The organism is Streptomyces sp. M-16, from assembly GCF_052114405.1.
Lineage (GTDB): Bacteria > Actinomycetota > Actinomycetes > Streptomycetales > Streptomycetaceae > Streptomyces.
The window spans coordinates 1-57106 of sequence record NZ_JBFRER010000033.1; the positions used below are offsets into that span (position 1 = coordinate 1).

Below are 57106 nucleotides of genomic sequence, written 5' to 3' on the forward strand. Positions count from 1 at the left end.
GCGCGGCGGCGCGCGGCGGTGCCAAGGGCGGCCCCAAGACCTCCAGGACCCCCGGCATCGGCGGGGCCGGCGGCCCGCGCAGCGGCCCCGGCAGCCGCAGCGGCCAGTCCCGTCCCCGTGAGCTGGACGCGCGGATCGAGGAGCGCGTGCGCGACCGGTACGCCGACAAGCCCGTGATCAAGACCCCGAAGACCTTCCCGGGCGCCGAGGAGGAGGGTGAGCGCCTGCAGAAGGTGCTCGCCCGGGCCGGCATGGGTTCGCGCCGCGCGTGCGAGGAGCTCATCGAGCAGGCCCGCGTCGAGGTCAACGGCGAGATCGTGCTGGAGCAGGGCAAGCGCGTCCAGCCGTCGGACGAGATCAAGGTGGACGGCCTGACCGTCGCCACCCAGTCGTACCTGTTCTTCGCGCTGAACAAGCCCGCGGGCGTCGTCTCCACGATGGAGGACCCGGACGGCCGTCAGTGCCTCGGCGACTACGTCACCAACCGCGAGACGCGCCTGTTCCACGTCGGCCGGCTCGACACCGAGACCGAGGGCATCATCCTGCTCACCAACCACGGTGAGCTGGCCCACCGCCTCACGCACCCGAAGTACGGCGTCAAGAAGACCTACGTCGCCGCGATCACCGGCTCGCTGCCGCGCGACATCGGCAAGCGCCTCAAGGACGGCATCGAGCTGGAGGACGGCTACGCCCGCGCCGACCACTTCCGCGTCGTCGACCAGGTCGGCAAGAACTACCTGGTCGAGGTGACCCTCCACGAGGGCCGCAAGCACATCGTCCGCCGCATGCTGGCCGAGGCCGGCTTCCCGGTGGACAAGCTCGTGCGCACCTCGTTCGGCCCGATCGAGCTGGGCGACCAGAAGTCGGGCTGGCTGCGCCGCCTGACCAACACCGAGGTCGGCATGCTGATGCGCGAGGTCGGTCTGTAGGACCCCGCAGTACTCCGGAAGCCCGCGGCGCCCCAAGGCGCCGCGGGCTTCCGTCTTGTCCGGGACCCCCGAACCTGTTTATAGTCAGAGTGACTATTAAAGGAAGTGGGGCAGCAGCCATGGGGTGGAGTACCAGCTGGACCGAGGTGCTCGGCTTCGTCACCGGAGCCGTGTGCGTCGTCCTGGTGGCCCGGCAGCACATCGCCAACTGGCCGGTGGGCATCGCCAACAACGTCTTCTTCATCGTGCTCTTCGTGCAGTCCGGCCTCTACGCCGACGCCGGGCTGCAGATCGTCTTCATCGCCCTCGCCGCGTACGGCTGGTGGTCCTGGACCCACGGGGGTGGACCAGGAACCACCGGAGCCCTGCCGGTGCGCCGCACCACGGCCACCGAATGGGCCTGGCTGCTCGCGGCGGGGGCGGTGGGGGTCGCCGGGCTGACCCTGCTGCTGGGCGGGGTCAGCGACTCCACCGTCCCCTTCTCCGACGCCCTCACCACCGGGCTCTCGCTCATGGCCACCTACGGGCAGTGCCGCAAGCTCCTGGAGTCCTGGTGGCTGTGGATCGCCGCCGACCTCGTCTACATCCCGCTCTACGCCTACAAGGGCCTGTACCTGACCTCGGTCCTGTACGTCGGCTTCCTCGCCCTGTGCGTGGCCGGCCTGGTCGGCTGGCGGCGCACCCTCCCGGCGACCGGCGCCCGTACGGCAGTGGGGGTGACGGCGTGAGCGGCGGCAAGCGCTACCGGCACGGGCTGGTGCTGGGCAAGTTCTACCCGCCGCACGCCGGACACCACCACCTGGTGCGCACCGCCCAGGACCAGTGCGAGCGGCTCACCGTGCTGGTGTGCGCCGCCTCGGTGGAGTCGGTGCCGCTCGCCGACCGGGTGGCCTGGATGCGCGAGGCGCACCCCGGCGCCGAGGTGGTCGGCGCGGTGGACGACGTCCCCGTGGACCTGCACGACCCGGCGGTCTGGGAGGCGCACATGGCGATCTTCCGCAGGGCCGTGGGCCGGCGCGTGGACGCCGTCTTCACCTCCGAGGCCTACGGGACCGAGCTCGCGCGGCGGTTCGGTGCCGAGGAGGTCTGCGTGGACCCGGCGCGCACCCTGTTCCCGGTGTCGGGGACGGCCGTGCGCGCGGACCCGGCCGCCTGCTGGGAGTTCCTGGGGCCGGCCGTACGGGCCGCCCTGACCCGGCGGGTCGTGGTCCTCGGCGCCGAGTCCACCGGGACGACGACCCTCTCCCGGGAACTGGCCGCGCACTACCGGCGGCGCGGCGGGGTGTGGGCGAAGACCGGATGGGTCGCCGAGTACGGGCGCGAGTACAGCGAGGAGAAGCTCGCGGCCGCCCGGGCGGCGGACCCGGCCGCCTCCTGGACGGACGTGGCCTTCACCTCGCAGGAGTTCCCGGTGATCGCCCGCCGCCAGGACGCGGCGGAGGAGGCGGCGGCCCGGCTGGGCTCGCCCGTGCTGTTCTGCGACACCGACTCCTTCGCGACCGGCATCTGGCACGAGCGGTACACGGGCGGCCGCAGCCGGGAGGTCGAGAAGATCGCCGAGCTGACCCGGCGTGACCTGTACCTGCTGACCGACGACGCCGGGGTGCCCTTCGAGGACGACGGGCTGCGCGACGGACCGCAGCTGAGACCGTGGATGACCGGCCGGTTCCGGCGGGAACTCGCGCGCACCGGAAGGCGTTTCCTGGTCGTGAGCGGGGACCGGCGCACCCGGCTGGAGACGGCCGTGGCGGCGGTCGACGCCCTGCTGGAGGAAGGCTGGCAGTTCGCGGCCCCCCTCCCGGAGCGGCGATGAGCGCGGGCGCGGCGGGCCGGGGGAGCGGCGGTGCCGGTGATCCGGGCGCCGCGGGTGCGGGTGCCGGGGGTGCGCACGGCACCGGGGAGCCGGGGCCGGACGGGCCCGCGCCCTACGACCCGTACGCCTTCGAGCCGTTCGCGGTGACCGTCGACCTCGCCGTCCTCACCGTGCGCGGCGGCGTCCTGCACGTCCTGCTGATCCGGCGCGGGCAGGAACCGTACGCGGGCGCCTGGGCCCTGCCCGGCGGCTTCGTCCTGCCGCGCGAGTCCGCCGAGACCGCGGCCCGCCGCGAACTCGCCGAGGAGACGGGCCTGGACCCCTCCCTGGTCGCCTCCCTCCACCTGGAACAGCTGCGCACCTACAGCGAACCCGACCGGGACCCCCGCATGCGGGTCGTTTCGGTGGCCTTCACCGCGCTGGTCCCCGACATGCCCGAACCGGCCGCGGAGGGCGGCGGGGACGCCGACCGGGCGAGCTGGATCCCCGTCGGGGAGGTGACCGAGCCGGCCTTCGACCACGCGCGGATCCTGGCGGACGCGCGGGAGCGGGTGGGCTCCAAGCTGGAGTACACCTGCCTGGCCACCGCCTTCTGCCCGCCCGAGTTCACCCTCGGGGAGCTCCGGGCCGTGTACGAGACCGTCTGGGGCACCGCCCTGGACCGCCCCAACTTCCGCCGCAAGGTCCTCGCCACACCCGGCTTCGTCGAGGCCGTCCCCGGAGCCGCCCGCCTGACCGGCGGCCGCGGCAAACCCGCCGCGCTGTACCGGGCGGGACCGGCGACCGCCCTCCACCCGCCCCTGCTCCGCCCCACGGAAGGCCCTGCCCGATGACCAGCCCGACGCCGTCCCGCCCGATAGCGGGCAAGCGCCCCGCCACCGGCGCCCTGATCGGCCTCGCCCTCGGCGACGCCCTCGGCTTCCCGACCGAGTTCAGCGACGTGCCGTCCATCCTGGCCAAGACCGGGCCGTGGCGGGAGATGGCCCTGCCCCGCCCCGCCATCGTCACCGACGACACCCAGATGACCCTGGCGCTGGCACGGGGCATGCGCACCGCCGCCGAACGCGGCCCGGTCGGTCCGCTGCGGCTCGCCCGGCCGGTCCGCGAGGAGTTCGTCGACTGGTACCACTCCCCGGAGAACAACCGGGCCCCCGGCCGCACCTGCATGGTGGCCTGCGGCCTCCTCGACCACCCGGAGCGGGACTGGCGCGACGCCAGCCAGACCGGCTCCAAGGGCTGTGGCGCGAACATGCGCGTGGTGCCGGTCGGGCTGGTCCCCGGCTGGACGGAGGAGGAACGGGCGGGCGCCGCCCAGCTCCAGTCCGCCCTCACCCACGGCCACCCCACCGCCCTCGCCGCCTCCGACCTGACCGCGCGGGCCGTGTACCTCCTCGCGCAGGGCACCGAGGTGACCGGCCTGGTCGGACGGCTGCGCTCGTACGCCCTGGAGAACCGCACCCGCTACCACGAGCGCTGGCTCGGCGACCTCTGGATGCGCACCGCCTCCGACGCCTCGCCGGAGTCCTTCACGGCCCGCGGCTGGGACGAGTGCCTCGCCGTCCTGGACCGCCTCGCGGCGGCCCTGCGCACCCCCTCCCCGGAAACCGACCCCTGCCTGGCCACCGGCGAGGGCTGGATCGCCGAGGAGGCCCTGGCCACCGCCCTGCACTGCTTCCTCCTCTTCCCCGACGAACCCCTCCTCGCGCTGCGCCGCGCCGCCTGCACGGCGGGCGACTCCGACTCGATCGCCTGCCTGGCCGGCGCCTTCGCGGGCGCCCACCTCGGCGCGGACGTCTGGCCCCGGGACTGGGAGGGCCGCATCGAGTACCGCGCCGAACTCCTGTCCTTCGGCACCCTCTGGGACGCGTGATCCGCGCTCGACGCCCGACGCGTTCGTGGTGGTCCGGTGCCGGGAGCCGCTGGCGGGGTGACCGGGCAGGGGCTAGGCGGCCGAGGCGCGGCGGGTGCGGTGGAGGTAGTCCGTCACGCGGGGGAGGTCCGGTTCCGCGGGGAGCGGGGTCGTGGTGAGGGCGGCGTCGGTCTCCTCCGTGAGGCGGGCCATCCAGGCGTCGACCTCCTCCCAGCTCCGCTCGCCGCGCTTGACCGCGAGGAGGCTCTCGCGGTCCGGGCCCGCCTCGATCGTCAGGCGGCCGGTGCGCAGCAGGTCGCGGCAGGAGGTCAGCAGGCGCAGCAGGTGCATGGCGTGCTTCCAGCGCGGGGCGCCGTGCAGACGGACGTCCGCGAGGAGCTTGCCGTGCTGGGAGGCGGCGTAGCGGCTGAAGCTGGTGTGGGCCCGGCGGGAGAGGAACGCCCCGCGCAGGGAGAGGAGTTCCTCGCCGGCCGGGGTGAGCCGTTCGACCAGGGGGGAGTGCAGGCACTCCAGGATGTTCGGGTTGGCGCGCAGGGCCAGTTCGCAGAAGCGTTCCAGCTCCCAGGAGAACTCCTCCTCCCGGGGCCCCTCCACGTGCGTCGGCGGCTTCTCGAACCGCCAGAACAGCGGGGTGGGGGCGAGGAAGACACCGCGCCGGTCGGTGTCGCTCGCCTCCGTCGCCAGCCCGAAGGCGCGGGAGCCCATCACGCAGGCGTAGATCGTGTGGTCCCGTACCAGGGTGAGGTCGTCCATCCGGGGAGGTTAGGCGCCACGGCCCGCGCTAGGCGAGCGAGATTACGCCGTCGGGCGCCACGGTGATCTTCTTCTCCGGGAGCGGTCGGGTGGCCGGACCCTTGACCGCCGCGCCGTCCGTGGCCTGGAACTCGCTGCCGTGGCAGGGGCAGTGCATCACGCCGTTCTCGGGCTTGTTCACGAGGCAGCCCTGGTGCGTGCACACCGCGGAGAAGCAGCGGAAGGACCCGGCCGTCGGCTGGGTCACCACCAGCTTCTGCTCCTTGAGCACGACGCCACCGCCGACCGGGACCTCCGACGAGGACTTCAGCAGGACCTCGCCCGTGGCGGAGCCGGAGGCCTCGCCGGGGGACTGGGCGGCGTTCGGCGCGCTGCCGGTGTCCTGGGCGGGCTTCTCCGTGCCGCCGCCACCGCCGCAGGCGGCGAGCGTGCCGCCGGCGAGGGCGGCCGCGCCGGCCGCCAGTACCGTGCGGCGGGCGGCGGACGCGGTGTCGCTCATCGGATGGGTGTCGGTCATGGGGACTCCTCGATGGGGGGACGGGCTGGCGAGCAGCATCCTGGTGCGTTCCGGGCTCCGGGAGAAGCCCGCCACACCCTCCGGTTCCGCTTCACCCCGCCGACTGTCACGGGCGAAGGTCCGCGGGGCGGTCCGGGACGCGTACCACCTCCCACACGCGTACCACGGCGTCCCGGTTCAACGGCCCGTACACGTGGGGATAGCGGCCGTCGGAACCGGACTCCCGGCGGACCTCGGCGGTCAGGGCCGCCTCGTCGAGCTCCACGGCGAGCAGGGTGCCGGGCGTGTTCCGGTAGTGGGCCTCCACGATGGCGAGGGCGGTCGGGCGGTCCGCCGAACAGTGCACGAATCCCTCCGCGGCCAGCGAGGGCGGGGCGTAGGGGAGCTCGGGCGCGGCGCTCCAGTCGGCGAGCGGGACGATGTGGAAGATCATGCCGGTGGTTCTACCGCAGGGGGCGCCGAAGGCCGTGCGCCAGGTGGCGACATGCGCTGATACGGGTGACATTGTCCGTGTCTCGAAGCCGGGTGTGACGCCTGCGTGCGGTCCGGTTCCTCTGCGAAAGGCAGGGTGTAGAACCTCCAGCGGGCCCGCCAGGGCCCGGCCGCCGTCCCAGGGGGTGGCCGCCGGGCCCTCGCCGTGCACCGGGTGGCTACCCTGAGTCAGGACCCGCCGTCACGCGATCACCCTGGAGCGCCCCGTGAGAACCGCCGTCGTCATCGGAACCGGACTGATCGGCACCTCCGCGGCGCTCGCCCTGACCGCCCGTGGCATCGCCGTCCACCTGGTCGACCACGACCCGGCGCAGGCCCGTACCGCGGCCGCCCTCGGCGCCGGCAGCGACGACGCCCCCGAGGGGCAGGTCGACCTCGCGATCGTCGCCGTCCCCCCGGCCCACGTCGCCGCGGCCCTGGCCGACGCGATCGGACGCGGGCTCGCCCGTGCCTACGTGGACGTGGCCAGCGTCAAGGGCGGGCCCCGCCGGGAGCTGGCCGCCCTCGGCGCCGACACCTCCGCCTACATCGGCACCCACCCCATGGCAGGCAAGGAACGCTCCGGGCCGCTGGCCGCCACCGCCGACCTCTTCGAGGGGCGCCCCTGGGTGCTCACGCCCACCCGCGACACCGACCACGAGGTGCTGAACCTGGCACTGGAACTGGTCGCGCTGTGCCGGGCCGTCCCCGTCGTGATGGACGCCGACGCGCACGACCGGGCGGTCGCCCTGGTCTCCCACACCCCGCAGCTCGTGTCGAGCATGGTCGCCGCGCGCCTGGAGGAGGCGGACGAGACCGCCGTGCGGCTGTGCGGGCAGGGCATCCGCGACGTGACCCGGATCGCGGCCTCCGACCCCCGCATGTGGGTGGAGATCCTCTCGGCGAACCCGGGCCCGGTGGCCGACGTCCTGGCCGGGATCGCCGCCGACCTGGAGGAGACCGTCGAGGCCCTGCGCGGACTCCAGTCGGCCGACGAGGCCAAGCGCCGGGGCGGGGCCGAGGGCATCGAGGACGTCCTGCGGCGCGGAAACGCCGGCCGGGTCCGGGTCCCCGGCAAGCACGGCGCCGCCCCCACGGCCTACGAGACGGTCGGGGTGTTCATCAGCGACCAGCCCGGCGAGCTGGCACGGATCTTCGCCGACGCGGGCCGGGCCGGGGTCAACATCGAGGACGTGCGGATCGAGCACGCCACGGGCCAGCAGGCCGGTCTGGTGCAGCTCATGGTGGAGCCCCGCGCCGTCGCCGGCCTGACCGCCGAGCTGCGCGAGCGGGGCTGGGCCCTGCGCCAGCAGTAGCCGGACCGCGCCCCCGGCACCCGCCGTCGGTCCCGCCCCCGCACGGGGCGGGGACGCGGCGGAGTCAGGGGGCGCCGGGGGCCGGTAACCTGGGGGAGGGGCGCTCTTGGCGCGCCCGGACACGTACGCGCAACCAGGAAGGTGCCCGCACCGTGGAAACCGCCGCTCAGTCCGCCGTGATCGTCGCCATCGACGGTCCCTCCGGCACGGGCAAGTCCAGCACCTCCAAGGCCGTGGCCGCCAAGCTGGGGCTGCGCTACCTGGACACCGGCGCCCAGTACCGGGCCATCACCTGGTGGATGATCACCAACGGCGTCGACACCGACGACCCGCAGGCCATCGCCGTCGCGGCGGGCAAGCCCGCCCTCGTGTCCGGTACGGATCCGGCCGCCCCCACCATCACCGTCGACGGCCTGGACGCCTCCGGCCCGATCCGCACCCAGGAGGTCACCTCCAAGGTCAGCGCCGTCAGCGCCGTCCCCGAGGTGCGCACCCTGATCACCGAGCTCCAGCGCTCCATCGCCGCCGAGGCGGCCCGGGAGGCCGAGGGCATCGTGGTCGAGGGCCGGGACATCGGCACCACCGTCCTGCCCGACGCCGACCTCAAGATCTTCCTGACGGCCTCCGCCGAGGCCCGCGCGGCCCGCCGCAGCGGCGAGCTGCGCGGCAAGGAGGCCACGGACCTCGCGGCCACCAGGGAAGCCCTGATCAAGCGCGACGCGGCCGACTCCGGCCGCAAGACCTCCCCGCTGGCCAAGGCCGGCGACGCCGTGGAGGTGGACACCACCGAGCTCACCCTCGACCAGGTCATCGAGTGCGTCGTGACCCTGGTCGAGGAGCGGCGGAGCGCGACCGGCGGCACAGAGCGGCGGGCCAGGTGAGCGGTACGCCCTCCCTCAAGGGTGCGGCGGTCGGCAGGCGCATCGGCATCGGGCTCATGTACGGCCTGTGGAAGCCGCGCGTGCTGGGCGCCTGGAAGGTGCCCGCCTCCGGCCCCGTCATCCTGGCCGTGAACCACGCCCACAACATAGACGGCCCCATGGTCATGGGCACCGCGCCCCGGCCCCTGCACTTCCTGATCAAGAAGGAGGCCTACATCGGCCCCCTCGGCCCCTTCCTGGAGGGGATCGGGCAGGTGAAGGTGGACCGGACCGGCACGGACCGCACCGCCATCACCCACGCGCTCGGGGTGCTGGAGCGGGGCGGCGCCCTGGGGATCTTCCCCGAGGGCACCCGCGGCGAGGGCGACTTCGCCTCCCTGCGCGCCGGGCTCGCGTACTTCGCGGTCCGCAGCGGCGCCCCGATCGTGCCCGTCGCGGTCCTCGGCAGCACCGAGGCCCGGGGGCGGCTCGTCAAGGGCCTGCCGCCGCTGAAGAGCCGGGTGGACGTCGTCTTCGGCTCCGCCTTCGACGCCGGGGACGGCACCGGCCGGCGTACGCGCACCGCGCTGGACCAGGCCACCGAACGCATCCAGGGACGGCTTACCGCCCACCTGGCCGACGCCAAGCGCCTCACCGGCCGCTGAGCGAGACTTGACCTAGTAGTGGACCCGCGCTGCGCGGATGCCACCGATCACCACGAACGACGAGGAACGGACTTCATGAACGACCAGCACGACCACGGAGCACTTGGCGACGCCGAGTACGCGGAGTTCATGGAGCTCGCCGCGGAGGAAGGCTTCGACATCGAGGATGTCGAAGGCGCGATCGAGGAGGCCGGACACGGCCCGCTGCCCGTCCTCGCCGTCGTGGGCCGCCCGAACGTGGGCAAGTCGACCCTGGTGAACCGCATCATCGGCCGCCGCGAGGCCGTCGTGGAGGACAAGCCGGGCGTCACCCGCGACCGCGTGACCTACGAGGCCGAGTGGGCCGGGCGCCGCTTCAAGGTCGTCGACACCGGCGGCTGGGAGCAGGACGTCCTCGGTATCGACGCCTCCGTCGCCGCCCAGGCCGAGTACGCCATCGAGGCCGCCGACGCGGTCGTCTTCGTCGTCGACGCCAAGGTCGGCGCCACCGACACCGACGAGGCCGTCGTCAGGCTGCTGCGCCGGGCCGGCAAGCCCGTCGTGCTCTGCGCCAACAAGGTCGACGGCCAGAGCGGCGAGGCCGACGCGGCCTCCCTGTGGTCGCTGGGCCTCGGCCAGCCGCACCCGGTCTCCTCCCTCCACGGCCGCGGTACGGGTGACATGCTCGACGCCGTCCTGGAGGCCCTGCCGGAGGCCCCCGAGCAGACCTTCGGCGGCGCCGCCCTCGGAGGTCCCCGCCGCATCGCCCTGATCGGCCGCCCGAACGTCGGCAAGTCCTCGCTCCTGAACAAGGTCGCCCGCGAGGACCGCGTCGTCGTCAACGAGCTGGCCGGCACCACCCGCGACCCGGTCGACGAGCTGATCGAGCTCGGCGGCGTCACCTGGAAGTTCGTGGACACCGCGGGCATCCGCAAGAAGGTGCACCTGCAGCAGGGCGCCGACTACTACGCCTCCCTGCGCACGGCCGCCGCCGTCGAGAAGGCGGAGGTCGCGGTCATCCTGATCGACACGACCGAGCAGATCAGCGTCCAGGACCAGCGCATCATCACCATGGCCGTCGAGGCGGGCCGCGCGATCGTGATCGCGTACAACAAGTGGGACGAGCTCGACGAGGAGCGCCGCTACTACCTCGAACGCGAGATCGAGACCGAGATGCAGCAGGTCTCCTGGGCGCCCCGGGTCAACGTCTCCGCGCTGACCGGCCGCCACATGGAGAAGCTGGTCCCCGCGATCGAGACCGCCCTCGCGGGCTGGGAGACGCGCGTCCCCACCGGTCGGCTGAACGCCTTCCTCGGCGAGGTCGTCGCGGCGCACCCGCACCCGATCCGCGGCGGAAAGCAGCCCCGCATCCTGTTCGGTACCCAGGCGGGCAGCAAGCCGCCGCGGTTCGTCCTCTTCGCCTCCGGCTTCCTGGAGCACGGCTACCGGCGCTTCATCGAGCGCCGTCTGCGCGAGGAGTTCGGCTTCGAGGGCACCCCGATCCACATCTCGGTGCGGGTGCGCGAGAAGCGCGGCGCTCAGTACAAGAAGAAGAAGTAGCGGGTCGCCGCCGGGGTCAGTAACCCCGGCGCGGAGCGGGCGGCAGGGCCGCCGGGATGTGCTGCATCCCGGTCTGGTGCTGCCGCCCGCCGGCGTATCCGGACCCGGAGGCGGCGGCGTGGGCGTACGAGGGCTGCGGGGCCGGCGCGGGCGGGTACGAGGGCTGCCAGGGCTCGCTGTGCTGCCATGCGGAACCGTTCCAGCCGCTGCCGTACGAGCTGCCGGTGTAGGAACCGCCGTACGGGACCATGGGGTACGAGGAGCCGTACGAGAACGCGGTGAAGCCGAGGTTCTCCTCGCCGCTGCGATCGCCCGGCAGCGCCCTGAAGGCGCGCAGGTACTCCGAGCAGAGCGTGTCGTAGATCGGGGTGTGCGATGCGGCCGGGGGGACGTCCCGGTCCCGTGCGGGGCGCATCGGGGGGACGCTGCTCGGATAGGACGGGGCGCGGGAGGGGTCGTATGAATGCACGTATCAGCCAACGAACCCGGGGCCCTGCGGATGCGGGGTGACGGGACGGAAAACGCAGATCGCCGGGGGTGCGCGGGACGGACCGCGCACCCCCGGCGCATACCGCCCGGCCCCAGCGGGTGGGGCGGGCGGTCGTTCCGGGGTGGGAGGGACGGGGGGGAAAGGGCGGGTCAGGCGCCCGGAGCTCCGGCGAGCGGCATCGCGGCGGCGACCAGCTTGCCGTTGCTCGCGGCCTTGTCCAGGGCGTCGCGGAGCAGGTCCTCGCGGGGCTGCTGGCCGATGGAGCCGACCGGGGCGGCGTAGATGAGCACGCGCTGGGTCTTGTTGACGGCGGCCCGCCAGCCGTCGGTGACGCTCAGGGCCTGGTGCGCCTGCCACCACGCCACCTGCGGGCCGCCCTCGGCGCCGGGCTGGAGCACGGCGTGCAGCTGGCCGCCGGCCAGGAGCACGGACCAGCCCGGGAGTACGGAGGGGACCTCGTTGGTGTCGGTGACGGGGATGAAGCCCTGCTCGATGAGGAGCGGCAGGAAGTCGTCGCCGGGGCCGGTGGTGCCGGGGCGGGCGATCGGCGCGGTCGGCTCGACGACCAGGGCCGGGTGCAGCTCGCCGCGGATCAGGACCAGGCCGCTGGTGATCCCGAGGACGGCCTGGCCGCCGGGGACGGCCTGCTGGGCGTCGGCGCCGGAGCCGGTGGCCTCCGGGGCGGCGGGGCCGTCGCCGGTGATGCTGCGGACGGCGCCCTGGAGCTGCTCCTCGGAGACCGTGACCACCTGGGAGGGGATGCAGCCGGCGTGGGCGAAGGCCAGCACCGCGGTCTCCTCGCCGACGAACAGCACCGTGCTCGTGGGGTCGGTCTCGGGGTCGCCGGGGGTGCGACAGGAGGTGCAGTCGTAACTGCGCGGGGCGTCGTCGCCGGTGAGCAGCCTGTCGGCTTCTTCGTCACCGATCTCGGCACGTACCTCAAGACTGACGTCGAGCATGCGCGGCACGGGGTGGCTCCTCATTCGTGCGGAGGCCGGGGGGTTCCCGGCTCGCCGGGCTCAACGGAGGAGCGGTCGCCGGGGTCACGCCGTTTGAGGGAACGGAATCGAACCGGCCACCCGAAGGAGTGAACCCGGCGCGCGGCACTTCCATTTGGTGGCAACTGTTGCTTGTTTGTGCGCAGTTGATGGCCGTCAGTGGTCGATTCCGGGAGGGGTCGGCGGTCGGCCGTACGGGTGGGGCGCGGGGGAGCGCCGCGTGGCGGGCCGGGCGCGGGGAGGGGGCTGCGTAGCGTGACCGGATGCCCGAACTCCGCCTCCGGCGTGCCGTGTCGGCTGCCGCCGCCGTGGCCGTGCTGGTGCTCGTACCCGTGCCGGCCGGTGCCGTGGGCCCCGCCGGCGCCGGTGGTGCCGTCCGAGCCGGTGCCGCCGTCGTGCCGCCGCCCCCGGCGCCCGGTCCGCCGGGCGTCGCCGCCGGGCACCGGTCGGGGGACTGCGGGCCGGGCGGGCAGTGGCCGTGGGACTGCGTCGCCGACTGCGAGAGCGGCGGGCGGTGGGCGGTGAACACCGGGAACGGCTTCTACGGGGGGCTGCAGTTCTGGCAGCCGACGTGGGAGGAGTACGGGGGCCTCGCCCACGCGGCGCGGGCGGACCTGGCGAGCCGGGACCAGCAGATCCTGGTGGCCGAGGAACTGCTCGCCGCCCAGGGGTGGGGGGCGTGGCCGGTGTGCGCGAAGCGGTACGGGCTGGCGGGGCGGGCGCACGTGGTGCGGGTCGGGGAGACGCTGGACGGGATCGCGCGCAAGAGGCGGGTGCGGGGCGGGTGGCGGGCCCTCTACGAGGCGAACCGCGGGGCGCTCGGGAACCGGCCGGAGCGCCTGGCGGTGGGCCTCTTCCTGACCCTCCCGACGGACCCGCAGCCCCCGACCGGTCCGCAGTCCCCGGCGGTCCCGGCGCCGACCGGTCCGCAGTCCCCGGCGGTCCCGGCGCCGGCCGGTCCGCAGTCCCCGGCGGTGCCGGCGCCGGCCCCGACGGGTCCCGCGGCGGCGCCCCCGCAGGCCGTGGCGCCGGTCCCGGTGCGGCCGGCGCCGGGCCACGGGGTGCCTTCCCGAGGTCCGGCCGCGCCGGGGAGCTGAGGCCGGGCGGGGGTGGTGCGGGGAGCCGCGCCGGGCCTTCCCCCGAGCCGCCCCCCCYGGACCCCGTGGAGCCTCACACCCGGTGGCCGTGCCGGGGGAGACTGCGGGCATGCTCGATACCTCCGCACGGCTGCTGCGCCTGTTGTCCCTGTTGCAGGCGCACCGCGAATGGACCGGCGCCGATCTCGCCGAACGGCTCGGGGTCACGCCGCGCACCGTCCGCCGGGACGTCGACCGGCTGCGGGGGCTCGGCTACCCCGTGAACGCCAGTCCGGGCACCGGCGGCGGGTACCAGCTCGGGGCGGGGGCCGAGCTGCCGCCGCTGCTGCTGGACGACGACGAGGCCGTCGCGGTGGCGGTCGGGCTGCGGACGGCCGCCGGGAACGGCGTCGAGGGGATCGGGGAGGCCTCCGTACGGGCCCTGGCCAAGCTGGAGCAGGTGCTGCCGGCCCGGCTGCGCGGACGGGTGTCGGCGCTGAACGAGTTCACCGTGCCCATGCTGCGCGGGCCCGTGCGGGACACCGTCGACCCGGCGGTGCTGACGGAACTGGCGACGGTGTGCCGGGACTCCGAGCGGCTGCGCTTCGGGTACCGCGACCACGGGGGCAACGTCAGCCGTCGCACCGTGGAGCCCCACCGGCTGGTCTGCAGCGAGCGGCGCTGGTACCTCGTCGCCTGGGACCGCGACCGCGAGGACTGGCGCACCTTCCGCGCGGACCGCATCGAGCCCCGCCCCCCGCACGGCCCGCGCTTCGTCCCGCGTCCGGCACCCGCCGAGGACCTCGCCGCGTACGTCTCGCGGGGCGTGGCGCAGGGCGCCTACGCGGCCCGGGCGGTGGTGCGGCTGCGGATGCCGGCCGAGGAGGCGGCGCGGATCATCGGGCCCTGCGACGGGGCGCTGGAGCCGCTCGACGGGCAGGGCTGCCTGCTGCGCACCGGGGCGGTGAGTCTGGACGTTCTGGTCATTCACCTCATGCTGCTCGGGTGCGAGTTCGAGGTGGTGGAGCCGCCCGAGCTGACCGAACGGATCCGCAGTGCGCGCGACCTTCTCGGCCGTGCTCTGGAGCCCATGGCGGAGTGAGAGCGGAGAGGGGGAACGAGAATGCCCGGAGCGAATTCGACGGTTCTCCGGCGGAAATGCGAACGGGTTCCGGCGCTGCTCCGGACGGGGGATGCGGAGAATGCCGGTCGGGACCCCCGTTGTCGACAACCCGTGACACAAGTGTGACCCGGTACGGAGGAACCTCTGGGCGTCCGGCTGACGCGCCGTGCATATCAACGGCGACGGCGGGCCGGTTCGGTGAACCGGCCCGCCGTCGTGGTGGTGCGGGGTGGGGGTGTGCGTACCGTCCCCGCGGGAGTGCGGGTCAGCCGGCCGGGCGGGCCGAGGCCCCCCGGGCGGCGGCCCGTTCCGTGTGCGCCGGGCGGCGGCTGCCGACCGGGGTGACCGGGGTCCGCTCGGAGCGGATGACGTGCTGGCGGGCGACCGGGTGGCCGCCGGGGCGCAGCGCCGGGGAGTGCCCGGCCGCCGCGCCGCCCGGCACGGGGGCCGGAGCGGCCGACTCCTCGTCGGAGCGCTTCGGCTGCCATTTGCCGCCCGCGGAAAGCAGCGGGGTGAGCGCGGCGGCGACCGGCTCGGAGAGCCTGCCCTCCTCCAGGCGGCGGCGCCACAGCTCGCGCAGCTCGAAGACGTAGGCCTCGGTGCGGGCGATGAGCGGCTCGAACCAGGGCAGCGCCAGCATGATCAGCAGACCCGCGAGCCAGCCCAGCAGGACGTCGCTCACCCAGTGGGTGCCGAGGTAGACGGTCGTGGCCCCGACGCTCAGCGAGACGACGGCGGAGAACAGGGACAGCACCCGCCGGGTGACGGTGGTGGAGGCCAGATAGGCCAGGATCCCCCAGGTCACGACGGCGTTGGCGGTGTGGCCGGAAGGAAATATATCGCCGCCCGCGAAGAGCTCGGCGGAGCCGATCTGGGTGGCGTAGTGCGGACCGAGCCGGCCGAGGCCGAGCTTCACGGAGCCGACGGTGATGTTGAGCAGCAGCAGCGCGACGCCGAGGGTGATCAGCGGGCGGAGGGTGTGCTGGCGCCAGGAGCGCCACCCGAGCCAGGCCGCGACCATGACGGCGGTGGGTCCGCGCTGGCCGAGTACGACGAGGTAGTCGAGGAAGGCGTGCAGCTGCGGCCACTGCTCGTAGGGCCGGAAGAACATGATCTGCCAGTCCAGCCGGACGAGCCAGGACGTCGTCAGCACGGCCACGACGATCGCGAGGTAGCACGCGAGCAGGGCGGCGAGGAGCACGACGCGGTGCCGGCTCATCCGCGGTGTTTGCAGATGAGCCGGTCGCTCTGGTTCCCGGTCCAGCCGGGCGAACACCGGCTCCAGACGGGTCAGCATTTGGTCGGTACGCACTCAATCGACGTTACCGCGCGACGACGGGCGGCCCGGTCGAATCGCGGGCTTTGTGATGACCATGTGATGTGGAGTGCGTCTCACGCAGAACTTAATTGCCGCTATTTCGGCGTTTGTTGGAACTCCGCCGATTCAACTCCGGGACTGCTGCCCCGGTAATTATCCGCATACGTGTCTCGGATTTATTGCCCTCGTTCAATTCCTTTACGCAATCATGGATTGGAATGATCCATTCCGTGATCACGGAGGCCCCGAACCGTTCAGCCAGAACGCCCCGTACACCGCCGACGCCAGGGCCGCCGTCCCCAGCACCGCCACCGCCCGGCCGGTCCGCCACCGGGCCAGGGCCACCGCCACGGGCAGCAGCAACGGGAACGCGGGCAGCAGCAGCCGCGGCTTGGACCCGAAGTACCCGGAGGCGCACAGGGCGAGGGCCACCACGACCCCGGCGTACACGAGCAGCGCGGCGGGCTGCCGCTGCCGCACGCACAGCCGGTACAGCCACAGCACCAGCAGCACCCCGGCGATCAGGCCGAGCCCGGCCGCGAAGGCGGAGGACGCCAGACGTGCCCCGACGAAGCAGGCGAAGGCCCAGCCCCCGTCGAAGCCGTTGCCCCAGCCGGCCTGTACGTCCAGGTACCCCAGCAGGCCGCCGCCGGTCCGCCGACCCACCCACCCTACGTACGCGGCCGCGCCCAGCGGAGCCAGCAGCACCCCGGCCGCCGTCCGCCACGAACCCTCCCCGCGCCGCCACGCCAGGGCCGCGGCCACCCACACCGCCGCGACCACGGCCGCGCCGACCGGCCGGGTCAGCCCCGCGCCGGCCGCGAGCAGGCCCGCCGTGATCCAGCGCCCGCGCAGGACCGCGTACAGGGCCCAGGCCGCCAGGGCGGTGAACAGCGACTCGCTGTACGCCATGGACTGCACGATCCCGACCGGCAACGCCGCCCACAGCGCCGCCGCCAGCACCCCGGCACGGCGCCCGTACAGCAGGTCCGCGACGGCGAAGATCCCCCACGCGGCGGCGAGCCCCGCCACCGCCGAGACCACCAGGCCCGCGGAGCCGTACGAGAGCCCGGTGGGCGCCGCCAGCAGCCGCTCCAGCCACGGCAGCAACGGGAAGAAGGCCAGGCTGGAATGGACGGCCCCGTTCGGCAGGACCACCTCGTACCCGTACCCGCCGCCGGCGACCCGGGCGTACCAGAGCGAGTCCCAGCGGGCCGACAACAGCGTGTGCGGGCTGCTGCCCGCCACCGCGCCCCACACGCCGAGGACGCCCAGACCGAGCATGCGGACCGCCGCGAAGGCGGCGAGCGCGGGCGCGGCCCGGCGGGGTCCGGGTTCCTTCACGGGCACCTCGTGGGTGGGGTCGGTTCTCACGCAGACGAGTATCGACGCCCCGGCCGCGGGCCCCGGACGAGAACCACGGGCCGTGGCCGGGCGTGTACGGGGGAGTGAGGACACACCGGGGCGAGTGGCGCACACCACACCGGGGCCGCCGCCGCGATGAGAGCTTGACCACGTGTCGGACACGCGAACTCGCGTACGCTGACCCTTCACTCGCGAGTCGATGCCGGACCCCGTTGGACGCCGCCCAGCGCACCACCCGCGGCGCCACAACGACGCTGGTCCGCCGAGTGCGAGGGATCACCTGGGAGGTACACGCATGTCGGGGACGCACACGACCGGCGACGGGAACCCTTCCCTCCGGCAGCGCGTCAGCGCCGCCTCCGGCGGCGCCAACCGCTGGGCCGTCCTGGCCGTCCTGTGCGTCAGCCTCGTGCTCGTCGCGCTCGACGCGACGATCCTGCACGTGGCCGTCCCCTCCGTCACCGAGGACCTGCGCCCCGGCGCCGTGGAACTCCTGTGGATCGTCGACGCCTACCCGCTGGTCTGCGCCTCGCTGCTGATCCTCTTCGGCACCCTCGGCGACCGGGTCGGCCGCCGCCGGATCCTGCTCCTCGGCTACGGCCTCTTCGGATGCGCGTCCGCCATCGCCGCCCTCGCCGACAACGCCCAGGTCCTGATCGCCGCGCGCGCCCTGCTCGGCATCGGCGGGGCGATGATCATGCCCGCCACCCTGTCGATCCTGCGCCAGGTCTTCCCCGACCGGCGCGAACGGGCGCTGGCCATCGGCATCTGGACCGCCGTCGCCGCGATCGGCGCGGCCAGCGGCCCCGTCCTCGGCGGCTTCCTCGTCCAGCACTACTGGTGGGGTTCCGTCTTCCTCATCAACATCCCGCTGATGGCCCTGATCCTGCCGCTCGGCCATTGGCTGCTGCCCGAATCCCGGGGCGCTGCGGACGGACCCTGGGACGTGCTGGGCGCGCTCATGGCCGCGGGCGGGGTCCTCGGCGTGGTCCTCGGGGTCAAGCGGCTCGGCGCCGAACGGCACCTCCTGGACCCCGAGGCGCTGGTGCCCCTGGCGCTCGGCGCGGCCCTGCTGATCCTCTTCGTACGCCGCCAGAGCCGCCACGAGCACCCGCTGATCGACATGCGGATGTTCTCCCGCGCCGCGTTCTCCACCTCCGTCGGCTGCATCGTGCTCGCCATGCTGGCGCTGGTCGGCCTGGAACTGATCGCCGTCCAGTACCTCCAGCTCGTGCTGCGCCTGAGCCCGCTGGAGACCGGCCTGCGGCTGCTGCCGCTCACCTTCGCCGCCATGGCCGCCGGCGCCACCGGTTCGTACACCCTCCAGCGGGTCGGCCCGCGCAGGATGGTCTCGCTCGGCTTCGTCCTGACCGCCGCCGCCGTACTGCTGCTGACGCTGATGGGCCAGCAGGACCGGCCCGTGCTGCTCACCATCGGGTTCGTCCTGCTCGGCTTCGGCCTGCAGACGACCCTGTTCGCGGCCTACGAGTCCATGCTCAGCGAGGCCCCCGCGGACACCGCCGGCGGCGCGGCCTCCATAGGCGAGACCTCCTACCAGCTCGGCGCGGGCATGGGCATCGCCCTGCTCGGCAGCGTGATGAACGCCGCCTACGCGCCCGGCCTGACCGGCCTCCCCGGCGTCCCGGCCGATGCGGCGCGCGACGCCGCGCACTCGCTCGGCGAGGCCTACCAGGTCGCCGCCCACCTCGGTGGCCCGGCGGGGGACTCCCTGCACGCCGCCGCCCGGCACGCCTTCGTGCACGGGCTGCACGTCACGCTCGTGGTCAGCGCGGGCCTGCTGCTCGCGGGGGCCGTGATGGCGCTGAAACTGCCCCGGACCATGGACGGCGCCGAGCCGGTCGAGTGCGGCGAGCCGGCCGCCGACGCCCCGCCCGCGGGTGCCGTACGCCTTCCCGCGCAGGCCGACGGCGCCGCGCGGATCCCCGCGCCGGGCGGGCCGGAACACGACACGGCCGTCGGCGGGCGGCCCGGCCGCACGGCCTGATCCCGCGCCCGCCCGGCCCGGTCGCGGCACGGCGGAAATCCGGGGGTGGACCAGGGGCGGGACCGACGACAAACTTGCACCGCTAGGTTTCGCCCCACGTGCCTGCCGGGAGGCCCCTCTTGTCCGCGTCGAAGACCCCCTTCGTCCCCACCGACCCGCTCGGGCTGGACGAGCTGCTCAGCCCCGAGGACCTCGCCGTCCGCGACACGGTCCGCACCTGGGCCGCCGACCGGGTCCTGCCGCACATCGCCCAGTGGTACGAGGACGGGGAGCTCCCCGGCATCCGCGAGCTGGCGCGCGAACTCGGCTCCATCGGCGCGCTCGGCATGTCCCTGACCGGCTACGGCTGTGCGGGCGCGAGCGCCGTCCAGTACGGACTGGCCTGCCTGGAGCTGGAGGCCGCCGACTCGGGGATCCGCTCGCTGGTCTCCGTACAGGGCTCGCTGGCCATGTACGCGATCTGGAAGTACGGCTCCGAGGAGCAGAAGGAGCGCTGGCTGCCGGGCATGGCGGCCGGCGAGCTGATCGGCTGCTTCGGCCTGACCGAGCCGGACGTGGGCTCCGATCCGGCCGCGATGCGCACGTACGCGAAGCGCGACGGCGGCGACTGGGTGCTCAACGGGCGCAAGATGTGGATCACCAACGGCTCGGTGGCCGCCGTCGCGGTGGTCTGGGCGCAGACGGACGAGGGCATCCGCGGCTTCGCCGTCCCCACCGACGCGGCGGGCTTCTCGGCGCCGGAGATCAAGCACAAGTGGTCGCTGCGCGCCTCGGTGACGAGCGAGCTGGTCATGGACGACGTGCGGCTGCCGGCGGAGGCGGTGCTGCCGGGAGTCACCGGGCTCAAGGGACCGCTGGGCTGCCTCAGCCACGCGCGCTACGGAATCGTCTGGGGCTCCATGGGCGCGGCGCGCTCCGCCTTCGAGACGGCGCTCGACTACGCGAGGACGCGGGAGCAGTTCGGCAAGCCGATCGGCGGCTTCCAGCTCACCCAGGCCAAACTCGCCGACATGGCGCTCGAACTCCACAAGGGCATCCTGCTCGCCCACCACCTGGGCCGGCGGATGGACGCGGGCACCCTGCGGCCGGAGCAGATCAGTTTCGGCAAGCTCAACAACGTCCGCGAGGCCATCGACATCTGCCGTACCGCGCGGACGATCCTCGGGGCCAACGGGATCTCCCTGGAGTACCCCGTCATGCGACACGCCACCAACCTCGAATCGGTCCTCACCTACGAGGGCACCGTCGAGATGCACCAGCTCGTCCTGGGCAAGGCGCTCACCGGGCTCGACGCCTTCCGGTGAGGGGCCCCCAGCCGGCGCCGGGAGGAGCCCCCGGGCTCAGCTCTGGTTGAAGAAGTCGCGGGTCCGCCCGCCCGCCTCACCGCTGACGATCTGGGTGTCGGCCGGGGTCAGGAGGAAGACCCTGGTCGCCACCCGCTCGATCGAGCCGCGCAGGCCGAAGGTCAGGCCGGCCGCGAAGTCGACCACGCGCTTGGCGTCGCCCGGGTCCATCGAGGAGAGGTTCACGATCACCGGGACGCCCTCGCGGAACAGCTCGCCGATGCCGCGCGCGTCACGGAAGCCGTCGGGGGTGACGGTCGCGATCCGCCGGCCCTGCTCGACCGCGGAGTCCGAGGCCACCTTCACGCGCGGGTCGGTGACCCACTGGTCGCCGGGTCCCGCAACGGAACCCTGCTGGCGCTCCACCGCCTCCGCGTAGTCGTCGTCGTAGTACCGCTCGTCGTCGCTGTCCTCCACGAGACCCAACCAGGCACTCGCCTTGCGTACCGAACCCATGGACGCCTCCTTTCACCGTGGCCAGCCTGTCTTCTTCTCCGCTGCCCCTATGGTCGTCCATGATGCTGACAACGCGCCAAGTGGATAGCCGCCGCGCAGGGGTTTCGTGACGCGACTGGTGCAGAACATCCGTTGCACGGTCAAGGTTTCCGGTGGCTACCACTGCTGACTGAGTGAAAATACGACCACTGCCGCCGACCGGGTGAGCCACTGGGACGGACGAGTGAACGACCGGGCTCGATACGATGCCCCCGAAACACGCGTATGACACACGGGGGAACCGAATTTGTTCGGCATTGTCAGACCTTGCGCACACCGGCTCGGTGAGCGGTTCAAAACGGAGTGGATGGCTCATCTGTGCGGTCTCTGCCTGGCACTTCGCGGTGACCACGGGCAGTTCGCCAGGATCGTCACCAACTACGACGGCCTGCTGGTCTCCGTTCTGACGGAGGCTCAGTCCGGACCGCTGCCCGGCGCCCGGCGCACCGCCGGCCCCTGCCCGCTGCGCGGCATGCGCACCGCCCCGGTGGCCAACGGCGAGGGCGCGCGGCTGGCCGCCGCCGTTTCGCTGGTGCTGGCCTCCGCGAAGGTGCGGGACCACGTGGCCGACCGGGACGGGCTGTTGGCGCGGGCGCCGATAGCCGCCGCGGCGCGCACGGTGGCCCGCGGCTGGGACCGGGCCGGCGCCCGCACCGGGGCCTCGCTCGGCTTCGACACGGCCGTGCTCGTCGACGCCGTGGACCGGCAGGGCGRCATCGAGACCCTGGCGGGCCCCGGCACCTCCGTCCTCGTGGTCACCGAGCCCACGGAGACCGCCACCGCCGCCGCCTTCTTCCATACCGCGGTCCTCGCGGGGCGGCCAGGCAACGCCGCGCCCCTGGCCGAGGCGGGCCGGTACTTCGGCCGGCTCGCGCACCTGCTGGACGCCGTCGAGGACCAGAGCGCCGACGCCGCCTCCGGCGCCTGGAACCCGCTCACCGCCACCGGAACCACCCTCGCCGAGGCCCGCCGGCTGTGCGACGACGCGCTGCACGGGATACGGCTGGCGCTGCGCGAGGCGGAGTTCGCCGACGCGGGACTGGCCCACCGGCTGCTGGTGCACGAGCTGCGCACCTCGGTGGACCGCGCCTTCGGCACCGCCGGCTGCGGCCACACCGCCGTGAACGCCGCCGGACAGGGCTACGGCGCGCCGCCGCAGGGCTACGGCGGCCCGGACGCGGGCCACGCGCACGGAGCCCCGTACGGCCACGCCGGTGGCAACCCGTACGGGAACGGGAACCCCTACGCCCCCCACGCCCCCGGCGGGCCGGGGATGCCGCCCCCGATGGGCCCGGGCGGCCCCGGCGGTGGCGGCGGCTTCGGCGGGCTGCCCCCGCAGAAGCCGCGCCGCGGGCTGCTGGCCGGGTGCGCGGTGGCCGTGGGGCTGTTCTGCACCTGCCAGCTGTGCTGCACCGACTACGAGGGCCCGTGGTCCCGGAAGAAGCGGGACGCCTGGTGTGACGACTGCGATTGCTGCGACTGCGGCGACTGCTGTGACGGGTGCGATTGCTGCGACTGCGGATGTGACTGCGGCTGCTGAGCCCTGAGAGGGCGTCAGATTCCACAGGTCCGGACGGGGTACCCCGGGGTTCCCGTCCGGAACTGTGTGGAAGGGTTCAGCGGCATGAGTGACGAACGGGATTCCACAGCCTGGCGGGAGTGGCACGAGCATCGCGAGGCCACCGTCTCCGCCCCCTACGGACCTCTCGCGCTGACCGGTACCCACTGGCTCGCGGACTACCCGGAAGGTCGAATTCCGGCCGTTCCGGGGCGGTGGCGCGCCACCGGGTCCGGGGTCGCGCTGAGTGCCGCCCCCGAGGACGGCCTCGAACTCGACGGCCGCCCCTTCGCCGGGGAGGCCGCCCTCGACGCCGACGAGGAGCCGCCCGCGGCCTCCCGTACCGCCTCCGGACGGCGGCGGCTCGTGGTCATCCGGCGCGAGGGCGAGTGGGCGGTCCGCGTCTTCGACCCCGACTCCCCGGCCCCCGCCGCGTTCCGGGGCGTCGAGGCCACCCCGTACGACCCCTCGTACGTACTGCCGGGCCGCTTCCGCCCGTACGGTGAGCAGCGCACCGTCCTGGTGGAGAACGCCGACGGGCGGGCCCGCGGGCTCGGCCTCGGCGGCGAACTGTCCTTCTCCCGGGCCGGGGAGGAGCACACCCTCCAGGTGGCCGTGGACGCGGACGACGGCAGCCTCTGGGCCGTCTTCGCCGACGCCACGGCGGGCCGTTCGAGCTACCGCTTCCGCTTCCTGCGGCCGGGGAGCCCGGCCGCGGACGGGAGCATCGCGGTGGACTTCAACCGGGCGCTGCTCCCGCCCTGTGCCTTCGCCGACCACTTCGTCTGCCCCTTCCCGCCCCCCGGGAACACGCTGCCCTTCGAGGTCGCCGCGGGGGAGCGGAGGCTGAAAGGCGCCCTTGCCGCCGGTGGCTGACGACAGGACACTCCCGTCAGCGTCATCCGGCGGACTTGTCAGGGGCACGGCGAAAGTGTGCGGGGTCACCCGTACCTCCGCCCCCTCCCCACCGCCGCTCACGGGCTCCGGCGCCCCCCACCTCTGCCGGGCCCCCGACCCCCTTCCGGGAGGACGTGAAGTGAGGAACAAGAAGATGAGCCGCATCCGCCTGCTCGCCGTCGCCGCCGGTCTGGCCGCCGTCGCCGGACTCGCCACGCCCGCCGTCGCCGGCGCGCACCCCGCCGACGAGGGCTTCAGCGCCGCCCGCCTCGACGCCGTAGGGGCCTCGGTCCTGCGCGCCGACGTCGCGGGCACCGCCTGGCACACCGACCCCGCCACCGGAACCCTCGTGGTCACCGCCGATTCCACGGTCACCGAAGCCGCGCTGGCCAGAATCCGCCACGAGGCCGGCCCCGACGCCGGGGCCCTGCGCATCGAACGCACCCCCGGCAAGCTGCGCAAGCTGATCTCCGGCGGCGACGCCATCTACGCGACGAGCTGGCGCTGTTCGCTCGGCTTCAACGTGCGCAGCGGCAGCGACTACTACGTCCTCACCGCCGGACACTGCACCGACGGCGCGGGCACCTGGTGGACCAGTTCCTCCCACACCACCACCATCGGATCCACCGTCGGCTCCAGCTTCCCCACCAATGACTACGGCCTCATCAAGTACGCCAGCAACTCCCCGGTCCCGCCCGGCACCGTAGGCAGCCAGGACATCACCAGCGCCGTCGACGCCACCAACGGCATGTCCGTCACCCGCCGCGGCTCCACCACCGGCGTCCACGGCGGCACCGTGACCGGCCTCAACGCCACCGTCAACTACGGCGGCGGCGACATCGTCTACGGAATGATCAAGACCAACGTGTGTGCCGAACCCGGCGACAGCGGCGGCCCGCTCTACTCCGGCAGCCGGGCGGTCGGCCTCACCTCCGGCGGCAGCGGCAACTGCTCCTCGGGCGGAACCACCTTCTTCCAGCCCGTCGTCGAAGCGCTGAACGCCTACGGCGTCAGCGTCTACTGACCCGCGGGATCCCCCCCCGGTCCACGCGGTCCGGCCGGCCCACGCACCCCGGTCGGCCCCCTGGACGTCCTCCCGCCTTCTGGGAGGATGTCCAGGGCATCCGGTCCACGGGGAGGCAGGTCTCCGCATGCAGGTTCCCTCATGAAGCGCATCGGCGTGACCGGACACCGGTCCATCCCCGACGAGCTGCTGGGCCACGTCCGCGAGGCCCTGCGCACCGTGCTCGGCGGCCACCAGGGCCCGCTGGAGGCCCTCTCCAGCCTCGCCGACGGCGCCGACCAGCTCTTCGCCGACATCGCCCTCGAATGCGGAGCCGAACTCACCGTCGTGATCCCCAGCGGGGACTACGAGGACACCTTCGAGGACCCGGACGCCCTCGCCGGCTACCGCAGGCTCAAGCACCGCGCCACCCAGGAGGTCCGCATGGCCTTCGCCCGCTCCACCGACGAGGCCTACTACGCGGCGGGCACCTACATCGCCGACGCCTGCGACCGGCTCGTCGCCGTCTGGGACGGCCTTCCCGCACGCGGGCACGGCGGCACCGCCGAGATCGTCTCCTACGCCCRGACCCTCGGAAAACCCGTCACCGTCATCTGGCGCGCGGGCGTGACCCGGGACTGAGCCACGCCCCGCCCGCCCCTCAACTGCTGTGCCGGGCCAGCCAGTCCGTGTGCTGCGGAGAGACGTACCGCTCCGTCTCGTACACCGACGACGGCCACTGCGACTCCGTGATCGTCGTCTGCATCACGACCATCATCGCCGCCAGGTCCTGCTCGATCAGCGTGTGCGCCTCGATCAGCGGATGGTGGCGCCGCACCTCGTTCCAGGCGATCGCCGCCGCCGCGGCCGCGCTCAACAGCCCCGCCGGCACCGGACCCGAGYCCGGACCGAACGCCCCGACCAGCGCGCACAGCAGGGCCAGACAGGTCAGCAGCACGATCGTCCACGACCACAGCGCCGTCGCCCGCCGCGACCCCTCCGTCTTGCGCCGGTACCAGTTGCGCTGCTCGATCAGCCGGTCCCGCACGTACGTCTCCCGGCGCACCGCGTACTCCAGCCCGCGCAGCCGGTTCATCGCCCCGGTGACCTCCCCGCCCTCCGGCACCAGGCCCGCCGTCCGCKGATCCTCCCAGCCCATCTTGCGGAGCTCGTCCAGCCCCTTCTCCAGCCGCGCCCGGTACACCCCCTCCGCCCCGGCCACCTCGCTGCCGAAGGGCGCCCCGTGCACGGCGTAGCGCCACGCCAGGGACTTGATGAACTCCGCCGCGCTGCGGTTGAGCTGCCACTGGGGACGGGCCCGCCGCCGGGTCGCCCGTACGCCCACGGCCAGCACCCCCGCGTACGCCAGCGCGCTGAGCGCCCCGAACACGTGCAGCGAGCCCACGGCGGGCCCGGACGGCAGGGCGGCGGCCCCGGCGGCCGCGACCAGCAGCAGCAGTTGCGCGCGGGTCGCCTGGGTGGACTCCCGCTGCCGGGAGACCGCCGCCTGATCGGTGTGGTGGAAGAGGGCCGGCAGGTCCTCGTTGCGAAAGGTCATGCTGTCGGTCACAGCGCCCCCCTGATGTCGGGTGGCGGGCGGCCGGCACCCCGCGTCCGCGGGGCCCCCGCCGCCCTCCGTCGGATCACACCGCGAGCGGCTCCAGGTCCCGGTGGACCCGCCGCTCGTCCCGGGCGTACCGGGTCAGACCGTGGTCCTCCCCGAGGAGGCGCGTCAGCTCCGCCACCGCCTCCGCCCGCACCCGGGCCGCCTCCTCCTTGCGGCCCATCATGTCCAGGCTGACCGCCATGTTCGACGCGCTCGCCAGGGTCTCCGGGTGGTGTGCCCCCAGGGCCTCGCGCAGCCGCATCACCGCGATCCGCTCCAGCTCCAGCGCACCCTCCGGATCACCCAGGTCGGCGCGCGCGTTCGCCAGGTTCAGGTGCGCGAACACCGTGTGCGGGTGGTTGTCGCCCAGCACCTCGCGCATGTTGCGGATCGTCTGGCGCAGCATCGGCTCCGTCCTCTCCGCCGCACCCGTGCCCCAGTGGAAGACCGCCAGGTTGTTCAGCGCCGCCAGGGTGTACGGGTGCTTCTCGCCCGGCACCTTCATGTACTCGTCCACCACCTCCTGCGCCAGGTCCCGCGCCGCGCCCGGGTCGCCCGTCGCGAACAGGTCCGAAGCCAGGTTCAGCTCACAGGCCAGCAGGTCCGGATTGACCGAGGTGTACTTGGCCCGGTACCGGTTGCGCGTGGCCGTCGTCAGCCGCAGCGCGTCCTCCAGCTCGCCCGCCCGCCGCAGCGACACCGCCAGGTTCTTCGCCGCCGACAGCGTGCCGGGGAACGCCCGCCCCAGCGTCCGCTTGTAGATGTCGTACGTCCGGCTCAGCAGCTGCACCGAATCGTCGTAGCGGCCCACCTCGCGCAGGTCCCGGGCCAGGTTCTGCGCCGAGGACAGGGTGTACGGGTGGTCCGGCCCCAGCACCTCGGTGCGCCGGTCGAAGACCTCCTGGTCGATCTCCCTGGCCCGCGCGTACTGCCCCACCATCCGCAGGTTCAGCGCCAGGTTGTTCGCGGCGGCCAGGGTGCGCGGGTGCGCCTCGTGGAAGATCTGCCCGAAGCCCTCGTGCGCCGCCGTCGCCAGCTCCATCGCCTCCCCGTACCGGCCCAGCGCGCCCAGGTCCATCGCCAGGCCGCTCGTGGTCATGTACGTGTGCGGGTGCGAGGGACCCAGCGCGGTGCGCTGCCGCTCCAGCGTGACCTCGTCCAGCTCCTTCGCCTCCACGAACCGGCCCTGCGACCGCAGGATGTTGGAGAGGTGGAAACGCAGGTACAGGTACTGGAGGTCGTCGCTGCCGAGCATCTCCCGCCACGACTCGCGCAGTTCCTCGCCCAGCGCGTACGCGGCCTTGAAGTCACCGCGCTTCCACAGGTAGCGCACCCGGTCGATCAGCAGCCGCCGGGTCTCCGGCTCCTTGCAGAACCGCGCCTCGGACGGGCTCAGGTGCGGCCAGATCGTGTTGAACCGCGGCCAGGTCGCCGGGTTGTCTATCGGCTCGTCGTCATCGGGCCGCGCACCCGCCAGGATCCGGTGCACCGCGTGCCGGGCCTCGCGCTGCTCCTCCTCCGACAGCTGCGCCCGGATCACCGCCTGCACCAGGCGGTGCACCTGGATGCTGTTGCTGACCTGGTCGACCTTGGCCATCGCGAACCGGCCGATCTCCCGGATCACCCGGCCCAGCACCAGCTTCTCCTGGAGCGAGGAGTCGTACGGCTTGAGCGCGTCGATCATCTCCTTGCTGTACAGGAGGTTCGCCGAGATCGGCTCCGGCGCGAAGAAGGCGCACAGCTGGAGCAGCCGCACGGCGGCGGGGGAGCGGGACTGCAGCCGCTCGATCGACACGTTCCAGGTGGCCGCCACCGGCTCCGGGTACCCGGGCGGCTGGTTCAGGCCCAGCACCCGCGCGGCCTGCTGGGCCAGCTGCTCCAGGTACTCGGACACCGGCGTCGCCGTCTCCGCGATCCACGCGCCCGCCTGCTCGACGGCCAGGGGCAGGTCGCCCACCGCGACGGCCACCTGCTCGGCGTCGTCCTTGGTCAGCCCCGGTGCCCGGCGCTGGAGGTGCTCGATGGACTCCTCGCGCAGGAACACGTCCACCGGCAGCGCGTCCCCGTACTGCGACCAGGACTGGTTGCGCGAGGTGACCAGCACGTGCCCGGGGCCGCCCGGCGGGAAGAACCGCTTGAGCGTCTCGGGATCGTCGGCGTTGTCGAAGACCAGCAGCCACCGCGAGGACGGCACCCCGCGCCGCAGCAGGTCGATCGCCTCCTGGGAGGCGGCCGACATGTCCTCGCCGGTCTGCGCGCCCAGGCGTACGGCCAGCTCCGCGAGGGCCGCCACCACGTCGTCGGTCTGCTCGGAGGAGATCCACCAGACCAGGTCGTAGTCGGCCATGAACCGGTGCACGTACTCCAGCGCCACCTGCGTCTTGCCGACGCCGCCGAGCCCGTACAGGGTCTGCGGCTGCGGAAGCACCACGGCCATGCCGCCGCCGAGCTGGTCGCGCATCCGCTCCAGGACGATGCTGCGCCCGGTGAAGCCGGGGTTGCGGGGCGGCGCGTTCCAGATCTTCGGGACCGTTCCCGGGAAGCGGGGTCCGGGCTGGGAGGCGCTCGCGACGCTGTCCGGCAGCGCCATGGGGCGTTCCACGGCCCGCAGCAGGGCGGTGGTCGCGTGCACCTCGTCGAGGCGGAAGAGGTCCACCGGATTGCGGTCGATGTAGGGCGTGGCCAGGCGTACGTCGCCCACCCGCAGCGGCACCAGCTGGCGGCGGCCCCCGGTCGGGTCCTCGGCGGCGGCCCGGTCCCACACGTCCACGGCCCGCGCCGACTTCAGGTAGGCGCTGGAGAGCAGCACCACGGTCCGGGCCGCGGTGTCGACGCTGATGCCCCCGCCCAGGGTGTCGCCGGCCGCACCCGCGGCGGCCGTGTCGGGCACCCGCTCGGCGGAGACGTCCCGGGGGACGACCCGGAAGCCGGCCCGGGTCAGGACCGACTCGATCCAGTCGGCCCACATCCGGTTCTCGGCGACGTAGGAGAGGAACAGGTCGGCGGGCAGTGCCGGGCGGCGGCGGGTGAAGGCGTCCCGGATCCGCAGCCGGACCTCCTCGCCGATGGCCGGCATGGAGGTGACCTCGCCCCCGGTGACCACCGTGGTGAGCCGTTCGAAGGCGGAGAGCAGGGAGTTGGTCAGCCCGGCCTCGTCGCCGAAGGTGGCCAGGGTCTCCTCGTAGGCGTAGTAGGGTCGGTAGGGGATCTCCACCGCGCCCCAGTAGGAGGTGAGTTCGTCCCCGACCAGGCCGTTCGGGAAGCGGTCGAACTTGATCCGGGCCAGGGCGCGGCCCGCGTCGGCCTTCTCCTTCTCGCCCTCGTCGATCCGCATCGGGACCGGGTAGATCTTGATGCCGCGGTCGTTGAACCGCTCGTCGATCTGCCGGGCGACGGAGGCGGCGCCGTCGATGGACTGGTCGGAGAGGGTGAAGCAGTCGACCAGGACGTCGGGCAGGTGGACGGTGCAGATGTCGGCGATGTCGGACAGCCCCGTGCGGCTGTCGATCAGGACGTAGTCGTAGTTCTTCTTCATGTCGGCCCGCAGCGCGTCGAAGAAGAGGCCGCCGCCGAGCCGGTCGTAGAAGTTGTCCCAGTCGAAGGTGGACACGGTCGCCGAGTACTCACGGTTCTGCCGGCCCGCCGAGACGAAGTCCAGGGTGCCGCCGTCGGGGAACTCCCAGCCCAGGTTCTCGGGGGTGAGGGAGACGGCGTGCGGCTGGATCCGGGCGTAGTCCTTGTGCCAGTCGTCGGCGCGCTGCACGGGGCTGGTGGCCGCCCAGGCGTACTCGCTGATCAGGTCGATGACCCCGGTGGTGGCCCCGAGCGTGGAGGGGTCGAGGAAGGGGTGGAAGAAGCGGTGCAGGCCCGGGGCCTCCAGGTCCCAGTCCACGGCGAGGACCCGCTTGCCGTTGGCGGCGAGGATCCACGCGGTGTTGGCCAGAGCCATCGTGCGGCCGGTTCCGCCCTTGTAGGAATAGAAGGTGACGATGCGTCCGTCTCGGCTGTCACGACTGGCTGTCATCCGCGTCCCCCCGGTCGGTGTCGGTGCTGTCGTTGTCTGCGTCGGGCCCGTCCGCCCCGTCCGCCCCGTCCGCTCCGTCGGGCCCGCGTTGCGCGGTGGGCGGGAAGGGCGCCGGAGGCGGTACGGGCGGTCCGCCCATGCCCATCGGCCCCAGCAGGCGCGGGCGTTCGGTGTGGGTGTTCCCGGCCGGCAGGTACACCTGGGCATGTCTGAGGAACTGCTGGGCGGCGGCCTCGACCACCTGCGGCAGGATCTGCCCGAGGGTCTCCATGTTGGCCACACCGTTCGCGGCGGCGCGGCAGGCGGCCCGGCCCTGGCCCATCTTGACGGGCAGGGTCTCCTCCAGCCGCCGTGCCAGCTCGGTCTCCTTCACGCGGCTCTGGTGGTCGTACCGGTTCCACGGCACGACCACGTTGATCCACGGGCGGTGCTCCTGGTCGAAGGCGGCGAGCCGCTGGCGCCGGTGTTCGTCCTCCACCGCCCAGCGGTCGACGATCAGGATCTCCGGCCGGGTGGGCGGCTGCTTGCTGTCGAAGTGTCCGGCCTCGTCGTCGAAGGAGGACATCGTGGTCTGGTAGTTGAGGTTCTTGACGAGGTCCTCGGCCACGTACGCGATCGGCATCCGGGCCACCGGGTGGTACGGGTTCCACTCCAGGGCGCTCTCCCCGTAGTACTCGGGGCTGCGCCCCGCCGGCAGGTCGTGCCGGGAGGCGGCGGCGACGGTCACGTGCAGGGTGCGGGCGGGGCCGCCGCCCGGGCCGGCGGCGTGCCGCCCCCCGGCGGGGCCGAAGGCGCTGGGCACCAGCCGGTAGTCGAGCGGGCGGACGGGGTCGAGGCGGACGGTCTCGGCGACCCGCACGATCCGCCGGGCCAGCTCGTAGACGGCCTGCTCGTACTGCTCGGCGTACCCGCGGAGTTTGATCAGCCCGTACAGCCCGTCGGTGACGTAGCGTTCGCCGAAGGTGTTGTGGTTGAACTGCAACCGCTCGGCCGGGCCCGGGAGTTGTGAGGGGGGCACGGGAACCCACAGGGCGGGGACGATGGCCTCGGCCCGCTGGTTGCTCAGCGCGCCGTGCTGGATGGCGCGCTGCGCGAAGGCGAACCACTCCTTCCCGCACATCTCACTGGCGAAGTACCGCGGCGAGAACAGGGGAACGAAGACCCGGCAGGTGGCGAGTGCCGCCCCGAGCCGCTCCGACCAGCCCTCGCCGCTGCGTATCTCCCGGTCCATGAAGCCGGCCTCGGATCCCGCGGGCAGATCGGTCAGCGCCATGATGTGGTTGCAGAGGTCACGGAACAGGCGCTCCACCCACATGTCGGGATCGGGTCCTCCCGGCCCGAACCTCGGTGTATGCGCATAACTGAGAAAAAAGTACGGCTGCACTGATGCGGGCACACGACCCCCGTCCCGAAGATGCGAGCGAAGAAACATCATTCCGGAGCTGCTTCGCCACATCCCCTCATCGTTCAGTCAATCAGCGTCTGTTTTCGGTCATCCAGTCCAGGGCGTGATCGACGGCGTCCGGAATCGAGAAGAGCGCGGCGGGTGCCCCTCCCACCCGGCCGCGGCGCACTCGGGAATCGGGGAACGCCCCGCCGATCTCCGCGAAATCGCCGTCGTCCAGCCTGACGTCCTCGTACGAGGTCCACGCCCCCTCTTGTCCTCCCCCGCGCGGACCCCCCGGCAGGTTCACCTTCACCACACAGTCGTACATGCGCAAGGGGGGCTTCGGAATTCGATACTCCGCGAGATGGAAAGCGGTACAGGCGGAAAATCCCACATTGATCATGAGTACCTGTCCTCCCTCCCAGCACAGCTTTCCCAGGGGGGAGTCCTCACCCAGATGGCTTTCCAGCCGGTGTTCCGCACAGAGCCGGTGCGCGTCGGCCCCGAGCGCCGCGAAGGAGGTCTGCGGATGGGCGCTGCGGGCGGCCCCCGGGGTGGTGCGGACCGTCTCGGCCAGGACGCCCACGCCCTCGCTGGGCGTGCGCTCCGGATCGAAGGCGGGCATGCGGGAGCGGAACTCCTTCACCTCCCGTTCGCCCAGGCCCGCGATCCGGGCCAGGTGGGAGGTGGAGGTGAGGGAGTTCGAGGAGGTGAAGGCGGGGACCACCAGGGTGCCGCCGGGGCCGAGCACCCCCCGCAGGGCGTCGCGCAGGGCCTCGGCGCGCAGACCGGTCCCGCGCAGGGCGGCGTGCACCAGCAGCCGCTGACGGGGGCGCACCCCGAGGAGGCGGAGCTGCACGGCCAGCGCGAGGGCCCCGACGGGCGGGGCCGCCGGTAACGACCGCTCGGGCGGGGGCGGTCCGGGTGGTCCGGGCCGGCCGGGCGGTCCGTCGGTCCGGGCGGGCCGTCCGTCGGCCGGTCCGTCGGCCGGTCCGGGCGGTCCGTCGGTGCGGGCGGGCCCGGGGCCGGGGGCCGTCACGCGTCCGCCGCCTTCAGCTCCCAGCGCAGCTCCTCCACGAGCCGCTTGCCGGTCACCGTCAGCTCGGCCGCCCCCGACAGCCGGTCGAGGGCGCGGTGGATGCGGTCCGCCCCGTCGGGCTCGTGCGTGGTGGTGGCCCGCCGGTACGCCTCCACCGCGACCCGCTCGTGCACGTCGGCCAGCAGCCGCGACACGGGGACCGGGCGGGTACGCCACGGCGACGGGTGCTGCCAGGCCCCGTCCAGCGCGTACAGGTCGGCCACCTCCGTCAGCGCCCGCAGCCGGGCCCGTCGCCGCCCGGTCAGCAGGGCCATCGCGGTCTCCCGTACCCCGGCGCCGTACGGCACCCCGAGCGCGCCCGGCCCGTGCCGCCCGGCCTCGCCCCAGCCGCCGGCCCGCGGGCCGCCCGCCAGCGGGGTCAGGGTGCTCAGCCCCACGGCCGCCGCACGGGCGAACACGGGGACGGTGCGGTGCAGCAGAGCCCAGGCCGCGTCGAGCCGGCAGCCCCACTCCCGCGCCTCGCCGGCGCCGAGCCGCAGCCGGGGCGGGCGGGCGAAGCAGTTGCGGTACGGGTCCAGGTCCTCCAGGGCCACCGGGTCCGCCCCGGGCCCCGGCGACCAGGTCCGTACGGGCAGCCAGCGCGCGTCCCCCGCGTCCGGGCCGAAGCGGTGCTCGGTGCGCCCGTCCCGTACGGCGTACCCCTCGCCGGTGTGGTGCAGCGAGGCCCGCCCGTCCGTGCCGGGCTCCCCGAGCCGCAGCAGGCCCAGCGTCGGCAGGTACACCTCGCCGTCCCGGTAGGCCACCTCCGCCGGCAGCTCCAGCCCGCCCCGCAGCACCGCCGCGGCGCCCAGCGCGGCCAGCCGGCGGGCCGCGCCGGGCCCGTCCGCCCGCCCCTCCCGGAGGGCCTCCAGGGCCTCCAGCACCCAGGTCCGGGTGAACGGGTGGTTGAGTACGGCGTCCAGCGCGTCCGCGCCCGCCCGCCCGGCCGCCTCCACCGCGCCCAGCAGCTCCCAGGCCCGCGCCCGGTCGGGGTCCGGCGCGAGGTCGGCGTGCAGCCGGGCCAGCAGGACCCGGGTCAGCTCCTCCTGCGACCGGGCGAGCGCGTCCGCGTCGGCCAGCTCCGGGGCCGTCTCCCGGGCGGCGGTGCGGCCCTCCACGCCGTCCACCAGCTCGCGCAGGTCGGAGCAGTACACGGAGGGGTTGTCGAAGCCGCCCGGCTCCGCGTAGCGGTGGGTGTAGAGCCCGCCGCCGCACGAACGTACGACGGGGCAGCGCCGGCACGTACCGCTGACGCCCGCCAGGCCCAGTTGCCGGGCCCGTACCCCGGGATGGGCCGCGACCAGGTCGAAGGGGTGGTCGAAGACGTTGAAGCCGGTGGCGGCGGCCCCCTCGAAGGCGGTCTTGAGGGAGTCGACCTGCTCCAGGGTCCCGTCGGTCTCGACGACCACGAGGTCGGTCGGGGCCAGTCCCAGGGACTCCGTCAGGCTGGGACCGCCGCGCAGGGTGGACAGCAGGGACTCGAAGAGCCGTACGGGCACCGGCCGGTCCAGCCGGTCCCAGCGGTCGAAGACCCGCAGCAGCCAGCGCGCGTACGCATCGGGCGCGCCGTCGGGCCGGACCGGCGGGGTCTGCCAGGTGGCGTGCGGGAGCAGGAAGTCGATCCGGGGCGGCTCCAGTTCGAGCAGGGCGTCCAGGACGGTGCCGGGTTCGTTGGCCACGTCCACCGTGCACAGGAGGCCCTGGTAGAGGTGGCGGTAGGGCGCGGAGCGGAGCAGGTCGACCGCGGCCAGCACCAGGGGGTGGCTCGTACGGCCGTCCGCGAAGCGGCGGTGGCGGTCGTTGGCCGCGCGGTCCCCGTCGAGGGAGATGCCCACCCGGACGCCGTACTCGGCGAAGAGGTCCAGGTACCGGGGGCTCAGCTGGAGGCCGTTGGTGTGGATCCGCAGATCGAGGGCGGCCGTACCGGCGAGCGCGCGGGTGAACTCCTCGCACACGAGCCGTAGTCGGCCGGGACCCGCCAACAGGGGTTCCCCTCCGTGGAGGATCACCGTGACGGAGGGGAGTTCATGGTCACGGGCATGTTCGGCGAGCCGCGACGCGGTCTGGGAAACGACCCCGGGGGAGATCACTTTCGGCCGGGCTCGCCAGCTCTGATCTGCGTGTTCGTAGACATAGCAATGATCACAAGCAAGATCGCATCTGCTGTGAACCTTCAGGACGATCTCGCGGAATGCGATCAGGCCGGTCATTCCACCAGTCTAGAGCGCGTACTTCTCCGTCAGAGCGCAGAGTTGAAGATCGGTGTCTGAACGTGACGGCCGGATTCCGACGGAAGGACCCGGCCGACCGCCGCGGCGGCGGAAGCGCTGCGCGTGTCGATCCGCGTGAGCGGGACCCGGCGGTCCTTGTCCGTGCTGGTCGGGGGGGTTGCGGAAGTGTTCACGACACCGTCCTCGGGGAGGCCATCTGAAATGGGGGGAAATGACATCAGTGCGTCACTGCTGTCAAGCGTGGACTTTACTCGCCCACACCCCATTGGCAACCGAGACATGACGCCTGGTCAAGCGTTCTATAGAAAGCGTGGCGCAATTCTCAAGAGGGCGCATTCGGCCGTTCGCCGGAATGCAAGATCCAATTTCCGGGTGGGGGCGGCCGGGGGCCGCCGGGGGTGCCCGGGTCCGCGTCATCGCAGGTCGGTAGGTTGGGCGGATGCCCACACCCCCCGTGATCCTGCTGCTGTCCGGAAGCCTGCGCGCCGGGTCCTCCAACGACCGTGTGCTGCGCACCGCCCGCGAGGTGGCCGCGCTGGCCCCGCAGCCGATGGAGGCGGTCCTCTACGAAGGCCTCGGCGGGCTCCCGCACTTCAACCCCGACGACGACCACGACCCACTGCCCGCCCCGGTGGCCGCACTGCGCGCCGCGATCGCCGGGGCGGCGGCGCTGCTGATCTGCGCCCCGGAGTACGCGGGCACCCTGCCCGGCTCCTTCAAGAACCTGCTGGACTGGACGGTCGGCGGCACCGAGATCTGCGACAAGCCCGTCGCCTGGGTGAACGCGGCCTCCCCCGGCCGCGGCGAGGGGGCGGCGGCCACCCTCCGGACGGTGCTCGGCTACACCGGCGCCGCCGTCGTGGAAGAGGCCTGTGTCCGCGTCCCCGTCGGCGGCGGGGAGCCCGCCGCCGACGGCCTCCTGACGGACCCGGCCGCCCGGGAACGCCTCGGCGGGGTCATCGCCCTGCTGGCCGCGGCCGCACGGGAAGCGGGCGACGCCTGAGGGCGGTCCGGAGGCGGCGCCGTGCCCGCCGTCCTCGGCGCCCCCGCCGCGCCCGGACGGGGCCCGGCTAGGCCGCCGCACCGGCGCCCGTCCCCGTACCCGTACCGGCGCCCGTAGCCGCACTCGTACCGGAGCCCGTACCCGTACCGGCGGCCGGGCCGGACGGGCCCGGGCCGGACGGGCCCGCTTCGGACGGCGGCCCGGGCCGGTCGGCGGCCGGGTCGGACCGGTCCCGCCTGACCTCCCGCAGGTACGCCAGCGCCTGCCGGCGGGACACCTCGCCCAGGAGCCGGTGTTCGTGGAGCCCCCTGCGGGCCTCGTTGCGGGCGTTGACGAGGGCCTCGGCCCGCAGGACCAGCAGGCCCGCGAACGCCGTCGTCGCGGCCGCCCACCAGGGGGCCCCGTCCAGTGCCACCGGGCCGGCCGCCAACAGGCCGCCGAGGGGGGCGAGAAGGCGTGTGACGGTCATGTGCGTGCTCCTCGAACGAGTGGACGGCGGATGGTGGCGGGGCACGCGCCGGGGTCCGGCGGATCCGTCAAGGAATCCTCCGGACCTGACGGTTGGCCGTACAAGCGACGCTCCGATGGCCAATATGAGTGCTCCGGGGCGGACTTGGCGCCCCGGAACAGGCCGCGGAGGCCCTGGCCGACGCGTCCCACCGACCACCGTTCTATGCCCGCTGCACCCCCGCTGACCAGGGGCGTCAGGCATCTGTGAACGAGTGAACGCCAATGAACGGCTCGTGAACGAGGAGAGCTGATGGCAGCATCTGCCGGCTTTCGGCCACGGGGGCCCCAGCGCCCCGATCCGGCGGCGGCCCCACCGGAGATACGGCCCTGGGTGACGCTCATGCGCCGGGTCCACGACGAGCTCTACGAAGGGCTCGACCCGGCCGAACGCCCCACCGTCACCGCACTGGCCGAAGCCGCCCACTGCAGCCGGTCCTACGTCTCGGAGTCCTTCTCGGGCAAGAGGCCCCCCTCGCTGTCCCTGTTCCTGTCCATGGTGACGGCGCTGAGCGGGGACCCCGCCGAGTGGGAGCCGCGGTGGCACCGGGCCGTCGCCGAGCGGGAGTCGGCCGTGGAGGCGGGCGCCGGGCCGGCCGTCGAGGAGGGCGAGCCCCTTCCGCCGCTGCCCGGGGTCGAGGACGCCGACGCGGACGGGACCCCTCAGCCCGCCGCGGACGCCCCGCCGTCCGCTCCCGGTCCCGCCCCGGACGTCCGCCGCTACCCCGTCCGCAGGCTGCTGCGGAACGCCGTCGCGTGGGTGGTCATGGCGTTCACCTGGCCGGCGCGGACCCGCCGGGACAGGCAGGCGGGACGCCTGCGCCGCAAGCTGGTCAAGCAGGTCAGGAACAGGACGGCCGACGAACTCGCGCGGGCCGAGGCCCACCACTACCTCCAGCCGCGGTTCGCGGTCCTGACCACGCGCCGGGAGGAGTACGCCGGGCGCGGCCGCCGGGACAGGAGGGCCCGCAGGAGCGAACCCGTACCGGTGCCGACCCACGTGACGAGCGTCCGCGCGCTCTACGAGGAAACCGACGACCTGGTCGTGCTGGGCAAGCCGGGCATGGGCAAGACCACCCAACTCGCCCGGCTCGCACACCGCCTGGCCGTCGAGGAGCTGGACGGCGGCGCGGACGCAGAGCCCCGGCGGGTCCCGGTCTACCTGCGCCTGGACACCTACCGGGGCGAACCTCTGGAGGAGTGGCTGGCCGAGGCGATCGTCCGTCAGTACAGCGACGTCTCCCGCCTGCTGGTGCGCACCTGGCTGAGCGAGCACCGGCTGCTCCCGGTGCTGGACGGCCTGGACGAGGTGCCGGAGGGGGACCGGTCCAAGTGCGTCGCGGAACTGCGGCGCCTGCGCCGCGCCTGCCCGGGGATGGCCGTCGGCTGCCGGACGGACGAGGCCGACCTGCGCCGTCTCGCCTTCGCCCTCCGTTCCCGGCAGTACGTCGAGATCCAGCCCCCGGGCCGGCGGGACGTCCAGGACTTCCTCGCCGCCGACCGGGAGGCCCTAGCGGACGTGCACGCCGCGCTGGAGGAGGACGCGGACCTCTGGCCGCTGCTCCAGTCGCCGATGATGCTCGGCTTCATCCGCGTCACGTACCGCAACAGGCCCGCGACCGACCTGCGCAGGCCCGGCAGCCTCGCCGAACGGCGCGGCCGGATCTTCGACGCCTACGTGGGGGAGTGCCTGCGGCGCGAGCGCCCGCGGCCGGACGGGGCCCCCGAGCGGACCCTGACCTGGCTGACCTGGCTGGCCCGGACCCTGACCGCGCGCGGTGAGCACGTGCTCTACCTGGACCGCCTCGACCTCGGCTGGCTGTCGCGCACGGAGCAGATGCTCCCGCGGATCGTCCCGAACCTGGCCATGTCGGTCTGCGCGCTCGGGCTGCCCGTCCTGTGGGTGGCGGCGGCGGTGCGCGCCGGGGTGGTGCACACCAGTGTCTCCGGCGCGGCCGCCCTCGCCGCCGCCATGGCGGTCACCTGCGCCGTGACGGCGTACAAGTCGGAGAAGCGGGCGGTGGAGATCGGCGACGACGGCGGCGAGGACGGCGGCGGCCGGCGGCGCGGGGCCCTCGTGGGTCCCGTCGCGGCCACCGGGCCGCTGATGGTCCTCATGGTGTACGGGCTGGTCTACGTGGCGCACGTCGACCTGTTGGCACCGGGAGCCGTGGTGGTGGCCCTCGCCTACATGTGGGTCGCCGCCACCCAGATGGAGGCCTCCTTCACCGATGTCTTCGATCCGGTGGAGCAGATGCGGTGGACCTGGCGGCGAAGCGAGCGGATGATCTATTCGAAGGCCAAGTTCCACATCGTGCGCGGCGCGTTGTCCCTGTTCATGTGGCTCGCCATCGAGTTCCTCCTCGGCTACGTCGTCCACCTGCTCTGCCCGGAGCCCTCGTGGGTCGGGCCGGCCGCGGCCGCGCTGCTGGGCCTGGTCTACATCGTCGGCAACCAGTTCGAGCCCTCGCTCCAGGACCGCCGCCCGCGCCCCAACGAGGGGGTGCGCCGCACGGTGCGCTTCTCCCTGGTCCACGGGTTCGCCGGGCTGGTCGTGGGGGCACTCGGCCTGATCGTGCTGATCGGCCTGGCGGTGCCCGGCCACGACCTGCGGCGGGCCGGCTTCGTGGCCGCCCTGCTGGGCCTCCTGTTCGCCGTGGTGCGGGGCTTCCGGTTCGGGGGCCTGGCGGTCCTGCGGCACTGGACGATCCGGGCGATCCTGGCGTACCGGGGGCACACCCCCTACCGGTACCGGCGGTTCCTGCACACCGCGGAGGAGCGGGTGCTGCTCTTCCGTACGGACAGCGGGTTCTTCTTCCCGCACCGCCTGCTCCAACTCCACCTGGACACGCAGGTGGAGAGGCTGCTGCCCCGCGTCACGCCCGGCCCGGCGGTGCCCGCCGCACGCGGCCGGACGTGACGGGGGTCCGGCCGGACCCCGCCGGACCGGCCGGTCGCCGCTAGGCCGGCCGGCGCGGCTCGCGCCACATGCCCCACAGCACGGGGCCGCCGCCCGGCAGCGGCACCTCCGCGCGCACCCGGAAGCCGAAGTGCTCGTAGAGGGGGAGGTTGGACGGCTTGGAGGACTCCAGGTAGGCGGGCAGCCCCGCCGCGTCGGCCTTGGCCAGCCCCGAGCGCAGCAGGGCCGCGCCGTGGCCCTGCCCCTGGGCGGCCGGGTCGGCGCCGATGAGCGCGAGGTACCAGTGCGGTTCCCGCGGGGTGTGCGCGGAGGCCGCTGCGACGGCCTCCCCGAACAGGCCGGCCCGGTCGCCGAGGATGTTCCGCAGCTCCTCGATGGTCCCGGCGTCGGGAACGGCCTTGTCCCCCGCCTCCGGGGCCACCCAGAAGGAGGCGGCCGACCCGGTGCGCTCGCACACCCCGTGGTGGACGTACTGCCGGGTGAAGAGCGTGGTGAAGTAGCGGCCCAGTGACTCCTCGCGGGAGGCGTCGTCGGGGAAGAACCAGCGCATCATCGGGTCGTCGTCGAAGGCGCGGGTCAGGATGCGGCTGACGAGGGGGGCGTCTTCGATCGCGGCCGTTTCGGGCGTGTTCGTTATCGACATACGGGTCATTCTGCACCCCGATGATCTTGAACCCCGGGCCGGGGTCCCCCCTCCGCGCACCGGGCCGGGGACCGGGGGCCGCCGGGGTGACGCCTGAGCGACGCCTAGGCGGGCTGCTCCTCACCCAGGGCCGGGGCCGGGAGTTCGCGCAGCAGCCAGTTGAGGACGTCGGGGAGGGCGCGCAGGGCCGCGAAGTGGGCGGCGTCCGGGTCGATGGTGGTGGTGGAGCCGGGGATGCGGCGGCCCAGCCAGCGGGAGTGGCCGACCGGGGAGAACACGTCCAGCTCCCCGTGCCAGATCAGGACGGGCGAGCGGATGTCGGCGGGGTCGAAGCCCCAGGGGCGGCTGAAGGCCAGGATGTCGTCGATCCAGCCCCAGGCCGAGGTGCGGACCCCCTCGCGGTAGTTGCGCAGCAGCATCGACCGCAGGCCCGAATCGGAGACGATCATGCGGTCGTTGAGGGTCAGTTCCCGGCGCAGCTCCTCCAGGAGCCGTCCCGGGTCGCGGCGGATCCCGGCGGCGCGGGGGATCAGCCGGGCGGCGAGCTCCTCGGGGTCGTCGGTGGYGGTGGTGTACTCCCGTACGTTCGAGGCGGCCATCCCGGCGAACCAGTCCAGGTCCTCGGCGTCCCGGGGGGCGAGGGGGACCAGGGCGGCGGTCCGGGTCACCCGGTCGGGCAGCAGGGCGGCGCAGGCCAGGGCGCCGGGGCCGCCGCCGGACCGGCCGGCCACGGCGAAGGTGTCCAGGCCGAAGGAGTCGGCGACGGCGGCCACGTCGTGGGCCACGTCGGCGACGGTGCGGCCGGGGTGGCGGTCGGAGGCTCCGTAGCCGGGCCGGTCGTAGGCGATGAGCTGCATCCGCCGCTGGTAGAGCACCATGCCACGGGGCGCCGGGCCCAGGCGGCTGCCCGGCATGCCGTGGAGCAGGAGGACGGGCTTGCCGTCCGGATCGCCCCAGCGTTCGGCCACCAGAGTGCGTCCGTCCGCGGTGCGCACTTCTTTGCGCACGCGTTCCCTCCCCCACGTTCGACGCGAGCAGTCAGGGTGATTGTGCTCTTCGGTCGGGGAATGCGGTAGGCCGCATCCCCGGGAAATTCTCGTGAAAGATTTCGCGAGCGCGCGAAGGTCTTTGGTCCCCTGGCATATGCGCAGGTCAACCCGGAGATCCGGAAGGATGCGAACGGCGCTGAACGAAACGTCGCCCTGTCGTTGGAGGGCTTTTTCGGTGCGGTTGGTTCCGGTTTTGGGTGTCGAATTGACGCATCGGGAAAACAGTTCGAAATCGCGGAGCTGCCGGCGAAGCCGGACGCGCGGGGCCTCCGGTGCTTCGTCCACGCCACCGGCGACGGGGGCATCCGCACCGTCCTGGACGCCGTCGCGCACGCCCGCAGGAGTCCGTCCGGGGCCCGCGGTCAGGGCCCCCGGCCGCCGGGCAGGGGCACCGCCGGCCGGGGGGTGTTCACCGTCCGGGTCCGGATCCGCCGGAGAAGCGGGGGACGGACGGGTCGGTGTCGGGCAGGCCGCTGCCCACGGCCGCCCCCGGTCTGCCCCGGCGCGTGACCGCGCAGGCCAGGGTGATCGCGGCGCCGGCCACGGCCCAGGCGGCCAGTACGAGCATCGGCCCGCGGGCGCCGTTGCCGTGGAAGTAGGTGAGGGAGCGGGCGGCGTACGTGCCGGCGCCCGGCGGCAGGGCCGGGCCGATCGCGCTCCAGAACGGCGGCAGCAGCGGGTACGGGTAGGCGCCCCCGGCGCTCGGGTTGCCGAGCACCACGACCAGCAGGATGGCCAGGCCGATGCCGACCACGCCCGCCAGCCCCTGGAAGGCCAGGGTGATCGCGCCGACCGCGAAGACCACCAGGGTGCCCAGGCCCCACAGGCCCATGAGCGAGCCGGGCAGCGCGTCCAGCACCGGGCCGGCGATGACCGCGCCGAGCAGCCCCGCGACGAGGGAGTACAGGAGGAGCGCGCCGAGCCGGATGACGGCGCGGTGGATGTTGGCGGGACGGGCCCCGGCGCTGATCGCGAGGATCGCCGCGCACAGGTAGCCGCCCACGCACCAGCCGATGACCAGGTAGAAGGAACTGAGCCCGCGGGCGTCGCCCCGGTAGGCGGGGGCCACGTCGACGACCCGGACGCTGCGCCCCTGGGCCTTCTCGACCGCGCCGACCACCTGTTCCAGGGCCTGGGAGAGCGAGGCCCCGGCGCCGCTCGCGATGACCAGCCGGTCGGTGGTGCCGGCCGGGTCGATGACCAGCGCGCCGTCGACCTCCCGGTTCTCGACCTGGGTGACGGCGGCGACCTCGTTCTCGACCGCGCGGGGGTCGAGGGGTGTGCCGGGGAGGGCGGCGAGCCGCTGCGCCGACTGCTGGGCGACCCGTTCGACGGGGGCGGCCACCGCGATCGGGATCTCGTGGGGCTCGGGGTGGTGGAAGGCCCCGATGTACGAGGTGATGAAGGCCAGCTGGAGGGCCAGTACGCCCAGGACCAGCAGGGCGGCCCGGACGGTCACGGCGTCCTTGACCTCGGCGAGGAAGCCGCCGGGCGGCTCGGCGGCGGGACTCTCGGTGGGCTGGGTCATGTCCCTCACGCTCGACGCGGCGGGGGCCGGGCGCAGCAGGGGAGGACCGAATGGATGATCGAACACCTGTTTCGCACGGGTATTCGAATTGCTCTATGGTGGAACCGGGGGAGGTGTTGATTCGAGCGAAGCAGGAGGCCGCGGGTGCCTGGTTTTACGCATCTGCACACCGTTTCGGGGTTCTCCACGCGGTACGGGGCTTCGCACCCGGAGCGGCTGGCGGAGCGCGCCGTCGAGCGGGGCATGGACGCCCTCGCCCTGACCGACCGCGACACCCTCGCGGGCGCGGTGCGGTTCGCGAAGGCGGCCGCGAAGGCCGGGATCCGGCCCCTGTTCGGGGTGGACCTGGCCGTGTCCCCCGCGGGCCGGCCCGCCGGGTCCCGGGCCGGGGCTTCCGCGAGCGGGGCCGGTGAGGCCTCGTACCGCAGGCGGGTCCCGGTCAAGGGCGGGGCCTTCGTCGACGAGTCCGCCCCGCGAGCGCTCTTCCTGGCCCGCGATGGCGCCGCCGGATGGGCGCAGCTGTGCCGGATGGTCACCGCCGCCCATGCCGCGGCCGGGCGGGGGGAGGCCGCGGAGTCCGCCGGGGCGGGCTTCGCACCGGGCGGTGCCGGGCGGCAGCCGGTGGTGCCCCGGGAGGCACTGTCCGGCGACGGGGTGTTCGTGCTGCTCGGGCCCGGTTCCGAGGTGGGCCGGGCGCTCGCCGCCGGGCGCCCCGACCGGGCGGCCCGGCTGCTCACGCCCTGGCGAGAGGTCTACGGGGACGCCCTGCGCCTGGAGGCCGTCCACCACGGCCGCACCGGTACCGGCCCCGGCTCGCTGCGGCTGGCCGCCCGTACCGTCGGCTTCGCCGCCGAGCAGGGCGTCCCGGCCGTGCTCACCAACGCCGTCCGCTACGCCGACCCGGGCCAGGGCCCCGTCGCCGACGTCCTCGACGCCGCCCGCCGCCTGGTCCCCGTCGACCCCCGGGGCCCCCTCGACGGCGGCGAACGCTGGCTCAAGGACCCCGGCCGCATGGCCGAGGCCGCCGACCGGATCGCCGAGGCCGCCGGCCTGCGCCCCGCCGACGCCCGCCGCCTGCTCGCGCGGACCCGGGAGACCGCCGAGGCCTGCTCCGTCGACCCCGAGGACGACCTCGGCATCGGCTCCGTGCACTTCCCCGAGGCCCGCCTCGTCGGCGCCGCCCGCCGTACCGCCCAGCGGGTGCTCACCTCCCGGGCGTCGGCGGGCCTGGTGCTGCGCGGGTACGCCGACGACCCCGCGTACTGGGAGCGGATGCACGAGGAACTCGACGTCATCGCCCACCACGGCTACGCCTCGTACTTCCTGACGGTCGCCCAGGTCGTCGACGACGTACGGGAGATGGGCATCCGGGTGGCCGCCCGGGGCTCCGGCGCCGGCTCCCTCGTCAACCACCTCCTCGGCATCGCGCACGCCGACCCCGTCGCGCACGGACTGCTGATGGAGCGCTTCCTGTCCAAGCGCCGCCGCGTCCTGCCCGACATCGACATCGACGTGGAGTCCGCCCGCCGGCTGGAGGTGTACCGCCGGATCATCGCCCGCTTCGGCGCCGAGCGCGTCGCCACCGTCGCCATGCCCGAGACCTACCGGGTCCGCCACGCCGTCCGCGACGTCGGCGCCGCCCTGTCCATGGACCCGGCCGCCGTCGACCGCCTCGCCAAGGCCTTCCCGCACATCCGCGCCCGCGACGCCCGGGCCGCCCTGGAGGAGCTGCCCGAACTGCGCGAGGTACGGGACGGGGCGAGCGGCGGGCCGTACGAGCGGCTGTGGGACCTCGTCGAGGCCCTGGACGCGCTGCCGCGCGGCACCGCCATGCACCCGTGCGGGGTCCTGCTCTCCGACGCCACCCTGCTCGCCCGCACCCCGGTGGTCCCCACCAGCGGCGAGGGCTTCCCCATGTCCCAGTTCGACAAGGAGGACGTGGAGGACCTCGGACTGCTCAAACTCGACGTCCTGGGCGTCCGGATGCAGTCCGCGATGGCCCACGCCGTCGCGGAGCTGCGGCGGGCCACGGGACGGGAACTCGACCTGGACGACCCGGCGCAGGTGCCGCCCGGGGACGGGCCGACGTACGAACTGATCCGCTCCGCCGAGACGCTGGGCTGCTTCCAGATCGAGTCCCCGGGCCAGCGCGACCTGGTGGGCCGGCTCCAGCCGACGGCCTTCCACGACCTGGTCGTCGACATCTCCCTCTTCCGTCCGGGCCCGGTGGCCGCCGACATGGTGCGCCCCTTCATCGAGGCCCGGCACGGGCGGGCCCCGGTCCGCTTCCCGCACCCCGACCTCGCCGACGCGCTGCGCGAGACCTACGGGGTCGTCGTCTTCCACGAGCAGATCATCGAGATCGTGCACGTCATGACCGGCTGCGGGCGGGACGAGGCCGACCGGGTCCGGCGCGGGCTCTCCGACCCGGACTCCCAGGGCCGGATCAAGGCCTGGTTCGCGGCGACCGCGGCCGCGCGGGGCTACGCGGCGGAGGTGATCGCCCGGACCTGGGAGATCGTCGAGGCCTTCGGCAGCTACGGCTTCTGCAAGGCGCACGCCGTGGCCTTCGCCGTGCCGACCTACCAGTCGGCCTGGCTCAAGGCCCACCACCCGGCGGCCTTCTACGCCGGACTCCTCACCCACGACCCCGGGATGTACCCCAAGCGGCTGCTGCTGGCCGACGCGCGGCGCCGGGGCGTACCGGTGCTGCCGCTGGACGTGAACCGCTCGGCGACCACCCACCACATCGAACTGGTGTCCGATGACCCGGAGCGGTGGGGCCTGCGGCTCGCCCTCTCCGACGTCCACGGCATCAGCGAGGCCGAAGCCCTGCGCATCGAAGCCGGCCGGCCCTACGCCTCGCTGCGCGACTTCTGGGACCGGGCACACCCCGGCCGCCCCGTCGCCGAACGCCTCGCCCAGGTCGGCGCGTTGGACGCCTTCGGCGCCAACCGCCGCGACCTGCTGCTGCACCTGGCGGAACTCCACGGCGCCCAGCGCGCCGCCGGCGCCCGGGGCTCCACCCAACTGCCGCTGGGCGGAGGCCGCTCCACCGCCCCCGTCGGACTGCCCGACCTCACCGAAGCCGAACGGCTCAGCGCCGAACTCGGCGTCCTCGGCATGGACGCCTCCCGCCACCTCATGGGGGACCACCACGCCTTCCTCGCCGAACTGGGCGTCGTCCCGGCCCGCCGCCTGCGGGACACCGCGCACGGCCGGACCGTCCTGGTCGCCGGCGCCAAGGCCGCCACCCAGACCCCGCCGATCCGCTCCGGGAAACGGGTCGTCTTCACCACCCTCGACGACGGCACCGGYCTCGTCGACCTCGCCTTCTTCGACGACAGCCAGGAAGCCTGCGCCCACACCGTCTTCCACTCCTTCCTGCTCCTGGTCCGGGGCGTCGTGCAGCGGCGCGGACCGCAGAGCCTGAGCGTCGTCGGAGCGGCCGCCTGGGACCTCGCCGAACTGGCGGAACTGCGCGCCCGCGAAGGCCTCGAAGCCGTCACGGCCCGCCTGGCGGCCCCCCTGCCCACGGCGGCGACGACCGCCGACAACGGCCGCCGCATCCACCTCCCGACCGGCTACGAGATGAACCCGTGGGCCGACCTCCAGCCGCCCGGGGACCGCGCCGCCACCGGCCGCAAGCTGTGGCACTCCAGCCCCGGGAGCGCGGGATGAACCGCCCCCGCTCCGGAGCGGGGGTCCTGCACGTGCGCTGCGCCCCCACCCTGACCCCCGAGGGCTACCGCGAGGTCCTCGACCTGCTGCGCGAGTTCTCCCCGGTCGTCCAGGCCCTGCCGCCCCGGGCGGCCCTCGTCCAGGTGCGGGGCGCCCAGCGGTACTTCGGCGCCGACCCCGCCCGCATCGCCGAGGTCGTCCGGCTGCGCGCGGTGGCCCGGCTCGGCACGGACGTCCGGATCGGCGTCGCGGGCACCTGGGCCGTGGCGGCCATGGCCTCCGCGCGGATCCCGGGACCCGGCGGCACCCTGACCGTCCCCGACGACCCGGCGGCGGTGGCCGGCTTCCTCGCCCCGCTCCCCGTGGACGCGCTGTACGGGCTCGGCTCCCGCCAGGCCGAAGCCCTGCGCGGCTACGGGCTGCACACCGTCGGGGCGCTCACCAGGGTCGCGCCCGGAGTCCTCGAACGGATCCTCGGCAAACGGTCCGGACGGCTCGTCGCCGACCGCGCCCGCGGCATCGACCCGCGCCCGGTCACCCCGCGCGACCTGCCCCCCTCGGCCGCCGTCCGCACCGGCTTCACCCGGCAGGAACTGGACGGCCCGCACGCCCGCGCCGCCCTCCTCGCCCTCGTCGTACGGCTCGGCGCCGCCCTGCGCGGACGCCGCCAGGCAGCCCGCTCCCTGTCCCTGACCCTCCAGTTCGCGGGCGGCACCCGCTGGGAGAAGTCCCGGCGGCTGCCCGAACCCTCCGCCCACGACGAGGACCTGCGCACCCTCGCGTACCGGCTGATGGACGCGGCCGGTCTGCAACGGGCCCGGCTCACCGGCATGGTGCTCCGCGCCGAGGACCTCACCGCAGCCGCGGGCACCGCCCGCCAGCTCTCCCTGGACCCCGCCCGCGAATCCCGCCTCACGGCCGAAGCCGCCATCGACCGCGCCAACGCCCGCTTCGGCCCGGGGACGGTCCGACCCGCCGCGACCTTCTTTTCGGGGGCGGCTTCGCCTCCGGGGCGCTGAAGCCGTGCTCCCAGGGGCCACGTGCTCAGAACGCTCGTTCCTCACGTTCCTCCGCGCGTGGCCCCTGGGAGCACGGCGCGCCCCTCCGGCTCAGCCGCCCCGTGCGGGCTGCGGGATCGGGGGTCAGTCGTCCAGGTCGGGGAGGAGGCGGTGGGTCGTCTCCGTGCGCAGCGGGGTGGTCTGGGCCTGGATCAGGTGGAACTGGGCCTCGCGGGAGAGCCGTCCCGCGGTGTGCCCGAACTGGACCGCCCGGCCGCCGGCCACGGCCACGCACGCCGCGGCCGCCCGTACGGCCAGGTCCAGGGAGGCGGCCCGCAGGGCGAGCCGGCCGGCGGTCCCTTCCCCCGGCGCGAGCCCGTCCCGCAGGGCGTAGGCCTCCGCGCGCAGCCGGGCCGTCCTCCGCGCGAGCCGCAGGCCGAGTTCCTCGAACGGGGGAGACCCGAGCAGGAAGTCGGCGGTCGCGCGAAGCTGGCCGAAGACGGCCGGCTGGGCGTCGGCGTTCTCCAGGTCGTAGGCCCGGATCCAGTCGGCCCGCGGCATCCGCCCCACCACCCGCGCGTCGGGCACGCGCACCCCGCGCAGCTCGACCGAGGCCGTGTGCGTACCGCCCATCGCCCACAGCGGGGCCGCCCCGCCTACGGCGGTCAGCCCCTCGCGCGGGTCGGCGCAGTCCACCAGCGCGAACAGCACCTCGTCGGACGGGGTGAGCGCGCCCACGTAGACCAGGTCGGCCAGGCCCCAGCCCGTCATCCACGGCACCCGCCCCCCGAGCCGCCATCCGCCCGGCACCCGCTCCGCCGTGACCGGAGGGCGCGGATGGCGCAGGAAGGCGTAGCCGGCCGTGGCCCGCCGCTCGCCGCTCAGCAGCGCGGGCAGCCACCGCGCGCGCACGGCGTCCCCGTCCGGGCCGTCCGCCACCAGCAGCGCCCTCACCGCCGGCACGTGCTGCGTCCACACGAACCACGTCGACGGATCGACGGCCGCCAGCACCTCGTGGACCTCCCGGACCACCTGACGGGCCGTGAGCCCGCCCGCCGGGTCCGGTTCGTATCCGAGCAGCCCGTACGCACCGCACGCGGCGAGCGCGTCCAGGTGCGTGCGCGGCACCCCTGCCCCGGCGGTGTCCTCCGCCCGCGGCCGCAGGACCCGTACGGCGGTCTCCGTGACGGCCGCGACCAGCGGATCGGCCGCCAGCGCCGCCGGGGCGGCCAGGGCAGTACCCGCGCCGGGAGCGCTCTGCATGGCCGCGATCACCTCAAGTCCGGTTCCGGAGGCGCCCATTGTTCCGGAGCGGCGCCGGAGACGGACTCGACACGCCAATTTTTACCGACGCGTAACTTCCCTGTCTTGCTACTCGCCCGTAATTTAGCTGGCAGCAGCCCCCTTGTGATCCGGATCACGGGATGAACCCCCACGCATTCCCCTTGACCCGCAAGGAGATCACCCCATGCTGCCCTGGAGACGCCTGCTCCGCCCGCTAGCCGTCCTCACCCTCGCCGCCGCGGCCCTCGTCGCCCCCAGCGGCGCCGCCCAGGCCGCGTCCGGACCCAGCAGCGGCTGGAACGACTGGTCCTGCAAACCCTCCGCCGCGCACCCGCGTCCCGTCGTCCTCGTCCACGGCACCTTCGGGAACTCCGTGGACAACTGGCTCGGCTTCGCGCCGTACCTGGTCCACCGCGGGTACTGCGTCTACTCCCTCGACTACGGACAGCTCCCCGGCGTGCCCCTCTTCAACGGGCTCGGCCCCATCGACAAGTCCGCCGCCCAGCTCGACACCTTCGTCGACCGGGTGCTGTCCTCCACCGGCGCACCCAAGGCCGACCTCGTGGGCCACTCCCAGGGCGGCATGATGCCCCGTTACTACCTGAAGTTCCTGGGCGGCGGCGCCAAGGTCAACGCGCTCGTCGGGCTGGCCCCCGACAACCACGGCACCACCCTGTCCGGACTCACCAAGCTCCTCCCGTACTTCCCCGGCGCCGAGGACCTGATCAGCACCGCCACCCCCGGGCTGGCCGACCAGATCGCCGGGTCCGCCTTCCAGAACAACCTGAACGCCGGCGGCGACACCGTCCCCGGCGTGAAGTACACGGTGATCTCCACCCGCTACGACGAGGTGGTCACCCCCTACCGGACCCAGTTCCTCGACGGGCCGAACGTACGCAACGTCCTGCTCCAGGACCTGTGCCCGCTGGACATCTCCGAGCACGTGACCATCGGCCTCACGGACCGCATCGCCTGGCACGAGGCGGTCAACGCCCTCGACCCCGCACACGCCGAACGGACCACCTGCGCGTCGGTCTTCGACTGACGCACAGGCGGTCCGGGCCGCCCGTCAGCGGCCGTGACGGCCCGCCGCCGACCGGCGGCGGGCCACCGCGAACATCACGGCCGCACCGACGGCCAGGGCGCCGGCCCCGGCGATCGCGATCGCCGGGGTGGCGCCGCTGCCGCCCGTCTCCGCGAGGTCGCCCCCCTTGGCGCCCGCCGGGGACGGCGAGGAGAACGGAACGGAGACCGGCGCGGCGCCCGCCGCGCCGTTCGTCTTCGGGTCGTTGTCACCGTGGCCGTTGTGCTCCACGGAGGACTTGCCCGCGCCGTCGGAGATCTGCCGGTCCGTCGGAGCCTTGGCCGGCGGCACGTCCGCGTCGGTCACGGCCGCGGCGGGCGTCGAGGAGGGCTTGGTACCGGCTTCGGCGGAGGGCCGGGTGCCCGGCGCGCCGCCCGGGGTGGTCCCCGTACCGCCGCCCGCCGTACCGCCGCCCGTACCGCCGCCGGCTCCGTTGTCCTTGCCGAAGACCACGTCCGAGCAGGTGTAGAAGGCCTCGGGGCTGTCCGAGCGCTGCCAGATGCTGTAGATCAGGTGACGGCCCGTCTTCTTCGGGACCGTCCCGCTGAAGACGTAGTCGCCGTTCTGCATGCCCGGGTCCGTGGCCTTCGCGAACGGGGCGGGCTCCAGGTCGGACCACTTCAGCGGCTTCGTCGGGTCGTATCCGTCCTTCGTCACGTACAGCTCGAAGGAGCCCTTGTGCGGGGCGGTGCCCTTGTAGCGGAAGGTGTGCGCCCCGGCCGTCATCGGGCTGGCGGGCCAGTCCGCGCGGGGCAGGTCCAGCCCCTTGTACTTGGCGTTGCCCGCGGAGCACAGCTGCCCGTCGGGGATCAGCTTCTTGCTCTGGCCGGCCGCGTTGGCGATGTTCACCGCGTTCCAGTCGTAGAACGCCTGCGTCCCGCTCGCCGCCACGGCGGCCTTGCACGCCGCCGACTTGGGAGACTCGGGCCCCTCCGCGTAGCAGGCCGCCACCCGGCTCACCGGGTCCGTCATCGAACCGTGGGCGGCGGCGGGCCCGGCGGCGTACGCGGCCACCGCGAGCGGGGCGAGACCGGCGGCGGCGATACGGAGGGCGGTACGGCGGCGGGACGCGGGCATGGGTGGATCTCCTTAGGGCACAAGGCAGGGGCGCGCCAGCGGAACCGGGCGGCGCGGCGCCGTCCCGAACCGGGCTCCCGCCGCCACCGACCCTCCCTGGCCCCGCCAAGCTAGCCCGCGCGAACCGCCGCCGGCCCCGGATCCGGGCCCCCGCGGTGATCCTTAGGGCCCGCTTAAGGAAGGCCTAAGCGGGCCCACAGAAAGGGGCCCCGGATCCCCCCGCCCCGCGGCGCCGTCAGACGAGCAGGGCGGGCAGCCCCGGGGCCGAGCGGGCCTGGTCGTCGAGGGAGTCGAGGGCGCGGACGGCCTGCGCCGCGGCCTCCGGATCGCTCACGGCGAGGCCGCTCGCCGCGAACTCGTCTTCGTCCAGCCGCAGGACGGACCCGCCGTCCGCCGACACCCACAGGTCCAGGTCCAGGTCGTCGACGACGATCTCGCCCTCGCGGACCACCGCCGGGCGGGTCACGTCGCAGTACCAGCCCTTGAGGACGCCCGCACCGCTCCACACCTCCTTGACCGCGTACCAGCGCGTCCGCCAGAAGTGCTCCACGAACACGTCGCCCGGCTCGAAGCGCACGAAGCCGAAGTCCTTCACCCCGTCCGCCGCCCAGGGGGCGCGCACGGAGATCCGGTCGCCGTCGTCGGACACCTGCGCCGCCGGATAGCTGATCTTGGTGCGGCCGGCCTTGGTGAGGGTGACGGTCCATCGCGTGGTCATCGTGTCGCTCCCAGCTTCCTCGTGTAGCGCGTCTCGGTCGCGCAGATCTCGTACCCGAACCACTCGTTGATCGCGAGCATCGGCCCGTTGCCGGCGTCGTTGCCGGTGAACGCCTCCGTGTACCCGGCCGCGCGGGCCCGGTGGAGGGAGTCCGCCTTGGCGAGCTTGGCCAGCCCGCGGCCCCGGTGGGCGCGCAACGTGCCGGTCATCGCCGAGGAGTAGCGGCCGGCGCCGTCGGTCCGGGCGGCCGAGAAGGCGGCCACCCGGCCGTCGACGAGGGCGACCGTGGTCAGCCCGTGGTCGAGGGTCGGGTCGTTCCAGACCCCGGCCAGCCACTCGTCGTAGTCGCTCAGCTCCACCGGTACGTCGCCCGGCTCGTCGGCGGTCACCTCGGCGTCGGCCTCGAACAGCGGGCGCGGATCGGCGGCGAAGGCCGAGCCGGGGCGCAGTTCCACCCCGGCGGGGAGGACCGCGGGCAGCGGCGGCAGGGCGCCGGCCGCCAGGTCCAGGCGCAGGAAGTGCGCGGAGCGGCCGGGACGGTAGCCGTGCCGCTCGGCGAAGGCCCGGTGCGCCGGCTCGTCCAGCACCCAGCTGTACGAGGCCTGCGCGCCCACGGCCGCGAGGTGCTCCTCGGCGGCGCGCACCAGCGCGGTCCCGGCGCCCAGACCCCGGTGCGCGGGGTCGACGAAGGCGTTGACGAACGACTGGCCGGGCTCGGGGCTGTCGTACGCGAGCCCGACCTGGGCGGTGCCGATGGCGAGGCCGTCGGGGGTCTCGGCGAGGAGCAGCCGGCAGCGCTTCGCGGCGGGCGCGCCGGCCAGCTCGTGGGTCACGCCGGCGGCGGTGGTCACCATGAACGGGAGGGCGGCGCGGCGGACGCGTACGACGGCCTCCGCGTCCGCGGGGTCGGCGGGGCGCAGATCGCGGATCACAACGGTCATGCGGCCGACGGTACGGGCGCGGCCGCGGCCCGCGCCTGCGAATTATCCGGCGGATGGGGGAGAATCGGCCGCGTGACCTCGACCAACCTCAAGATCAGGATCGACGGCTCGGCCGGCGCGGCCGCCCCGTACGAACAGCTGCGCGCGCAGATCGCCGACCGGGCCCGGTCGGGGAGGCTCCCGGCGGGGTACAAGCTGCCGACGGTGCGCGGCCTGGCGGAGGAACTGGGGCTGGCTGCCAACACGGTGGCCAAGGCGTACCGGGCGCTGGAGGCCGACGGGGTGATCGAGACGCGGGGCCGCAACGGGACGTTCGTCGCCGCCGCCGAGGGTTCCTCCCGGGAGGCGGCCGCGGCCGCGCAGGCGTACGCGGAGCGGGCGCACCGCCTCGGCCTGACGGAGGCGGAAGCCGCCGAAGCGGCCACCTCCGCCCTCCGCGCCCGCTACGCGGCCCCCTAGCCACCCGCCGACTCGTCCTGCCGCCACAGGAGTTCGCCGCCCAACCCGCCGCCCGCCCCGGCCGCCGCCGACTCATGGCGGCGCCCGCGGAGTCCGCCGCCCCCGCGCCGGGCCCGCCCGGACGGGACGCCCGGTGCCCCCGCGTCACCCCGCCTGACCGGCGCCGCCCCAGCTGCCGATCCGACCCGGTGCCCGGGGGCGTGGCCTGGTCCGGCTCGACGGGTGGAGGCCCGACTGTCGGCATCCCCCCGACCGTTCGTCGATTCGATTCGATTCGGTGTCCGGGGCGCGGCCCGGCCCGACCTGCGTCGCCCGGCCGCCAGCGGCGGCCGGGCGGTCGCTGGTTCGGCCCGGTGCCCGGAGGCCGTGTGCCGTCCGGGGGCCGGTTCGCCTGGTGGGGCGCCGGGCGTCCGTTGATTCGGCCCGGTTCGACCGGTGGCGCCCCGGTCGGTCGCTGGTTCGGCCCGGTGCCCGGTTCGTCGGGTGGAGCCCCGATCGTCGGCAGCGCCTCTGCCGTCCGTCGATTCGGCCCGGCGCGGCGCGGTCCGGGGGCAGCCCGGCCGTCGGTGGCCGTCGGTGGGCGGCGTKCGGGGGCGTGCCCCCGAGCAGCCCCCCGTGACCGCCGGAGGCTAGAGGTACAGGCCCGCCTCCGGCGTTTGCGGCTGCGCCGGTACCACCGCCGCCGGTCCCGTGCCGCGGCGCAGGGCGAAGAGTTCGGCCAGGGTCGCGCCCTCGCGGGAGACGCCCTCCTCCGTGCCGAGCCAGTCCGCCGCCTCCCCCCGCGTCAGCCGCCCGACCTCGATGCGGGCCAGGCAGCGCCCCGGGCGGACGACCGCGGGATGGAGCCGCTCCAGGTCCTCGTTGGTGGTGACACCGACCAGCACGTTGCGGCCCTGCCCGAGCAGACCGTCGGTCAGGTTCAGCAGCCGCGACAGGGCCTGGCCCGCCGTGTGCCGGGCCTCCCCGCGGATCAGCTCGTCGCAGTCCTCCAGCAGCAGCAGCCGCCACCGCCCCTTGGCGGAGCCCTCGTCCTCGCCGATCGCGATGTCCATCAGGTAGCCCACGTCGTTGAACAGCCGTTCCGGGTCCAGGACGCAGTCCACCTGGCACCAGTCCCGCCACGACCGGGCCAGCGTCCGCAGCGCCGAGGTCTTCCCGGTGCCCGGCGGTCCGTGCAGGAGCAGCAGCCGGCCCGCGATGTCGTCCGGGGTGATCTTCATCAGCCGGTCCATCGCCGTCGCCACCGGGGCGGTGTAGTTGGGCCGGACCTCGTCCCAGGTGCCCGCGGAGATCTGCCGGGTCGTGCGGTACGGGCCGCGGCGCGGGGAGACGTACCAGAACCCCATCGTGACGTTGTCGGGCTGCGGTTCGGGCTCGTCCTGCGCCCCCTCGGTGGCCTGGCCGAGGACCCCGGCGGCGAGTTCGTCGCTGACCGCGGTCACCGTCACGTCGGCGCCCCTGCTCCAGCGGGAGACGAGCACGGTCCACCCCTCGCCCTCGGCGAGCGTGGCGCTGCGGTCGGTGTCGCGCGCCGACCGGAGCACGGTGGCCCGCGGCGGCAGCAGCGTCGCCTCCGGCTTCACCCGGTCGATCGTCACGCTCTGCGCGTACGGCTGCTCCCCGGAGGCGAACCGGCCGAGGAACAGGGCGTCGACGACATCCGACGGTGAGTCACTGTCGTCCACGTTCAGGCGAATCGGCAGCGCGTCCTGCGGGTCTGCTGGCATGGCGCCCATGATCCGGCACGATGTGCCCGCACGCACCCGTGTTTCGCCGGATCGGGTGGCCGGGTTCCCTCTTCAAACGCAACGCGCGTGAAGATTCCGGCGCCAAGCCGCCCCGAAACATTCTTGGCATGGACACTTCCACAAGGTCGTGGCTGCTTGTACCACGGACTCAGGAGTAACCCCCCACAAGGAGCCATCCCCATGAGCATCAGACTGTCGCGCCTCGCCGCCCTCGCGTCCTCCCTGCTCCTCGCCGCCGGCGCCACCCTGCTCGGAACCGGCCAGGCGGCCGCCGCCCAGGCCGATTTCGGCTACGTGGCCCTCGGCGACTCGTACTCCTCCGGCGTCGGCGCCGGCAACTACGACGGCGCCAGTGGCAACTGCAAGCGCACCAGCCGCGCCTACCCGGCCCTGTGGGCCGCCGCCCACTCCCCCCAGACCTTCTCCTTCGTCGCCTGTTCGGGCGCCCGGACGGACGACGTCCTCTCCGGGCAGCTCGCTCCGCTCAACTCCGGCACGGACCTGGTCAGCATCACCATCGGCGGCAACGACGCAGGATTCTCCGACGTCATGACGACCTGTGTGCTCCAGTCCGAATCCACCTGCGTCAGCCGCGTCAACGAGGCCAAGGCGTACGTGGACTCCACCCTCCCGGGCCGGCTCGACCAGGTCTACGACGCCATCCACGGCCGGGCCCCGGGCGCCAGGGTGGTCGTCCTCGGCTACCCCCGCTTCTACCAGCTGAACGGGAACTGCGTCGCCGGCCTCACCGAAGGCGAACGCACCGCCATCAACGGCGCGTCCGACTACCTCAACGCCGCCATCGCCAAGCGCGCCGCCGACCACGGCTTCGCCTTCGCCTCCGTCGCCGGATCCTTCACGGGCCACGAGATCTGCTCCGGCGACGCATGGCTGCACAGCGTCAACTGGCTCAACATCGGAGAGTCCTACCACCCCACCGCCGCCGGACAGTCCGGCGGCTACCTGCCCGTCTTCACCGGCAAGGCCTGACCGGCGGGGCACGACCCGTACGCCGTCTCCGCTACCCCGGACCGGCCTGCCCGCTCGGACTCGGCGTCGGCGTCGGGGTCGGCTCCGGCGGGGGCGTGCCGCCCGGCGTTGCGGAGGCGGCGGGGGAGGAGGCCCCGCCCGTCGGGGTCTCCTTCGCGCACGTCACGGAGAACTCCAGCCACGGCGAGGCCGTCAGAGCGGGCTGCCGCACCTCCAGCCGGACCGCGTCGGCGAGGGTGGCACCCGCCCGGTGCCCGGACTCGGTGTGGTTCAACTGGCGGGTCCGGGGCCCGTCCGCCTCGTACACGATGCTCTGCCAGTCCGACGCGGGAGCCGATGCCCCGCGCGTGATCCAGCGGTACTCCACCACGGCGGGGGTGCGCGCCACCTCCAGCGTCCCGGTGAAGGCGGGCGCGAGCGTCTCGGGCGGCGGGCAGCTCCCGTCGTAGGCGGGGCGCACGGTGTGGACGTAGAGCGTGACGCTCTGCGGGGGCGCGGTGCCCGCCGACGCCGAGGAGGAGGCCGAGGCCGACGCCGAAGCCGAGCCGGAGGCGGTCGCCGGAGCGGACCCGGAGGCCGCCGCGGAGCCCGGGGGCCCGGCCCCGCCGGCCCCGTCCGTCCCGGAGTCCGTGTCCCGCAGCAGGAGCCACACCAACAAAACCAGCACCAGCAGCAGCACCGCTATCCCGAAGGTCAGCACCACCCCGGCCCGCCCCTGCGGGGGAGGCGGAGGTGACAACGGCGCGGGGGCGGGCATCGGTCCCACCGCCGGTGTCTCCCCGTACGGGCCCCTCCCCGCGTGCGCGCCGCTCCCCCCGTACGCGCCGCCCGCCTCGTGCGCGACGGCCGTCGGGGCGTCCGGCCCCGGCACCGGCCCGCCGGAGGCCCGGACGGTCCCGCCCGCGCCGATGATCCGCAGCATCCGGGCGGCCTCCGCGGCGGCGAGCCGCTCCCGCGGATCCTTGCGCAGCAGCCCCTCCAGTACGGGCTCCAGCGGCCCGGCCCGGCGCGGCGGCGGAAGTTCCCGGTCCACCACGGCGTGGAGCGTCGACAGCGGGGTGTCCCGGCGGAACGGCGAGACGCCCTCCACGGCGGCGTACAGCATCACCCCGAGCGACCACAGGTCCGACTCCGGACCCGGCTCCCGGCCCAAAGCCCGCTCCGGAGCCAGGAATTCGGGGGAGCCGACCACCTCGCCGGTCATCGTGATCGCGGAGGACCCCTCCAGGCTCGCGATCCCGAAGTCGCTCAGCACCACCCGACCGTCGTTGGCGATCAGTACGTTGGCCGGCTTCACGTCCCGGTGCAGTACGCCCGCCTCGTGCGCGGAGCGCAGCGCGGCCAGTACCTGCTCGCCGAGGTGGGCCGCCCGCTGCGGGGTCAGCGGGCCCTCGCCCTCCAGCACCTCCGCCAGCGTGAGCCCGCGCACCAGCTCCATCACGATCCAGGGCCGGCCGTCCTCGCTCGCCACGTCGTAGACGGTGACGACCCCGCGGTGCGAGATGCGGGCCGCCGCCCACGCCTCCCGCTCCAGGCGCCGGTACATGCGCGCCACCTCGGCGGCGTCCAGCCCGGCCGGGGCCCGTACCTCCTTGACGGCGACCTCGCGGCCCAGCACCTCGTCCCGGGCCCGCCAGACGATGCCCATGCCGCCGCGGCCCAGGGGGCCGATCAGCCGGTAGCGTCCGGCGACGACACGCGCGGCGTCCCCGCCTTCGTTCCCACTCACGCGAACCCCCAAGCGTC

Annotated in this window: 48 protein-coding genes; 24 read left to right on the forward strand and 24 right to left on the reverse strand. The window is 74.1% G+C overall.

Going from position 1 to position 57106, the window contains the following annotated elements; all coding sequences use genetic code 11:
• From AB4039_RS17660 to AB4039_RS17680, 5 genes are all read left to right on the forward strand, one after another.
• On the forward strand, window positions 1-929 hold a 929-nt coding region (locus tag AB4039_RS17660), incomplete at its 5' end, for a pseudouridine synthase (protein ID WP_442271152.1).
• Window positions 930-1048: 119 nt separating this feature from the next.
• Window positions 1049-1657, forward strand: a complete 609-nt coding sequence (pnuC, locus tag AB4039_RS17665) for a nicotinamide riboside transporter PnuC (protein WP_266838290.1) — start codon at window positions 1049-1051, stop codon at window positions 1655-1657.
• On the forward strand, window positions 1654-2742 hold the full coding sequence (locus AB4039_RS17670; protein WP_266838289.1) for an AAA family ATPase: 1089 nt from the start codon (window positions 1654-1656) through the stop codon (window positions 2740-2742). The genes pnuC and AB4039_RS17670 overlap by 4 nt, the downstream gene beginning before the upstream one ends.
• Window positions 2739-3575 (forward strand): NUDIX domain-containing protein, encoded by an 837-nt coding sequence (locus AB4039_RS17675; protein WP_266838288.1) that lies wholly within the window; start codon window positions 2739-2741, stop codon window positions 3573-3575. The genes AB4039_RS17670 and AB4039_RS17675 overlap by 4 nt, the downstream gene beginning before the upstream one ends.
• A complete protein-coding gene (locus AB4039_RS17680; RefSeq protein WP_442271153.1) occupies window positions 3572-4612 on the forward strand; it encodes an ADP-ribosylglycohydrolase family protein in 1041 nt (346 codons plus the stop codon). The genes AB4039_RS17675 and AB4039_RS17680 overlap by 4 nt, the downstream gene beginning before the upstream one ends.
• A 72-nt stretch (window positions 4613-4684) precedes the next feature.
• On the opposite strand, the gene AB4039_RS17685 is transcribed toward AB4039_RS17680, so the two are convergent.
• The 3 genes from AB4039_RS17685 to AB4039_RS17695 form a co-directional block, all read right to left on the reverse strand.
• A complete protein-coding gene (locus tag AB4039_RS17685; protein WP_442271154.1) occupies window positions 4685-5365 on the reverse strand; it encodes a nucleotidyltransferase domain-containing protein in 681 nt (226 codons plus the stop codon).
• Between the two features lie 28 nt (window positions 5366-5393).
• The gene (locus AB4039_RS17690) at window positions 5394-5882 is read right to left on the reverse strand and encodes a Rieske (2Fe-2S) protein (RefSeq protein ID WP_442271155.1); all 489 of its coding nucleotides are present in this window, start codon (window positions 5880-5882) and stop codon (window positions 5394-5396) included.
• A gap of 106 nt (window positions 5883-5988) precedes the next feature.
• Complete coding sequence (locus AB4039_RS17695; RefSeq protein ID WP_266838284.1) at window positions 5989-6315, reverse strand: DUF952 domain-containing protein; 327 nt, start codon at window positions 6313-6315, stop codon at window positions 5989-5991.
• Between the two features lie 265 nt (window positions 6316-6580).
• Here AB4039_RS17695 and AB4039_RS17700 point away from each other — a divergent pair, with 265 nt between their 5' ends.
• The 4 genes from AB4039_RS17700 (at window position 6581) to der (ending at window position 10733) form a co-directional block, all read left to right on the forward strand.
• Entirely contained in the window at window positions 6581-7669 is a 1089-nt protein-coding gene (locus AB4039_RS17700; protein ID WP_266838283.1) for a prephenate dehydrogenase, read from the forward strand.
• A gap of 152 nt (window positions 7670-7821) precedes the next feature.
• Window positions 7822-8550 (forward strand): (d)CMP kinase, encoded by a 729-nt coding sequence (gene cmk, locus AB4039_RS17705; protein ID WP_266838282.1) that lies wholly within the window; start codon window positions 7822-7824, stop codon window positions 8548-8550.
• Between the two features lie 56 nt (window positions 8551-8606).
• Window positions 8607-9194: a lysophospholipid acyltransferase family protein gene (locus tag AB4039_RS17710; protein ID WP_266841533.1), complete on the forward strand. Its 588-nt coding sequence runs from the start codon at window positions 8607-8609 to the stop codon at window positions 9192-9194.
• Window positions 9195-9269: 75 nt separating this feature from the next.
• Entirely contained in the window at window positions 9270-10733 is a 1464-nt protein-coding gene (gene der / locus AB4039_RS17715; protein WP_266838281.1) for a ribosome biogenesis GTPase Der, read from the forward strand.
• Between the two features lie 16 nt (window positions 10734-10749).
• On the opposite strand, the gene AB4039_RS17720 is transcribed toward der, so the two are convergent.
• Window positions 10750-11148 carry a hypothetical protein gene (locus AB4039_RS17720; RefSeq protein ID WP_266838280.1) on the reverse strand — a complete coding sequence of 133 codons (399 nt, stop codon included), beginning with the start codon at window positions 11146-11148 and terminating at the stop codon, window positions 10750-10752.
• Window positions 11149-11372: 224 nt separating this feature from the next.
• Complete coding sequence (locus AB4039_RS17725; protein WP_266841531.1) at window positions 11373-12182, reverse strand: hypothetical protein; 810 nt, start codon at window positions 12180-12182, stop codon at window positions 11373-11375.
• Window positions 12183-12484: 302 nt separating this feature from the next.
• Here AB4039_RS17725 and AB4039_RS17730 point away from each other — a divergent pair, with 302 nt between their 5' ends.
• Window positions 12485-13318, forward strand: a complete 834-nt coding sequence (locus AB4039_RS17730; RefSeq protein ID WP_442271156.1) for a transglycosylase family protein — start codon at window positions 12485-12487, stop codon at window positions 13316-13318.
• Between the two features lie 109 nt (window positions 13319-13427).
• Window positions 13428-14399 (forward strand): helix-turn-helix transcriptional regulator, encoded by a 972-nt coding sequence (locus AB4039_RS17735; protein ID WP_266838279.1) that lies wholly within the window; start codon window positions 13428-13430, stop codon window positions 14397-14399.
• Window positions 14400-14685: 286 nt separating this feature from the next.
• Here the strand turns inward: AB4039_RS17735 and AB4039_RS17740 are convergent, their stop codons facing one another.
• On the reverse strand, window positions 14686-15732 hold the full coding sequence (locus AB4039_RS17740) for a phosphatase PAP2 family protein (RefSeq protein WP_266838278.1): 1047 nt from the start codon (window positions 15730-15732) through the stop codon (window positions 14686-14688).
• Window positions 15733-15972: 240 nt separating this feature from the next.
• Entirely contained in the window at window positions 15973-17112 is a 1140-nt protein-coding gene (locus AB4039_RS17745) for a glycosyltransferase family 39 protein (RefSeq protein ID WP_442271157.1), read from the reverse strand.
• A gap of 286 nt (window positions 17113-17398) precedes the next feature.
• Between AB4039_RS17745 and AB4039_RS17750 the strand changes: the two genes are divergently transcribed.
• Complete coding sequence (locus tag AB4039_RS17750; RefSeq protein ID WP_442271158.1) at window positions 17399-19108, forward strand: MFS transporter; 1710 nt, start codon at window positions 17399-17401, stop codon at window positions 19106-19108.
• 119 nt (window positions 19109-19227) lie between these two features.
• Window positions 19228-20412, forward strand: a complete 1185-nt coding sequence (locus AB4039_RS17755) for an acyl-CoA dehydrogenase family protein (RefSeq protein ID WP_442271159.1) — start codon at window positions 19228-19230, stop codon at window positions 20410-20412.
• Between the two features lie 36 nt (window positions 20413-20448).
• On the opposite strand, the gene AB4039_RS17760 is transcribed toward AB4039_RS17755, so the two are convergent.
• On the reverse strand, window positions 20449-20907 hold the full coding sequence (locus AB4039_RS17760; RefSeq protein WP_266838275.1) for a cell division protein SepF: 459 nt from the start codon (window positions 20905-20907) through the stop codon (window positions 20449-20451).
• Window positions 20908-21193: 286 nt separating this feature from the next.
• On the opposite strand from AB4039_RS17760, the gene AB4039_RS17765 reads away from it, so the two are divergent.
• From AB4039_RS17765 to AB4039_RS17780, 4 genes are all read left to right on the forward strand, one after another.
• Window positions 21194-22486 carry a DUF5685 family protein gene (locus tag AB4039_RS17765; RefSeq protein WP_442271160.1) on the forward strand — a complete coding sequence of 431 codons (1293 nt, stop codon included), beginning with the start codon at window positions 21194-21196 and terminating at the stop codon, window positions 22484-22486.
• Between the two features lie 84 nt (window positions 22487-22570).
• Entirely contained in the window at window positions 22571-23380 is an 810-nt protein-coding gene (locus AB4039_RS17770; protein ID WP_442271161.1) for a DUF1684 domain-containing protein, read from the forward strand.
• A gap of 175 nt (window positions 23381-23555) precedes the next feature.
• Complete coding sequence (locus AB4039_RS17775; RefSeq protein ID WP_266838272.1) at window positions 23556-24425, forward strand: S1 family peptidase; 870 nt, start codon at window positions 23556-23558, stop codon at window positions 24423-24425.
• A gap of 141 nt (window positions 24426-24566) precedes the next feature.
• The gene (locus AB4039_RS17780; RefSeq protein ID WP_442271162.1) at window positions 24567-25046 is read left to right on the forward strand and encodes a hypothetical protein; all 480 of its coding nucleotides are present in this window, start codon (window positions 24567-24569) and stop codon (window positions 25044-25046) included.
• A gap of 19 nt (window positions 25047-25065) precedes the next feature.
• On the opposite strand, the gene AB4039_RS17785 is transcribed toward AB4039_RS17780, so the two are convergent.
• From AB4039_RS17785 to fxsA, 6 genes are all read right to left on the reverse strand, one after another.
• Window positions 25066-25962: a DUF4231 domain-containing protein gene (locus AB4039_RS17785; RefSeq protein ID WP_442271183.1), complete on the reverse strand. Its 897-nt coding sequence runs from the start codon at window positions 25960-25962 to the stop codon at window positions 25066-25068.
• An 85-nt stretch (window positions 25963-26047) separates the two neighbouring features.
• Window positions 26048-30034 carry an FxSxx-COOH system tetratricopeptide repeat protein gene (gene fxsT, locus AB4039_RS17790; protein WP_442271163.1) on the reverse strand — a complete coding sequence of 1329 codons (3987 nt, stop codon included), beginning with the start codon at window positions 30032-30034 and terminating at the stop codon, window positions 26048-26050.
• The gene (locus AB4039_RS17795) at window positions 30018-31466 is read right to left on the reverse strand and encodes a TIR-like protein FxsC (protein WP_266841526.1); all 1449 of its coding nucleotides are present in this window, start codon (window positions 31464-31466) and stop codon (window positions 30018-30020) included. Before AB4039_RS17795 ends, fxsT begins: the two co-directional genes overlap by 17 nt.
• 43 nt (window positions 31467-31509) lie before the next feature.
• Window positions 31510-32460 carry an aminoglycoside N(3)-acetyltransferase gene (locus tag AB4039_RS17800; protein WP_442271164.1) on the reverse strand — a complete coding sequence of 317 codons (951 nt, stop codon included), beginning with the start codon at window positions 32458-32460 and terminating at the stop codon, window positions 31510-31512.
• Window positions 32457-34709, reverse strand: coding sequence for a radical SAM/SPASM protein FxsBH, inactivated beta-hydroxylase extension form (gene fxsBH / locus AB4039_RS17805; protein ID WP_442271165.1), 2253 nt, complete (start codon window positions 34707-34709; stop codon window positions 32457-32459). Before fxsBH ends, AB4039_RS17800 begins: the two co-directional genes overlap by 4 nt.
• Before the next feature lie 29 nt (window positions 34710-34738).
• The gene (gene fxsA / locus AB4039_RS17810; protein WP_442271166.1) at window positions 34739-35011 is read right to left on the reverse strand and encodes an FxSxx-COOH cyclophane-containing RiPP peptide; all 273 of its coding nucleotides are present in this window, start codon (window positions 35009-35011) and stop codon (window positions 34739-34741) included.
• 158 nt (window positions 35012-35169) lie between these two features.
• Between fxsA and AB4039_RS17815 the strand changes: the two genes are divergently transcribed.
• The gene (locus tag AB4039_RS17815) at window positions 35170-35733 is read left to right on the forward strand and encodes an NADPH-dependent FMN reductase (protein ID WP_442271167.1); all 564 of its coding nucleotides are present in this window, start codon (window positions 35170-35172) and stop codon (window positions 35731-35733) included.
• A gap of 67 nt (window positions 35734-35800) precedes the next feature.
• Here AB4039_RS17815 and AB4039_RS17820 read toward each other — a convergent pair whose 3' ends face one another.
• On the reverse strand, window positions 35801-36202 hold the full coding sequence (locus AB4039_RS17820; protein ID WP_266838267.1) for a hypothetical protein: 402 nt from the start codon (window positions 36200-36202) through the stop codon (window positions 35801-35803).
• Window positions 36203-36583: 381 nt separating this feature from the next.
• On the opposite strand from AB4039_RS17820, the gene AB4039_RS17825 reads away from it, so the two are divergent.
• Window positions 36584-39160, forward strand: a complete 2577-nt coding sequence (locus AB4039_RS17825; protein WP_442271184.1) for an NACHT domain-containing protein — start codon at window positions 36584-36586, stop codon at window positions 39158-39160.
• Window positions 39161-39200: 40 nt separating this feature from the next.
• Here AB4039_RS17825 and AB4039_RS17830 read toward each other — a convergent pair whose 3' ends face one another.
• From AB4039_RS17830 to AB4039_RS17840, 3 genes are all read right to left on the reverse strand, one after another.
• Window positions 39201-39803, reverse strand: coding sequence for a GNAT family N-acetyltransferase (locus AB4039_RS17830; protein ID WP_266838266.1), 603 nt, complete (start codon window positions 39801-39803; stop codon window positions 39201-39203).
• 104 nt (window positions 39804-39907) lie between these two features.
• Window positions 39908-40810 (reverse strand): alpha/beta fold hydrolase, encoded by a 903-nt coding sequence (locus tag AB4039_RS17835; protein ID WP_442271168.1) that lies wholly within the window; start codon window positions 40808-40810, stop codon window positions 39908-39910.
• Window positions 40811-41261: 451 nt separating this feature from the next.
• Window positions 41262-42380 (reverse strand): DUF3533 domain-containing protein, encoded by a 1119-nt coding sequence (locus AB4039_RS17840; protein ID WP_266838264.1) that lies wholly within the window; start codon window positions 42378-42380, stop codon window positions 41262-41264.
• Between the two features lie 144 nt (window positions 42381-42524).
• Here AB4039_RS17840 and AB4039_RS17845 point away from each other — a divergent pair, with 144 nt between their 5' ends.
• Both AB4039_RS17845 and AB4039_RS17850 read left to right on the forward strand, forming a co-directional pair.
• Window positions 42525-46061: a DNA polymerase III subunit alpha gene (locus AB4039_RS17845; RefSeq protein WP_442271169.1), complete on the forward strand. Its 3537-nt coding sequence runs from the start codon at window positions 42525-42527 to the stop codon at window positions 46059-46061.
• Window positions 46058-47080, forward strand: coding sequence for a DinB/UmuC family translesion DNA polymerase (locus tag AB4039_RS17850; RefSeq protein ID WP_266838262.1), 1023 nt, complete (start codon window positions 46058-46060; stop codon window positions 47078-47080). The genes AB4039_RS17845 and AB4039_RS17850 overlap by 4 nt, the downstream gene beginning before the upstream one ends.
• Window positions 47081-47203: 123 nt before the next feature.
• Here the strand turns inward: AB4039_RS17850 and AB4039_RS17855 are convergent, their stop codons facing one another.
• Entirely contained in the window at window positions 47204-48322 is a 1119-nt protein-coding gene (locus tag AB4039_RS17855) for an acyl-CoA dehydrogenase (protein ID WP_442271170.1), read from the reverse strand.
• Between the two features lie 205 nt (window positions 48323-48527).
• Here AB4039_RS17855 and AB4039_RS17860 point away from each other — a divergent pair, with 205 nt between their 5' ends.
• On the forward strand, window positions 48528-49388 hold the full coding sequence (locus AB4039_RS17860) for an alpha/beta fold hydrolase (protein WP_266838260.1): 861 nt from the start codon (window positions 48528-48530) through the stop codon (window positions 49386-49388).
• Window positions 49389-49412: 24 nt separating this feature from the next.
• Here the strand turns inward: AB4039_RS17860 and AB4039_RS17865 are convergent, their stop codons facing one another.
• The 3 genes from AB4039_RS17865 to AB4039_RS17875 form a co-directional block, all read right to left on the reverse strand.
• Complete coding sequence (locus AB4039_RS17865; protein ID WP_442271171.1) at window positions 49413-50504, reverse strand: lytic polysaccharide monooxygenase auxiliary activity family 9 protein; 1092 nt, start codon at window positions 50502-50504, stop codon at window positions 49413-49415.
• Between the two features lie 235 nt (window positions 50505-50739).
• Window positions 50740-51222 (reverse strand): DUF402 domain-containing protein, encoded by a 483-nt coding sequence (locus AB4039_RS17870; RefSeq protein ID WP_266838258.1) that lies wholly within the window; start codon window positions 51220-51222, stop codon window positions 50740-50742.
• A complete protein-coding gene (locus AB4039_RS17875) occupies window positions 51219-52163 on the reverse strand; it encodes a GNAT family N-acetyltransferase (RefSeq protein ID WP_442271172.1) in 945 nt (314 codons plus the stop codon). Before AB4039_RS17875 ends, AB4039_RS17870 begins: the two co-directional genes overlap by 4 nt.
• A 72-nt stretch (window positions 52164-52235) precedes the next feature.
• On the opposite strand from AB4039_RS17875, the gene AB4039_RS17880 reads away from it, so the two are divergent.
• Window positions 52236-52622: a GntR family transcriptional regulator gene (locus AB4039_RS17880; RefSeq protein WP_266838256.1), complete on the forward strand. Its 387-nt coding sequence runs from the start codon at window positions 52236-52238 to the stop codon at window positions 52620-52622.
• Window positions 52623-53251: 629 nt separating this feature from the next.
• Here the strand turns inward: AB4039_RS17880 and AB4039_RS17885 are convergent.
• Entirely contained in the window at window positions 53252-54349 is a 1098-nt protein-coding gene (locus AB4039_RS17885) for a DUF5925 domain-containing protein (RefSeq protein ID WP_266838255.1), read from the reverse strand.
• 207 nt (window positions 54350-54556) lie between these two features.
• On the opposite strand from AB4039_RS17885, the gene AB4039_RS17890 reads away from it, so the two are divergent.
• Window positions 54557-55360, forward strand: a complete 804-nt coding sequence (locus AB4039_RS17890; protein ID WP_442271185.1) for an SGNH/GDSL hydrolase family protein — start codon at window positions 54557-54559, stop codon at window positions 55358-55360.
• A 31-nt stretch (window positions 55361-55391) separates the two neighbouring features.
• Here AB4039_RS17890 and AB4039_RS17895 read toward each other — a convergent pair whose 3' ends face one another.
• Window positions 55392-57008 (reverse strand): serine/threonine-protein kinase, encoded by a 1617-nt coding sequence (locus AB4039_RS17895; RefSeq protein WP_442271186.1) that lies wholly within the window; start codon window positions 57006-57008, stop codon window positions 55392-55394.
• Window positions 57009-57106: the final 98 nt, after the last annotated feature.

Bases quoted from the DNA above. Each gene is read 5' to 3' on its own strand.
- pnuC (WP_266838290.1), top strand. From the start codon at position 1,049: ATGGGGTGGAGTACCAGCTGGACCGAGGTGCTCGGCTTCGTCACCGGA.
- AB4039_RS17675 (WP_266838288.1), top strand. From the start codon at position 2,739: ATGAGCGCGGGCGCGGCGGGCCGGGGGAGCGGCGGTGCCGGTGATCCG.
- AB4039_RS17680 (WP_442271153.1), top strand. From the start codon at position 3,572: ATGACCAGCCCGACGCCGTCCCGCCCGATAGCGGGCAAGCGCCCCGCC.
- AB4039_RS17685 (WP_442271154.1), bottom strand. From the start codon at position 5,365: ATGGACGACCTCACCCTGGTACGGGACCACACGATCTACGCCTGCGTG.
- AB4039_RS17690 (WP_442271155.1), bottom strand. From the start codon at position 5,882: ATGACCGACACCCATCCGATGAGCGACACCGCGTCCGCCGCCCGCCGC.
- AB4039_RS17695 (WP_266838284.1), bottom strand. From the start codon at position 6,315: ATGATCTTCCACATCGTCCCGCTCGCCGACTGGAGCGCCGCGCCCGAG.
- AB4039_RS17710 (WP_266841533.1), top strand. From the start codon at position 8,607: ATGTACGGCCTGTGGAAGCCGCGCGTGCTGGGCGCCTGGAAGGTGCCC.
- der (WP_266838281.1), top strand. From the start codon at position 9,270: ATGAACGACCAGCACGACCACGGAGCACTTGGCGACGCCGAGTACGCG.
- AB4039_RS17720 (WP_266838280.1), bottom strand. From the start codon at position 11,148: ATGCGCCCCGCACGGGACCGGGACGTCCCCCCGGCCGCATCGCACACC.
- AB4039_RS17725 (WP_266841531.1), bottom strand. From the start codon at position 12,182: ATGCTCGACGTCAGTCTTGAGGTACGTGCCGAGATCGGTGACGAAGAA.
- AB4039_RS17730 (WP_442271156.1), top strand. From the start codon at position 12,485: ATGCCCGAACTCCGCCTCCGGCGTGCCGTGTCGGCTGCCGCCGCCGTG.
- AB4039_RS17735 (WP_266838279.1), top strand. From the start codon at position 13,428: ATGCTCGATACCTCCGCACGGCTGCTGCGCCTGTTGTCCCTGTTGCAG.
- AB4039_RS17750 (WP_442271158.1), top strand. From the start codon at position 17,399: ATGTCGGGGACGCACACGACCGGCGACGGGAACCCTTCCCTCCGGCAG.
- AB4039_RS17760 (WP_266838275.1), bottom strand. From the start codon at position 20,907: ATGGGTTCGGTACGCAAGGCGAGTGCCTGGTTGGGTCTCGTGGAGGAC.
- AB4039_RS17770 (WP_442271161.1), top strand. From the start codon at position 22,571: ATGAGTGACGAACGGGATTCCACAGCCTGGCGGGAGTGGCACGAGCAT.
- AB4039_RS17775 (WP_266838272.1), top strand. From the start codon at position 23,556: ATGAGCCGCATCCGCCTGCTCGCCGTCGCCGCCGGTCTGGCCGCCGTC.
- fxsT (WP_442271163.1), bottom strand. From the start codon at position 30,034: ATGACAGCCAGTCGTGACAGCCGAGACGGACGCATCGTCACCTTCTAT.
- AB4039_RS17795 (WP_266841526.1), bottom strand. From the start codon at position 31,466: ATGTTTCTTCGCTCGCATCTTCGGGACGGGGGTCGTGTGCCCGCATCA.
- fxsBH (WP_442271165.1), bottom strand. From the start codon at position 34,709: ATGACCGGCCTGATCGCATTCCGCGAGATCGTCCTGAAGGTTCACAGC.
- fxsA (WP_442271166.1), bottom strand. From the start codon at position 35,011: ATGTCTCGGTTGCCAATGGGGTGTGGGCGAGTAAAGTCCACGCTTGAC.
- AB4039_RS17815 (WP_442271167.1), top strand. From the start codon at position 35,170: ATGCCCACACCCCCCGTGATCCTGCTGCTGTCCGGAAGCCTGCGCGCC.
- AB4039_RS17820 (WP_266838267.1), bottom strand. From the start codon at position 36,202: ATGACCGTCACACGCCTTCTCGCCCCCCTCGGCGGCCTGTTGGCGGCC.
- AB4039_RS17825 (WP_442271184.1), top strand. From the start codon at position 36,584: ATGCGCCGGGTCCACGACGAGCTCTACGAAGGGCTCGACCCGGCCGAA.
- AB4039_RS17830 (WP_266838266.1), bottom strand. From the start codon at position 39,803: ATGTCGATAACGAACACGCCCGAAACGGCCGCGATCGAAGACGCCCCC.
- AB4039_RS17840 (WP_266838264.1), bottom strand. From the start codon at position 42,380: ATGACCCAGCCCACCGAGAGTCCCGCCGCCGAGCCGCCCGGCGGCTTC.
- AB4039_RS17850 (WP_266838262.1), top strand. From the start codon at position 46,058: ATGAACCGCCCCCGCTCCGGAGCGGGGGTCCTGCACGTGCGCTGCGCC.
- AB4039_RS17855 (WP_442271170.1), bottom strand. From the start codon at position 48,322: ATGCAGAGCGCTCCCGGCGCGGGTACTGCCCTGGCCGCCCCGGCGGCG.
- AB4039_RS17860 (WP_266838260.1), top strand. From the start codon at position 48,528: ATGCTGCCCTGGAGACGCCTGCTCCGCCCGCTAGCCGTCCTCACCCTC.
- AB4039_RS17865 (WP_442271171.1), bottom strand. From the start codon at position 50,504: ATGCCCGCGTCCCGCCGCCGTACCGCCCTCCGTATCGCCGCCGCCGGT.
- AB4039_RS17870 (WP_266838258.1), bottom strand. From the start codon at position 51,222: ATGACCACGCGATGGACCGTCACCCTCACCAAGGCCGGCCGCACCAAG.
- AB4039_RS17875 (WP_442271172.1), bottom strand. From the start codon at position 52,163: ATGACCGTTGTGATCCGCGATCTGCGCCCCGCCGACCCCGCGGACGCG.
- AB4039_RS17885 (WP_266838255.1), bottom strand. From the start codon at position 54,349: ATGCCAGCAGACCCGCAGGACGCGCTGCCGATTCGCCTGAACGTGGAC.
- AB4039_RS17895 (WP_442271186.1), bottom strand. From the start codon at position 57,008: ATGGGCATCGTCTGGCGGGCCCGGGACGAGGTGCTGGGCCGCGAGGTC.